33 protein-coding genes and 5 pseudogenes are annotated in these 48,165 nt (G+C 69.4%); 8 read left to right on the forward strand and 30 right to left on the reverse strand.

The genetic code is table 11. The features are described 5' to 3' along the window. The 4 genes from M4J07_RS16610 to M4J07_RS16625 all read right to left on the reverse strand — a co-directional run. Nucleotides 1–975, reverse strand: a 975-nt coding sequence (locus M4J07_RS16610) for a glycoside hydrolase family 5 protein (protein WP_374215051.1), incomplete at its 3' end; no start/stop codon positions are given. 917 nt (nt 976–1,892) lie between these two features. Beyond that, nucleotides 1,893–3,029: a PQQ-dependent sugar dehydrogenase gene (locus M4J07_RS16615; protein ID WP_255972585.1), complete on the reverse strand. Its 1,137-nt coding sequence runs from the start codon at nt 3,027–3,029 to the stop codon at nt 1,893–1,895. Nucleotides 3,030–3,499: 470 nt separating this feature from the next. After that, on the reverse strand, nt 3,500–3,967 hold the full coding sequence (locus M4J07_RS16620) for a hypothetical protein (RefSeq protein ID WP_255972587.1): 468 nt from the start codon (nt 3,965–3,967) through the stop codon (nt 3,500–3,502). A gap of 300 nt (nt 3,968–4,267) precedes the next feature. Then, a complete protein-coding gene (locus M4J07_RS16625; protein ID WP_255972588.1) occupies nt 4,268–5,611 on the reverse strand; it encodes a hypothetical protein in 1,344 nt (447 codons plus the stop codon). A gap of 287 nt (nt 5,612–5,898) precedes the next feature. Between M4J07_RS16625 and M4J07_RS16630 the strand changes: the two genes are divergently transcribed. Then, nucleotides 5,899–6,969 (forward strand): polyprenyl synthetase family protein, encoded by a 1,071-nt coding sequence (locus tag M4J07_RS16630; RefSeq protein WP_255972590.1) that lies wholly within the window; start codon nt 5,899–5,901, stop codon nt 6,967–6,969. 105 nt (nt 6,970–7,074) lie between these two features. Here M4J07_RS16630 and M4J07_RS16635 read toward each other — a convergent pair whose 3' ends face one another. Both M4J07_RS16635 and M4J07_RS16640 read right to left on the reverse strand, forming a co-directional pair. Beyond that, complete coding sequence (locus M4J07_RS16635) at nt 7,075–7,260, reverse strand: LysR family transcriptional regulator (RefSeq protein WP_374215049.1); 186 nt, start codon at nt 7,258–7,260, stop codon at nt 7,075–7,077. 2 nt (nt 7,261–7,262) lie between these two features. Then, nucleotides 7,263–7,495 (reverse strand): annotated as a pseudogene (locus tag M4J07_RS16640) (transposase); the annotation flags it as partial. 162 nt (nt 7,496–7,657) lie between these two features. Between M4J07_RS16640 and M4J07_RS16645 the strand changes: the two are divergent. Both M4J07_RS16645 and M4J07_RS16650 read left to right on the forward strand, forming a co-directional pair. After that, nucleotides 7,658–8,152 (forward strand): hypothetical protein, encoded by a 495-nt coding sequence (locus M4J07_RS16645; protein ID WP_255972591.1) that lies wholly within the window; start codon nt 7,658–7,660, stop codon nt 8,150–8,152. A 249-nt stretch (nt 8,153–8,401) separates the two neighbouring features. Beyond that, a pseudogene (locus M4J07_RS16650) lies at nt 8,402–8,596 on the forward strand (phosphotyrosine protein phosphatase); the annotation flags it as partial. Nucleotides 8,597–8,698: 102 nt separating this feature from the next. On the opposite strand, the pseudogene M4J07_RS16655 reads toward M4J07_RS16650, so the two are convergent. From M4J07_RS16655 to M4J07_RS48515, 6 genes and pseudogenes are all read right to left on the reverse strand, one after another. Then, nucleotides 8,699–9,012 (reverse strand): annotated as a pseudogene (locus M4J07_RS16655) (SDR family NAD(P)-dependent oxidoreductase); the annotation flags it as partial. Nucleotides 9,013–9,124: 112 nt separating this feature from the next. Beyond that, entirely contained in the window at nt 9,125–11,317 is a 2,193-nt protein-coding gene (locus tag M4J07_RS16660; RefSeq protein WP_255972593.1) for a peptidase domain-containing ABC transporter, read from the reverse strand. Further along, a complete protein-coding gene (locus M4J07_RS16665; RefSeq protein ID WP_255972595.1) occupies nt 11,317–14,454 on the reverse strand; it encodes a type 2 lanthipeptide synthetase LanM family protein in 3,138 nt (1,045 codons plus the stop codon). The genes M4J07_RS16660 and M4J07_RS16665 overlap by 1 nt, the downstream gene beginning before the upstream one ends. 159 nt (nt 14,455–14,613) lie before the next feature. Continuing rightward, complete coding sequence (locus M4J07_RS16670) at nt 14,614–14,841, reverse strand: mersacidin/lichenicidin family type 2 lantibiotic (RefSeq protein WP_255972596.1); 228 nt, start codon at nt 14,839–14,841, stop codon at nt 14,614–14,616. A 25-nt stretch (nt 14,842–14,866) separates the two neighbouring features. Next, nucleotides 14,867–15,085 (reverse strand): mersacidin/lichenicidin family type 2 lantibiotic, encoded by a 219-nt coding sequence (locus tag M4J07_RS16675; protein ID WP_255972598.1) that lies wholly within the window; start codon nt 15,083–15,085, stop codon nt 14,867–14,869. 40 nt (nt 15,086–15,125) lie between these two features. Continuing rightward, on the reverse strand, nt 15,126–15,500 hold the full coding sequence (locus tag M4J07_RS48515; RefSeq protein ID WP_374215050.1) for a mersacidin/lichenicidin family type 2 lantibiotic: 375 nt from the start codon (nt 15,498–15,500) through the stop codon (nt 15,126–15,128). Between the two features lie 247 nt (nt 15,501–15,747). Between M4J07_RS48515 and M4J07_RS16680 the strand changes: the two genes are divergently transcribed. Further along, nucleotides 15,748–16,734 carry a helix-turn-helix transcriptional regulator gene (locus tag M4J07_RS16680; RefSeq protein WP_255972600.1) on the forward strand — a complete coding sequence of 329 codons (987 nt, stop codon included), beginning with the start codon at nt 15,748–15,750 and terminating at the stop codon, nt 16,732–16,734. 18 nt (nt 16,735–16,752) lie between these two features. Here the strand turns inward: M4J07_RS16680 and M4J07_RS16685 are convergent, their stop codons facing one another. The 15 genes from M4J07_RS16685 to M4J07_RS16755 all read right to left on the reverse strand — a co-directional run bounded on the left by M4J07_RS16685 (nt 16,753) and on the right by M4J07_RS16755 (nt 38,652). Beyond that, nucleotides 16,753–17,550 carry a TrmB family transcriptional regulator gene (locus M4J07_RS16685; protein WP_255972601.1) on the reverse strand — a complete coding sequence of 266 codons (798 nt, stop codon included), beginning with the start codon at nt 17,548–17,550 and terminating at the stop codon, nt 16,753–16,755. Nucleotides 17,551–17,664: 114 nt separating this feature from the next. Beyond that, the gene (locus M4J07_RS16690; protein ID WP_255972603.1) at nt 17,665–17,871 is read right to left on the reverse strand and encodes a hypothetical protein; all 207 of its coding nucleotides are present in this window, start codon (nt 17,869–17,871) and stop codon (nt 17,665–17,667) included. Between the two features lie 235 nt (nt 17,872–18,106). Next, on the reverse strand, nt 18,107–18,541 hold the full coding sequence (locus tag M4J07_RS16695) for a hypothetical protein (protein WP_255972605.1): 435 nt from the start codon (nt 18,539–18,541) through the stop codon (nt 18,107–18,109). A gap of 926 nt (nt 18,542–19,467) precedes the next feature. Further along, nucleotides 19,468–20,115 carry a hypothetical protein gene (locus M4J07_RS16700; protein ID WP_255972607.1) on the reverse strand — a complete coding sequence of 216 codons (648 nt, stop codon included), beginning with the start codon at nt 20,113–20,115 and terminating at the stop codon, nt 19,468–19,470. A 406-nt stretch (nt 20,116–20,521) separates the two neighbouring features. Then, nucleotides 20,522–22,732, reverse strand: a complete 2,211-nt coding sequence (locus M4J07_RS16705) for a protein kinase domain-containing protein (protein WP_255972609.1) — start codon at nt 22,730–22,732, stop codon at nt 20,522–20,524. Between the two features lie 238 nt (nt 22,733–22,970). Then, nucleotides 22,971–23,558 carry a hypothetical protein gene (locus M4J07_RS16710; RefSeq protein ID WP_255972611.1) on the reverse strand — a complete coding sequence of 196 codons (588 nt, stop codon included), beginning with the start codon at nt 23,556–23,558 and terminating at the stop codon, nt 22,971–22,973. A 639-nt stretch (nt 23,559–24,197) separates the two neighbouring features. Continuing rightward, nucleotides 24,198–26,879, reverse strand: a complete 2,682-nt coding sequence (locus M4J07_RS16715) for an endo-beta-N-acetylglucosaminidase (protein ID WP_255972612.1) — start codon at nt 26,877–26,879, stop codon at nt 24,198–24,200. A 37-nt stretch (nt 26,880–26,916) separates the two neighbouring features. Further along, a complete protein-coding gene (locus M4J07_RS16720; protein ID WP_255972613.1) occupies nt 26,917–29,106 on the reverse strand; it encodes a glycoside hydrolase family 3 protein in 2,190 nt (729 codons plus the stop codon). An 80-nt stretch (nt 29,107–29,186) separates the two neighbouring features. Further along, nucleotides 29,187–30,485, reverse strand: a complete 1,299-nt coding sequence (locus tag M4J07_RS16725; RefSeq protein ID WP_255972615.1) for a glycoside hydrolase 5 family protein — start codon at nt 30,483–30,485, stop codon at nt 29,187–29,189. Next, complete coding sequence (locus M4J07_RS16730) at nt 30,482–31,321, reverse strand: carbohydrate ABC transporter permease (protein WP_255972617.1); 840 nt, start codon at nt 31,319–31,321, stop codon at nt 30,482–30,484. The genes M4J07_RS16725 and M4J07_RS16730 overlap by 4 nt, the downstream gene beginning before the upstream one ends. Further along, nucleotides 31,318–32,178 carry a carbohydrate ABC transporter permease gene (locus tag M4J07_RS16735; protein WP_255972619.1) on the reverse strand — a complete coding sequence of 287 codons (861 nt, stop codon included), beginning with the start codon at nt 32,176–32,178 and terminating at the stop codon, nt 31,318–31,320. The genes M4J07_RS16730 and M4J07_RS16735 overlap by 4 nt, the downstream gene beginning before the upstream one ends. Before the next feature lie 92 nt (nt 32,179–32,270). Next, nucleotides 32,271–33,581 carry an ABC transporter substrate-binding protein gene (locus tag M4J07_RS16740; protein ID WP_255972621.1) on the reverse strand — a complete coding sequence of 437 codons (1,311 nt, stop codon included), beginning with the start codon at nt 33,579–33,581 and terminating at the stop codon, nt 32,271–32,273. Continuing rightward, entirely contained in the window at nt 33,578–36,715 is a 3,138-nt protein-coding gene (locus tag M4J07_RS16745; RefSeq protein ID WP_255972623.1) for an alpha-mannosidase, read from the reverse strand. The genes M4J07_RS16740 and M4J07_RS16745 overlap by 4 nt, the downstream gene beginning before the upstream one ends. 131 nt (nt 36,716–36,846) lie before the next feature. Further along, nucleotides 36,847–37,887 carry a LacI family DNA-binding transcriptional regulator gene (locus M4J07_RS16750; RefSeq protein WP_255972625.1) on the reverse strand — a complete coding sequence of 347 codons (1,041 nt, stop codon included), beginning with the start codon at nt 37,885–37,887 and terminating at the stop codon, nt 36,847–36,849. Nucleotides 37,888–38,220: 333 nt separating this feature from the next. Continuing rightward, nucleotides 38,221–38,652, reverse strand: a complete 432-nt coding sequence (locus tag M4J07_RS16755; protein ID WP_255972627.1) for a hypothetical protein — start codon at nt 38,650–38,652, stop codon at nt 38,221–38,223. Between the two features lie 1,248 nt (nt 38,653–39,900). Between M4J07_RS16755 and M4J07_RS16760 the strand changes: the two genes are divergently transcribed. Together M4J07_RS16760 and M4J07_RS16765 are read left to right on the forward strand one after the other, a co-directional pair. Continuing rightward, a complete protein-coding gene (locus M4J07_RS16760) occupies nt 39,901–42,552 on the forward strand; it encodes an ATP-binding protein (protein WP_255972629.1) in 2,652 nt (883 codons plus the stop codon). A gap of 393 nt (nt 42,553–42,945) precedes the next feature. Further along, the gene (locus M4J07_RS16765; protein ID WP_255972631.1) at nt 42,946–43,314 is read left to right on the forward strand and encodes a hypothetical protein; all 369 of its coding nucleotides are present in this window, start codon (nt 42,946–42,948) and stop codon (nt 43,312–43,314) included. Nucleotides 43,315–43,590: 276 nt separating this feature from the next. Here M4J07_RS16765 and M4J07_RS16770 read toward each other — a convergent pair whose 3' ends face one another. Both M4J07_RS16770 and M4J07_RS16775 read right to left on the reverse strand, forming a co-directional pair. Continuing rightward, on the reverse strand, nt 43,591–44,022 hold the full coding sequence (locus M4J07_RS16770) for a DUF4259 domain-containing protein (protein WP_255972632.1): 432 nt from the start codon (nt 44,020–44,022) through the stop codon (nt 43,591–43,593). Nucleotides 44,023–44,120: 98 nt separating this feature from the next. Next, nucleotides 44,121–46,046 carry an Ig-like domain-containing protein gene (locus M4J07_RS16775; protein WP_255972634.1) on the reverse strand — a complete coding sequence of 642 codons (1,926 nt, stop codon included), beginning with the start codon at nt 46,044–46,046 and terminating at the stop codon, nt 44,121–44,123. Nucleotides 46,047–46,357: 311 nt separating this feature from the next. Here M4J07_RS16775 and M4J07_RS16780 point away from each other — a divergent pair. Further along, nucleotides 46,358–46,491 (forward strand): annotated as a pseudogene (locus tag M4J07_RS16780) (IS5/IS1182 family transposase); the annotation flags it as partial. Here the strand turns inward: M4J07_RS16780 and M4J07_RS16785 are convergent. After that, nucleotides 46,491–46,646, reverse strand: a pseudogene (locus M4J07_RS16785) (IS5/IS1182 family transposase); the annotation flags it as partial. The pseudogenes M4J07_RS16780 and M4J07_RS16785 overlap by 1 nt on opposite strands. A 104-nt stretch (nt 46,647–46,750) precedes the next feature. Here M4J07_RS16785 and M4J07_RS16790 point away from each other — a divergent pair. Next, nucleotides 46,751–47,650 (forward strand): hypothetical protein, encoded by a 900-nt coding sequence (locus M4J07_RS16790; protein ID WP_255972636.1) that lies wholly within the window; start codon nt 46,751–46,753, stop codon nt 47,648–47,650. Nucleotides 47,651–48,165: the final 515 nt, after the last annotated feature.

Below are 48,165 nucleotides of genomic sequence, written 5' to 3' on the forward strand. Positions count from 1 at the left end.
GACCGTGGCCTCGCGGGAGGTCTCGGCGATGCCGTCGGCGCCGTGGAAGATGCGCTCGCCCCATGAGCTGAGCTTGGTCGCGTCGAAGCCGATCGCGAGGTCGAGAACCGGGTCGGTGTTTCCACTCCAGGACCAGGCGAGATAGCCGAGGTCGAGCTGCTCGGCGGTGGCCATCATGGTGTCCTCGTCGGGGTCGCCCCATTGGTCGGCCGGTCCGCCGAACTCGCCTATGAGGATGGGCAGTCGCGCGTCGACGAAGGCGTCGAGGTAGTCGGTGATCTCCTGCGCCGTGTCGAAGACGCTGTACATGTGGATCGAGAAGATCAGGTTGCCGGTGGTGTCGGCGTCGTAGACCTGCTGGGCGTTGGCCTTCATGACGCCCTGCCAGTCCTGGCCCCAGTTGGGGGCGTCCACCATGATCGTGTGCGCGAATCCGGCGGCGCGCAGTTTCTGGACGGCGGCGACGGTGGGAGCCGTCCAGCCAGCCGGGTCGGTGTTGCCCCAGGGTTCGTTGCCGATGTTGATGACGACGTAATCCTCTTCGCCGGCCAGGACGTCCTTGAGGCTGATCCAGTAGTCGGCGGCGTGATCGAGGGTGCCGGCGGCCGCGTCCTCACCGTAGCCGGTGGTGTCGTGCACCTCCAGTACGCAGATCAGGCGGTTGGCCTTGCAGTCGGCGACGACGGCCGCCACGTCCTCGGCGCTGTTGCGGCTCCAGCGGTACCCGTCGGACAGGACGACGCGCACGCTGTTGGCGCCGAGCTTCTTGATGTCGGCCAGCGACTGGGTCTGGCCGGGGTACCAGGTGTGGGCGTGGTTGACACCGCGCATGACGAAGTCGTTGCCGTTGCCCTCGACAAGACGTCCGTCGCTGATGTGCAGACCGGTCGCGGCGGCGCGGGCGGCGGCGGGCGGGGCGAGGTGGGCTGCGTAGGCGGGCGGGGTCACGGCAAGCAGGCCGAGGAGGACGACCACTGCGGACAGGACCGCCAACAGGCCTTTACCGGACGGGCTGTTGACACCCTTGAGGCCATGACGCCTTTTGAGGTGGCTGATGTTGTTGAGGGTCGCACTTCTTCTTCTCACTGCGGCTCCGGAAGGGGTGAGGGGCGAGAGAGGTGGGGCGCGACGAACATATGGGAGCGCTCCCATATAGCCAGGGAGGGCAGGGACACGTCAAGAGGGCGATGGGAGCGAGGACGCGCTGGAGCGCGTCGCCGCCCGCGGGCGGGCACAGCGGAGGTCGCCCGACCACGTTGACGGTCACCACGCGCGGGAGTGGGAGCGGCACGCCACAGCCCATCCCTGCGAGCTCAGGGTCGACGACTCCGTGACAGCCAGGCACGGTGCGGGCAGGCACGGCCGGCGCCTCGTGCATGGTTGGCGGCCGTGCCACCACATCGGGGTGTCTTCTTGAACTTGCGATGCGGTGGCGTGATCACCTGGCCACCGGTCTGGGCGCCACCAGGCCCTGATATCCCGCATCGGCGAGGATGCACAGGTCACGGTGCCGGCCAGGCGCCCTGCAGACGGCCGTCCCACGCAGTGCCGTCATTTCCCATGACCATTCACTCCGCCACAGAGCGCCGAACGGCTGACGAACTGACGGAGAAACGAGGTCGGTTGAAGTGGACGAAGCCAGTCTGTCCTTCTCACGAACCGCTGCCCCGGTGGCAGGACACCCGCGGCCGAAGGATTGCGGGGCGGCTTCCGGTGCTTGTGCCGAAGGTCGGACCGGCCCGTAGTCCCGAGCGCACGAGGCACCGCACCGCACCGCACCGCGACACCCATACCGACACCGACACCGACACCGACATCTGGAATGCGCACGCCGCGCCCGTCCCAGCGGGTGTGTGACCCCGCCGGGACAGATGCGGCCGCTCTTCGCGCAGCTATGCCGCGTCGATCCGCGCAATACTTCCGCCCAGACCGAGCACGTACAGTTCGCCGTCGCAGTCCTGTACGAACGAAATGACCTCGCCCCCGTTGACACCGAGGTCGTTCACTGCGGTCACCTTGCCGTTGTCCAACTCCAGGGAGCGTACGGTGCCGTCGCAGTAGTCGCTGAACACGTACTGGCCCTTGAGCTCCGGGAGGGCATCCCCGCGGTAGACGTAGCCGCCGGTCACCGAACACCCAAGACCCGTGCGGTCGTACTCGTGGATCGGAGGCACGTGGTTCGCCGGCTCCGTGCCGCCCCGGAACGGATGGGTGCCCTCCATCTGGGACCATCCGTAGTTCTCACCGCCGTTGCTGCTCGCCGGGGCCCGGTCGATCTCTTCCCAGTCGCTCTGGCCGACGTCTCCGATGAAGAGGTCACCGGTGTCGGCGTCGAAGGAGAACCTCCAGGGGTTGCGCAGGCCGTACGACCAGATCTCACCTCTCGCGCCTGCGTCATTCACGAAGGGGTTGTCCGCCGGGATCGCGTACGGCGTGCCGCCACGGGGGTCGATGCGCAGCAGTTTGCCCAGCAGGGTGTCGAGGTTCTGTCCGTTGCCGTGCGGATCGCCTCCGGAGCCGCCGTCCCCGAGGGCGATGTACAGGTAGCCGTCGGGGCCGAACTTGATGTCGCCGCCGTTGTGGTTGTTGTAGGGCTGCGTCTGTGTGAGGACGGTGCGCCGCGTCTTGGGCTGGATCTTGCCGTGCCGCACGGCGAACTCGTCGATGGTGCTCGTTCCTTCGAGGTTCGTGAACGAGATGTAGAGATGCGCGAACTTCTTGTCGAACGCGATGCCCAGCAGGCCGCGTTCGCCGTCGGTGGTCGTCTCGGCGGAGATGTCGAGCACGGGCGCACCGAGCCCGCGGTTGCCCAACACCCGGACTGTACCGGCCCGTTCGGCGATCCAGACCGTTCCGCCGGGTCCAGCGGCGCCTGCGGTCGGATTCTGCGCTGTGGCCACGTTCGTGAGGACCACCTCCGGCACCTCCTGCCGCTCTGCGGGTTCGTCCGCGGACGCGGTGGTCAGAGCGAGGGAGGCAAGCAGACAGATGGTGACGATCATGGCCGAGCTTCTCGCGCGTACTTTCACCGTGATCCTCCTAGAGGCGGCGAGCTGGGGCACCCGGCTGCTCGGGACACGAGGATCCGCATGGCGCACACCAGCACGCAACCTGGGTGGGGGACGGCCGTACCACTGGCGCGCCTGAGAATACCGGGACACGAGTTGCTGGTATAGACCAAGAACGTGGCACTCGAATCAGCCAGCGACACAGCTCGCTCCGCGCGGCTTCCCGTAGCGGTTGACGGACACGGTCGAAGCTCAGGCCGACGACCCGCCACGCCTGGCCAAGTATCCCTTCCATGTCCACAAGCAACGGACCTTCGACCGGAGCGGATCAGAGTGCGGCATCCCGGGCCACTGGCCGGGACCAGGCTGGCGGATCCTCCGCAAGATCCAATGCGGTATGAACCGGATCACCGACCTCGTACATGCCGCCCTCGCACTGTATGGATGATCTCGGGCTGGACGGCTGCACTTGGTTCCTGCTGAGACCTGCGTCAGATGTGGGCTCTGATCTGCTTCACGGGGTGCCCGAGTGCGTCGCCGACAGCGGCCAGTTCCTCATTGCTGAACCAGTCACGTTCGGGGTTCCAGATGGCGATCTCGAAGCGGGCGAATCCGCACGGCCAGTCGTAGTCCAACACGTCAAGCGATGTGGTGGCGCCGCAGCAGGGCACTTCCACGGCCAAGGTGGCGAAGCCGTCCTCACAGTGGCCTTCCAGCAGGTCGGCGTACCACTCGGTGTCGATCGAGGTGCCGCAGTGCGGGCAGCCGATCCGTTCCAGGTTGTCGCCGCAGTCGACGGGGGTCAGGCCGTCGTGCCAGGTGACGTCGATCTCGACCTCCACGCCATCGGGCAGGCCGCGAGTCAGGTCCGCGGCGAGCGCGGCAGCCCGCTCGGCCGCCGCACGGTCGGGCTGCCACTGGGGATCGGTCGGGATGATCGACAGGACGTCGTCGCTCATGGGCTTACTCAATTCGTCGGGCACAAGCCTTCCGGCGCGGTGCCGCGATCGTAGGACCACGTGTCAGGCCGGCCGTTGGCTGGGTCCACTTCTCGTGTACGGCACGGCCAGCACCGGCGAGGCGGCCGTCGACAGGCCCGATGGGCGCTGGATCTGCCTGATCCAGCGCGCGACGGCGCGGTGGATCCCGGGCCGGTGCAAGGGCCAGTGCAAGGGCCAGTGCAAGGGCCAGTGCAAGGGCCAGTGCAAGGGAGCATGCCTCCTTGCACTGGCCCTTCGTCGTGTACTCCGGGCCGGGAATCAGTTACGGGTGATCTCCACCGTCGCCTCAGCAGAGGAGGCGCCGTGCCAGTGGTCGCCGCCGTACGTCACGACGTAGCGGACCTCACCGGGCTTGGCCGGGGCGTCGGTCGCCGTGAAGGTGCCGTCGGCCGCCACCGGTACGGCGCCCAGGGAGACGCCTTCAGGGTGGGTGGCGTCGTGGCGTGTGACCGTGACTGTGGTGCCTGGAGCGATTCCGGGGGTCAGCGTGCCGGTGAAGGTCAACGTCCGGCCCTTCCTGCTGGTCGCCGGCGCGTCGAGGGTGAGCGCCGTCTGCACCGTGGCGTTGACCTGGAGCGAGTGGAAGCGGAGCCCCATGACCCCGCTCTCCCCCGTCACGGCGAAGAGCCGGCTCCCGTCCGGCGCCCAGGCCAGGCCCCGGACCACCGGGCTCTGCGTGGCGGCGCCCAGCTCGACCGTGGTCAGCGGAGCCGGGGCACTCGGAGCGTACAAGGACACGTCCGGTACGTCGGCGCTGGTGTTCTGGGCGCCCCCCGCCACCGTGCCGTCGGGTCCGGCGGCGACGGCCAGGGGCGAGGCGGGCGCCGTGTGCGTCGCCACGTCCGATAGGTCGTCGAGGCGGAAGGCCCGGTACCCCGGCGAGATGAGGGCAGCGGTCAGGATCGTACGGCCGTCCGGTGTCACGTCGATGTCCCGCAGACCGTTCATCTCGGTCCCGGACAGCACCCGCCGCTTGGCCGTCACGGGCGAGCCGCTGCTCACGTCGTACACCGTGAGGGTGTTGCGGTTGGGGTCGCCGGTGCCGGCCACCAACACGTTCGGGTCGGCTGGGGAGGTGACGAGCTCCGCCCCAGAGTCCAGCGAACTGTCCAGCCCCAGTTCGACGACCGGCTCGGCGCCGCGCACGTCGATCGAGCCGAGGTCCCCACTGACGCCGTAGCCGAACCACAGCTTCCCACCCGCGACCGCCACGCCCCATGGGGCTGTGCCGTCACCCACGTGGTACCGCGCGGTCTCCGCCAGCGTCGCGGTGTCGTACGCCACGATGGTGTCGATGTCCCGCGCGGCCACGTACAGGGTCTGGTTGTCGGGCGAGAGCGCCAGCCCGCCGGCCCCCGGGAGGCCGCCCAGCCACGCGCTCTTCCCGTCGTAGTCCGTCACCACCACTCGGCCGTCGGCTCCGGCCGGCATGCTGAGGAAGATCCTCTGATGACTCCCGTCGACCTTCATGTCGGCGAGCTGGTACAGCGGCAACGACACACCGGTCGCCGCGTACGCCGACGTGGCCCCCGGTATCGCCAGCAGTACTGAACCGAGTGTCGCAGCGAACGTGGCACCCAGCATGCGTCTGTATCTGCGCACGGCAGAACCCCCCTCTGTGTCCTGTGAGTTCGCACCGGCAGCCCCCCTCGACCGACCGGTGGAGACGGCGCATGACGCCGTCGCCGATCATTGTGCGTCGCGATGGGTGAATCCGGCGGACTATTAGGCAAGAAAAGCCAAGAAACCAGGCTCTGTTAATAAGCCCCCGTCTTGGTGGCCTTGCCGACACGGTCACGGCTACGGCTACGGCAGACCCGGGCACCAACCCGGACCGCCGCACGTCTACAGAGGTGCCCCCGAAAGACCCCGATCAGGAAGAACGCGTCATGCCCCAGCAGATCCCCGAGCGCGTCGCCGGATACTCGCACCAGTTCGACTCGCTCTTCGAGGAGTACTTCGACCGACTGGGCGCCGGACTCGACACGCCGTCCTTCAGCCGGTTCACCCCGGACTGCCTGCGACTGCTGCGGGAGTTGTCCTTGCGGGGCGGGAAGAGGATGCGGGTCGTCCTGCTGCACGAGGCGGCGCGGCTGGTGACGGACGAGCCGGTCGCAGGACTGGACGCCGCCGCGCTGAGCATCGAACTGCTGCAGACCCATGGCCTGGTGCACGACGACCTCATCGACGACAGCCCCGTCCGCCGCGGCGGCCCGTCCACGTACTACGTCTACCGCGAGCAGTTCCCCGATCACCCGCAGGCGGCCCTGGGGCTGACGGTGCTCGCCGGCGACCTCGCCCTCGCCCTGTCGCTGAGGGTGCTCCAGGAGGCTCCGGTACCCCTGGCGGTGCGGCAGGCCATGCTGGACGTCCAGACCCGGGCGGCAACCGACACGTTCATGGGCCAGATCATCGACCTGGAACGCGACTTCATCGCCGCACCCGACGAGAAGGTCCTGCACTGTGTGGCCGACTACAAGTCCGCCCGCTATTCGGTCCTCGCACCCCTGCAACTCGGCCTCCTGGCCGCGGGCGAGGAACCGGCGTGCTTCGAGAAGGAGTTGCGTGGCTACGCGCGGCTGGTGGGAATCTGCGGGCAGATGCGCGACGACTACCTGGACCTGTTCGGAGACGCGACCGCCCTCGGCAAGCCGATCGGCACCGACCTGCGCGAGGGCAGACACAGCTACACCGTACGTGCCCTGCTGTCGGCGACCGACGACACCGAGCGCCGGGTGCTGCGGGCCGCGCTCGGCGACCCGAACTGCCCCCCGGAGACCGTTGCGAAGGTCCGGGAGATCGGCGAGCGCCGGGGCGTGCCGGGCAGCATGCAGGCGGACATGAACCGCTTCGCCCGGGAGGCGTCCGCGGTTGCCGCCCGCTGGCGGCCACGGTGGCGAGAAGAGGCGGTCACCTTCTTCGAGCGGCTGCCGCTGTGGAGCGTCGAGCGAGTCATGTGAGCCATGGGCCGCCGCCCATGGCGGGCCTACAGGGGGTTCGGCCTCGGCCGCTCACTGCACTCATGGCCGGAGCCTTGACGACGTGCCACGCAGTAGCACTGGGTACTACCTCTTTCGTCGTCTCAGGCAGCACCCGCCGCAGTCCCGGATGCCGCCACGTATCTGCTGGTATCCCGCGCCGAAACTCTCGCGCAGCTGGGCCCCGACAGGGGTCAGTTCGACGTGGCGGCTGCTGCGGATGAACAGGCGTGCGCCGATCTGTCGCTCCTGCTTGGCAAGGGACTGACTCACAGTTTGCGCCCGACGATCTCCTTGCCCGCGTCGATGCCCTGGCTCGCAGCGGGAACCGAGGTGGAGGTCTTCACGCTCTGCGCGTCGACGATGCAGGTCGAAGGGTGCCGGTCCTCGCCCTCTTTCGCCCGCACAACTCCCGCAGCAGGCCGTCGAGGTGGGAGAAGATGCCGTCCTTGTGCCAGTGCGCGGAGCAGCCGTAGACCGACTGCCAGGGTGGGAAGTCGCGCGGCAGCACTGACGCGCGGGTCGCGCCGAGCCGAGCATCACCAGGCTCCGCCGGACAGAACCCGGAGGCCCTGACCGGAGAGCGGATCGGGGCGTGCCAGGAAGAAGTACCATCGTCGCCGACGTGGCGAGGTGAAGGCCGTCGCTTACTGACAAGGCGGGGTGAAGCGTGGAACAGAAGAAACCCTGGAAGATCCAGTGGCATATCGCCGCAGATGGAAAGGTGATCAAACAGCGGTCCCGGGGCAGCGCGGAGCACGAACAGCTGTTCCAGCATTTTGCGACGACGCGGACGCCGAAGATCGAGCAGCTCGATGCCATGGAGGAGGCGCTGCAGCGTGCCAGCACCTCCGGTGAGCGAAGGTCCAGGATGCTCCTCTACCTGGCCTACACGGCTCTCGCAGGGCTCGTGGCCGGGATCGTGTCTGCCTGGGCCGGCATCGATACCGGGTTCTTGACGCTGGGGTCGCTCGCTGCCGTAGTTCTCCTCGGGCTCAGCACGGGCGTCATCATGCGGACGTCGATCAGTCGCTATCAGCGCGCCCACCGGGAGGCCGGGTTCGAATCGTCGAACGGCGTCACGCTGGCCGCTCGCGAGGCCCGCATGATGATCAGTGGTCCAGGTGCCGTCTCGGGCAGGGAGTTCGCCGCCGTCCGAGCCTGAGAGCCGATGTGGGTAGCGTCCTCAGAACGGGAGCGGGCAGCACCGCTCCTTAAGCAGGACGCGGCAGTACCGCGTCGAGGACGTTCGCAGGAGTGTCGACTCCCGAGGTGGGCGCGGGGGGCGATCGGAACTGCTGGATCGGACAGTTGCCGTTCGCGCCCGCGCTCGGGTGGCGGACGTGCCCGCCAGTAGATCGTCACAGCCGTGGGGTCCTGCTGCGCACCGGACAATGGCTCCTGCCAGTTCGCGAAGGCGGTCCAGGCATCCGACGTGGTGATCACAATGGGCTGCGGGGATGCCTGCCCGGTCTTCCCCGGCAGGCGGTATCTGGACTGGACGCTCGCAGACCCGGCCGGTCAGGGCATCGCGGCGGTCCGCCCGATCCGGGACGAGATCGAGGTGCGCATCCGCGGCCTGCTCGCCGATCTCCTGCCCACGGTGTGATGGCGCGCCGGTGCGTCAGCTGCAGGAGCCGATCGTGCGGCCGTCGCGGGGAACGGCAGCGAGGCCGAGTGCAGTTGGCGTGCTGGTAAAGGTCCGAGGCTTGACGGCCATGAGCCCGCCCATGGAGGCGACGCCATCAGGTGGCCGCGGCGGCGCCGGCGCATGTGGGGCAGCGGCGCCTGCAGCGTGGCCACCGCCCCGAACACGTTGACCGCGAACTGCCGCCGCGCCTCGGCCAGCGGGGTTTCCGCGAAGGTTCCCTCCAGGCCGTGGCCGGCGTTGGCGACGACGACGTCCAAGGGGCCGACGCTCCGCTCCACCTCCGCCATCACCCTCGACACAGCGGCGTCGTCCGTCACATCCAGGATGCGGCCGTGAGCATGCCCGGGCTTGAGCTCTTCGAAGGCCTGCCGGTCCCCCAAGGTCTGCATCGGGATTCGCCTCTGAGGATGCGCGGGAGGGTACGGGGCACGGTCCATGACTCCGATGGATCCGTTGTCCGGACGCCGAAACCTTGAACACCGGAGCTCAGTCGAGGCTCACCGACGATGTCGCCTTCCGGCTCTGCACCAGCTGCGCGTACGCGCCGTCGGCGGCGATGAGCTCCTCATGGGTTCCCTGCTCAACTATCCGGCCCTGATCGACAACGACGATCAGGTCTGCGGAACGCACGGTACTGAGCCGGTGCGCGATCACCACGCGGGTGCAGCGGAGTTCGCGCAGGTTCTGCTGGATGGTCTCCTCGGTGAGCGTGTCGAGGTGGCTGGTCGCTTCATCCATCAGCAGGACACTCGGCCGTCCGACCAGGGCCCGGGCCAGCCCGATCCGCTGGCGCTGGCCGCCGGACATGCCGCTGCCCCGCTCTCCGAGGGCGGTGAAGTATCCCATCGGCATGCGCTCGATATCGGCCTGCAGGCAGGCGATCCCGGCGGCCTCGACCACGTCGTCGGGACTCACGTCGGGCCGGTTGATCCTGATGTTGTCGAGAATGGTGCCGCTGAACACCGCGTTGTCCTGGACGACCACGCCGAACCGGGAGCGCACCGACTCCACATCGAACCGGTCGATCGGAGCGCCGTCGAGGAGCACGCGGCCTTCCACCGGCTGGTACAGCCCGAGCATGAGCCGCGCCAGCGTGCTCTTGCCCGACCCGGATCTGCCCACGACCGCCACCGAGCTGCCGGCGGGTACGTGCAGGTTGACGGCGTCGACGGCGGGCGGTGCGTCCGGTTGGTACTGGTAGCGCACCGACTCCAGGCGAATGTCGCCGCGGACGACGGGGATCCGGGGCCGGGGCTCGGGCTGTTCCGGGGGTTCGGCGAGCACGTCGCGCAGGCGTCGTACGTGTACGCCTACTCCTTGCAGGGCGTGGTACGTCCGGGAGAGCGTGGAGATGGGGCCGAGTGCCATGCCGGCCAGTGTGTTGGCGCCGACCAGCGTGCCGATGGACATGTGCCCGTCCATCACCAGCCACGCGCCGGTCCACAGCAGCGCCAGCGGGGCGCCGAGTCTGGTCAGGTCCATGACGCCGTCCATCGTGTTGCTCACGGTGCCCTTGCGTCGGGTCGCGGCGAGTTGCCGTTCGTACAGCTCCTGCCAGCGGTCGAGGGCGACCCGTTCGGCGCCTGCCGCCTTGAGGGTCTCGATGCCGGAGAGCGACTCCACGAGCTGTGCTTGCGCCAGTGTCATCTCTCCGATCTCCTGGCGGCTGGCGTCTCGCACCCGGGGGGTGAAGGCGAGCGCGACGGCGATCTGGCAGACGGCCGCCCCGAGTACCACCAGGGCGATGGCGGGGGCCACTTGCCACAGGATGACGATGTAGAGCAGGCCCATACCGCCGTCGAGGACGAGGGAGAGTGTGTGGGAGGTGAGTACCTCGCGCACCAGCATGCTGCTGGAGACACGTGTGAGGATGTCGCCGCTGTTCCTGAGCTGGAAGTAGGGGTACGGCAGCCGGAACAGGTGCCGCAGGAAGGACGTCATCAGGGTGTGATCGATCCGGTTCCGCAGGTGCAGCAGCAGCTGGTTCCGGGTGAAGCCGATCAGCGCCTGCCCCACGACCAGAGCAGCGATGCCCAGCCCGATGGTGTGCATCGCCCGGGGCGAGTTGCCGGCGATCACGTCGTCCAGGATGTGCTGGGTGATCAGCGCGGGGAGCAGCCCCAGGGCGGTCAGGAGCGCGGATACGCCGAGTAGGCCGGCGATGAGTGAGGGACGTCGCGGGGCGTACTGGGCGAGGAAGCCCAGAACCTCGCCGCGTGGTCTGGCCTTGGCCTGGAATTCGGGGCCGGGGGTGAGAGTGAGCACCACGCCGCTGAAGGAGCTGTCGAACTCCTCGCGGGAGACCTTCTGCCGGCCTTGGGAGGGATCCACGATCGTGGCGTGGTGCTCGCTGAATTCCTCGAGCACGACGTAGTGGTTGAGGTTCCAGTGCAGCAGGGCGGGGAGTCTGAGCTGTTTGAGCGCCCATGACTCCGCCTGGTAGGCCTCGACCGTCATGCCGTACTCCTCGGCGACGGCGGCGAGGGCGGCGGCGTTCGAGCCGTCGCGACCGATGCCGAGACGGTCGCGCACTTCCGGCACGGTCACATGGTGGCCATGCGCGCAGACGAGCATGGCGAGGGCGGCGGCTCCGCACTCGGCGATGCTGTCCTGCAGGAGTACGGGTACCCGGGTGCGGGCTCCGCCGGGACGGAACCCCACCCGCCGACGGTCACCCATCAGAGGGCTTCCTGCCTCGACGGCGGATCCAGCAGCAGCACGGAGGGAACCTGGTCCGGATAGGCCAGCCGCAGCAGGTTGTAGCCGACGCCGGCCCTGCCGTACATCAGCCCGGGGAGGGCTTCGGGAGTGAGCTGGCCGGTGAGCCAGCCGTCCTTGCCGAGCTCCAGCAGAGCGGCGACCCCGCGCTGGACACGATGTGCGCCGTCGTCGTCCCCGCGGTGCCGGGCGGCCAGGTGAAGGAATTCCAGGTTGCCCAGGTCGCCGTGGCAGATGCTGTTGTTCCCGCAGGACTGGAACGCCCCGTCCGAACCGAAGTGGACCATTCGTGCGGTGCGTTCCGCGATCCGCAGATCCTCGTCGGCCAGGGCCCTGAGCGAAGGCGTGGCGTCGTCGGCCCGTCCGAGGGAGCAGAGGATGCCCAGGCGGCTCATGCCGACGCCGGGGGCTCCGTGGCACCAGGCCATGCCGTAGCCGCCGCCTCCGCCCATCTCCTCGTACCGGAGATCGGGCCAATTGCCCAGGCCGGCGTCGAGAGTGGACCGCTCGTAGCGCAGGACCTGTTCGATGATCTGTGGGTACTCGGGCCGCGGCCGCACGGCGTGCAGGCGGGCGAGCGCGTAGGCGATGCCGGAGGCGCCGTGGGACATCCCGGTGAGGGGCACGGGGCCGAGCCTGGTCTGCCACCCGATGCCTTCGCCCGTGGGTCCGGCGGCGCGCAACAGCCGTTCCGCCGCCAGTTCGGCGGTGCGCAGAGCGGCGGACTGCGGGCGCACGGCGTGCAGCGCAAGCGCCGCAAGGATCGCTCCCGCGCTGCCACTGATGATGTCGTAACTGACGTCATAGGCGATGTGCCGGTCGAGGCTGGTCAGGGTGCGCTCGGCGGCGTCGAGGAGGTCATCCCGTGCGTGGAGTACCGCGGCGTGGGTGAGGTAGTAGACCATGCTGCCGGTCACGCCGAAGGCGCCGGCGTCGGCGTGCTCCGTCAGGGCTTCACGGAGCAGCGGAGCGGGTGCGTCCTCCATCTGCTCGACGAAGGCGATTGCCTGCCTGTGCAGGGAGCCCGCCGTGAGCTCCGCGTACTCGAGCAGGCGGGGATCGCCACTGAGCCGAGCCGCGGCGGAGAGGAACAGGCCCATCCCGGGAGTGCCGGAGTACAGGTCTGTCGTGGTCGGGCCGACCTGCCAGATCGCCTCGTCGATGAAGTTGAGTCCGATCCAGCCCAGTCGCTCTCCGTCCTTGATGGCCGCGTCACAGAGGCTGTGCGCCAACTGGACGGCTGCCGCCAGCGAATCCTCCGGGGCGGTGAGCCGGTCCGGGAGGTCCAGAGTGACGAGGCCGGTGTGTGGTGTCGAGGCCGGCTCCAGGGAGTCGAACGCCCGGCGGATCAGCATGACCTGGGTATCGAGGTCGTTCTCGTCGAGGCGAGCGAGCCGCCTGCGTGCGACTTCGATGGGAGGCTCGTCGAGCACGTCAGAAATGGTGATGCCCTCGCTGTCCACCAGATCACGCGAGCCGGGCAATGACGAGAAGAAGGGGACGTCACCCCTGCGCAGGTCGCGCAACTCCGACGGCACCAGCTGTTCCCAGGACTGGGTGCCGTCGGCGGTGAGTGCCAGGCGGGCGAGGAACCGGTCACGGTCGAGAGCGTCGCGCAGGAAGTCGGGATGCTTGCTGTCCTCCAGAAGGCACTGGTAATACGCCGTGGCGCGGACGATGTGCCTCATCTCGACATCCGCGAACCGGTCGAGTACGGACGACCAACTGCTCTTGTCCTGGGCGATGGCGCGGTGGGTCCAGACGAAACCCGCTTCGACTTCGGAGGCATATCCGCGGGCATCGACCACCTCGCCGTTCAGCTCTGCCCTGCTGGTGGTGTCACCGGGCATCTCCACGTGCTGCTCGACGAACCTCATCTCATCGGTGCCGGCCTTCTGCGGGACGGGAACAGGAATGAGGGTCTTCTGTTGCCCCTCCACTCCCACAGGGCTGGTCTCGACCGCGTGGGCGACTCCCTCGTTGCGGACGATGAGTTTGGAGGGCAGCAGTCCGACTCGCAGCACGCCGTCGACCATGAGGTCATCGGCCGGCGTGGACCAGAATCCCCCGGCTGTCGGCAGAGCGCCGTGGAACAACGCCTCCATGTCGACCATCACCGGGTACGCGCCGTGCGCGATGACGTTCTCGTGGTGGACGTCGACGCCGCACAGAGCGTAGTTCAGGGCAAGCAGCGCGCCGGTGCGCCAGAAGAATCCACGGACTTCGGCATCCGACCGGCAGGACTGATGGTCCACGAAGCCGGACCACCCGTAGTCCTCGCCCGCCAGCGTCCTCGGCGCGACGAGGTCGTAGTCGGGGCCCTGGCCATGGAACCAGCTCAGGACCTCTCCCCATGCGACGTCGGAGGCAAGGGACCGGGGCTTGTAGACGAGCTTCTGGCGCGTGAACGTCACGATGGCGACACTGCGGCCGCGACGGTGGGTGTCACCAGCTCCGAACTGTACGTCGACCAGGTCGCCGAGCCCTCCGTCACACCAGGTGTCGAGCTCGTCGACGTCGGCAAGGAGCCGCTCGGCGAACTCGGCCCGGGACTCGACCCAACCCGTGAGGATGTCGCCGAGGTGACGGAGGAGAACGGAGTACTCGGCCCAGAGCTCGCTCTGGGCGGAGTCCTCGCCGAGCTGCCGGACGAAGTCGGCGAATCGGTCTTCGGGGGTGTCCCCGTGCAGGCGTCCTTCGACCCGGGCGACGTTCAGTTCCAGCACCATGGTCCGCACCACGGCCGCATTGATGTCCTGCTCCGGCCAGGCTGCGCAGAGTACGTCGGCGATACCGGCGATCCGGGAATCTGCGGTGAGTTCGGACAAGCGCCGATGGAGTTCGCGCTGGCTGCCGTGGATCAGTGCCGCCGCGGGGGCCACCAGCGAGGTGTCGAGGCCTTTGGCGAGACAGGACAACGACTCGTCCGGCTCTCCCGCTTCCGTACGCCGCCTCAGGTCCCGCACCCAGGACGGCACAGGTATCGACCCGGCCCCCGGCCCCAGACGGGCCTGGAAGTCGTCGAGGCCGAATCCCAGTGCCCCCACCAGCGTGGCGACGGATTCCTCCGAGCCGAAGACGTCGAGCCACCGCTTCATCTCGGCTGCTCCGTCGGTAGCTGCCGACGGAGTTCGCTCATGCAGGAACGCCGCGTTGGGCCAGGGGAAGTTACGAACAGACATGTCCTGCCTTTCAAGGGGCGCTCCCCGCGCCGCCGGGCGGCGACGCGGGGAGCGCCGATGTGTCCAGGGTGCTGATCAGCAGACCGACAGGGTGATGCTGCAGAGAGCCGGATTGGTCATCGTGAACGTCTTGGGAGACGAGCAGCAGCCGATGCTCAGCAGCGTCTGCGTACCGCCGCCGGCGGCGCCGGCGAGCTCGGTGGCCTCAAGGTGAATCAGGCCGGGCGTCCCGGAGGGGTGCTCCGGGCTCGCCGAGAGGGTGCTGCGGTACTCCGGGTCTTTCCAGGCACGGACGATGTCCATGTGTTTCCCCTTTACTGGTGTGAGGTCAGCAGCAGCCGAGGCTGGAGTAGCCCTTGGTGCCATCGCAGGCCGCGACGCTGAGGGTGACCCCGGCGCACCACCACGACGTTCCGCCGGCCACCTGCGACAACTGCGTGCGGGACATGCCGACGATTCCGGCCGGGTTCGCGGGAATCGCTTCCCGGTCAGCCCCGGAAAGGGCGGCCCGGTACTCCGGGTCCTTCCATGCCTTTACTGTGTCCATTTCCTTCTTCCTTCTCTTTCTCTCTTTGGTGACGGGATGCTCAGCACACGGCGAGACTGACAACGCACCAGGACGAGACCAGAGTCGCGGTCTTGGTAACGCCCCCGAGCCCCGCTTCGCCGCCTCCTACTACTGCCGCGAGCCCTGCGGAGTCGAGCTTGCTGACCCCGGGGTTTCCCGACGGATGCCGTGGAGGGGTCGCCAGAGTCCGGCGGTACTCCGGGTCCTTCCAAGCTCGTACGGAATCCATTTCGATTCCTCCCTTTTGACGGACCGGCAAGTTCCAGAAATGACTTCGATAGAACGTGAACTCTGGCCCTTGCCTCTGATGAGAAGTGCCGAGGCAGGCGCTGCCGGACGCGAAAACTGTCGGCCGCGTCCGTCCAGCCCGTTCACTTTGCGGGGTCAGCACCATGCCTCCGCCGACACCGAATATCGCAGGTGCCCGAGGAGCTGAGGAACCAGGAACGGTGGCCAGATCTGGTCAACTGGTCGGAACATCCTGCCTATTCACGACCTGTCACAGAGATGCCACGGCTCAGTCACCGGGCCAGGTGGCACCTTCCGTCTCGCGCGTCGCGGCTCCTAAGCTCCAGGCACCACCCACTGGCCGGATCCATCCCCGCCCATCCCCCACGGAGTGACTCTTGCCTGCGCATCACATGGCCGTCCTCGGCATCACCGCGGTGGAGGAGGAGGTCTACCGGCTGCTGCTGCGCAGCCCCGGCGTCGAACTCTCCGAGGTTCACCTGCTGGCGAGGCAAGCACCGATCGTGCTGGACGCGGCAGTGCGCCGGCTGACGGAACTGCACGTCATGCGCGAAGACGACGGCAAGGCCTGGCCGCACTCCCCTGACATGGTGGTGAACCGGCTGGCCCAGCAGCGCCTCGAGGAGCTCTACCACACCATCCGTACGCTCTCGGATCTGAGACCCATCGTGGACTCCCTGACGCTCGAGTCAGGCGAGCGGGGCCCGGATCCCGAACACGCCCCGGTGGAGCGGCTGATCGGCCTGCCCGCCATCCGTGAGCGCCTGGACGAACTGGCCTTCTTCGCCCGCTCGGAGATTCTGGCCTGCGAACCGTACGACGCGCTGACCCCGGAGAACATCGAGAGTGCCCGCCCGCTGGATCTGCGCTGCCTGCGCCGCGGCGTCGTCGTGCGCAACTTGGTCCGCGCATCGGCGGTGGCGGACGACACCACCCGGGCCTACCTCCAGGAACTGACCGCGGCAGGGGCCCAAGTCCGGGTGATCGAGGACCTGAGGGAACTGATGCTCGTGTACGACCACCGCACGACGCTCGTTCCGGTGGACCCGAAGAACACGTCCAAGGGTGCCCTCTGCTCGAGCGAGGAGGGGATCGTCACCACCGTCGTCAACAACTTCGAGCGACTGTGGGCGGGAGCCGATGAGTTCACCGACGTGGTCGGGCCGGGGAACCGCTCGTCCGACGAACCCGAACTGACCACTCTGCAGGCCGAAGTGTTGCGAGCGATGTGTACGGTCAGCAAGGACGAGACCGGCGCGCGCCAGGTGGGCACGGCCCTGCGCACGTATCGCCGCTACATATCGGAGTTGATCCGGATCCTCGGTGCGGAGAATCGCGCCCATGCGGCGCTGCTGGCCCGGGAACGGGGCTGGATCTGACGCCCCGGGCGCCTGCCGTCAACTGCCCAGCCACACCTGGGCATCCGCCCACAGTCGCTCGAAGTGACGGACGACGGTGCTCACCGTGCTGGGTTCCGTCGTGACAAACATGCCCTCGGCGAAGTCCGGCAGTGCGACGGGCACCAACGCGGTGTGCCCGTCGCACACTGCCGTCACGCAGTCCGAGGGCACCACCCGCACCTGCGCCCCTGCGACGGCCAGCCGGCCCAGGTGGGCGGCGACCGCCGGGGCGGCCGGCAGGGCCTGCCCCACCAGAAGCCGCATCCTGACACCGCGATTCAGCATCCGCAGGCACAGTGGCATGGCCAGCCGGGAGACCCAGCTGTCGGTTCCTGCGCAGGGCACACACGCCAGCACCTCGTCGCGGGCGCTCCCGGCGAGCTCCTCCACGCGCGGCTGCAGCACGGCGGGATCGCTGATCCGTTCCACCGGTCGGCGGGCGGGTTCCGGTGCGCCGTCGTCCTCCCCAGGACGGCCGGCCCCCGTCGACTCGTCCTCCAGCGAGCGCACCACCCCGTAAGTCTGCGAGAGGCTCTGCATGATGGTGTGCAGTTCGGCCAGCAGTTGCTCCGTCAGCCGGCCGACCACTCGCTCAGGTTCCTCCGGCCACAGCAGTCCGTCCCGCTCGACCACGGCTCCCAGGTCCTTCAGCCGCCTCACGGTGGCCGCGCCGGTTCCGTACGGGTGCCAGGACGCGGCGGCGATCGTGCGGGCGCTCCGACCGGGGTGCCGCAGGACGTGCCGGTACGTCTCCTCTTCCGCAGGCGTGAGACCCAGGGCCTGCATGCGGTGCATCGACGGTGCTCCTCGGGGGATCGGAAAAGAGGTACTGCACAAGCGACGGTCCGGACACCGTGTTCGGCGCCCGGACCTGGACCGGCCCCGCTGGGCCCTCTCGCCTCGAAAGGTTCAGGTCTTCGGCTCCTCCTGCCAGCCGTTGGCCGGCCCGCAGTGAGCGCCCTTGGGGTCGAGACAGGGCTGCGACACCACGGTGCCGTCGCCGCTCGCGAACGTGATGCTGCCCGTGACGGCGGCGAACACCCCCGCCGTCGCCAGCGCAGTCAGCACCGCTGCCGCGATCCTCCGGCCGACCCGGCTGGTGACGGTACGCATCATGCGTCTTCCCTTCCAGCGCCCCTGGGCGCCGCTTCTAGAGAGCTGTCCGGGCCTGATCCCCGGCCGCATCACAAGAATCGCAGCGATCTCTCCCCTCCCACAGATCTTCCGCTGGCAGGCTCCTGACGCCCGTCGTGCACGATCCTGCCAACTCCCCCGGCCAGCATGTCCCGCACGGGCCGGGTCACCAGCCCCTCATCGCCTGCCGCCGACTCTGTTCCTGAATCGGGGCTCCCTACAGGGACATACCGCAGTACAGGTGCCGTTGCGAGCCCGCGTCGCGGGCCAGTTCGGCGAGGCGTCCCAGGAAGTCGGCCAAGAGCCCTGGGTCCTGGCCACCACCGTCCTCCGTGTGGGTCCATGCGGCGGCGGTCTCCAGCAGGCGCTCCGGGGTGGCCACTGCGAGAGCATCACGGAGAGTGTCCGTGAGTGAGACGAGCCAGGGCCCTTCGTGCCCCGCGTCGTTGAGCAGTTCGCAGAAGCGCGGGATAGCTTCCACTTGTTCCTCGGATGCTCCTGTCAGGAGGGCTTCGACGGCTGCGAGGAGCAGGTAGGGATCTGCTCCCTTGAGGCCGAGCGTGCCGAACGGGTCGTCCATGCAGTCGTCTTCGAACAGCGCGAGGGCCTGCCTGTCGTCGGTGGCCGCGTAGTAGTCGTAGATATTTCCCATGCGTGGATCGTGTCAGCCCGGGGCGGCACCACTCCGGGGATCTGTCGGATCAGGTGATGTCGAGGGGCGTGTCAGGGATCGGAGGGCGTCGCGGCGTGTCCGAGGAACGCAGCACTAGGGTGACCCCTCATGGACTGCCTCAACGATGACCTGCCGTTGCTGGAGTTGCTGTGTGCCGCTGACGAAGTGCGGGTCCCCGGCGAACTCGAGTCGTCAGGCCCTCACGAGAACGCTCCGCACGCGATCGTGAACACGTACGTGGTCGACGGAGGCCGGCTGCTTCTCAGTCTCTGGTGCGGTCGGCTGCACGAGGTGATCTACCAGACCCCCGCGGAGTCCGTGGAGGACGCATCACGGCGCAATGACCGGCGGCCAGGCGTTCCGGGGGCGACGCGCAGGCCGGAGATCCGGAGCAGCAGCGTCCGGGCACGCGTGCTGTTGGTGTACGAGTGCAGCCGCGCCAGGTCGGCCAGGATGAGTGCGTGGGAGCGGCGTTCCCCGCGCGGGCGGACGCGGAGCGCGGATCCGCCGCGCGCCCGCCCCGTGAGCCGGAGCGGGCGCACGCCGGTGGTGCGGGTGCGCGGCCGGTTCTGGCGCCGCTACTCGGCCGCCGCCCTGTGCTGCTGACGGCTGGGCGATCCCTCCCAGCCGATCTGCCAGCCTCACAGCCACCGCAAGTGCCGCCGCAGGAGGGACTCAGGAGCTTCGCCTGTACGCCGGGCACAACTGGCTCACCCTCGCCCATCTGCCCTCCTACGCACCGGACTTGACTCCGGCGGAGCGCGTCTGGTCACTGCTGCGGCGCATCCGACATCGCCCCGACCGGGTCGACTGGTGCCTCACCGGCACCGCACGCAACCCGACCCGCCATCCGACAACACACCGAGAAGGTCAGTCATCGCGGGATCGTTGCGGTGCGGCGGGCGTCAGCTGGTCCACAGGACCGGGGTGTCGCTGTAGGCGTCCCCCTCGTCGAACTCGGCGCCCGTGACCGGGGCGCCCGTGGTGGCGCTCAGGCTGCACGTCTCGAACGAGGCGCCCTTGGTGGTGAACTCGGCCGACGCGTTCTCGCTGTCGCACTTGCCGGGGATGTCTCCGATCAGGATGACGCCGGTGCCCTGGCCGTTCGAAAGGACACCTCTCAGCTTCAGTGAGGCGTACGACAGGTCGGTGCCGCCGACGTTCTCCACCTTCAGCTTGATGAAGTAGGGCGTCATTCCCTTCGCCTTGGTCCCGAACTTGGCCATGTCGGACTCGACGCCCTTCGTGATCGCCGTGACGGTGACCGCGATGGTGCCCTTCTTCTTGCTGGTGTACTCGAACGGCAGCACCGCCCGGTCGCCCACCTTCAGCTTCGAGCCAGGCTTCGTCACGTCACCCGCGGCCGGGGCCTCTCCGCCTTCGCTGCCGCCCTCGGCGGCGGCCGGGCTCTCCGAGGCAGGCGACTGCGGAGCGGACGCGGCGGGTGACTCCTTCGTCGCCGAACCATCCGTGTCGTTGCCGTCGCTGCAGCCCGAGATCCCGAGTCCGACGGCGGCCATGGCGGCCGCGAACGCGATGTGTGCCTTGCGCATGTGTACTACCCACTTACTGGTGATGAGCTTTACCCGTGGCGGCGTTCGCCTCTGCCGCCCACAGGGGCAGACGGCAGGATAGACACGGCGCGCGCCGCTCCCCCGCGAGCTTGCGGTCCTGAGGCGGGGGTGCGTGGACATCTACACCGGACATCGACAAGATCTCCTCGAACACCCGCTGTGCGAAGGCCTTGGAGTCCAGGCACAGCGTGCTCGGTTCGGCTTCCAGGGACAGAGCTGAACACGTGTTCTGTTCCGGGTTGCGCGAACAAGCTCAGTGCTCCCGACGCCAGGTTGGGGCCCGGCAGACGGCCGTGGGCTGTGCGTACACTCCGGCCGCCCGTGGTCCGGTCCTCAGGCTCCCCTGCTCCGCTGTCAGCCCAGGTCCTCAGCTCCTCATGGTTGCTCAGTGCCCGCCCGCGAGGGGCTGATCAGGGCTTGCCGAGAACGCTGTTTCACCGGCGACCGCGACGATCGCCTCCTTCACCAGGACAATGCTCGGAACTCTCTTCTCCGCCGACAGGCCTGGATCCTTCAGTTGGGTCGTGGTCCATCGCGTGGTGCCGGTGGAGCGGTCCAGTGCGAGCAACCGGCCGTAGCGATTGGCGAAGTAGAGCATGTCGTTGTTCGGCGACGTGGTGGGCGCGGAGAGGTTCTCGACCTGGGTGCTCCTGCGCCACAGCGTGGTGCCGCCGGCCGCCTGGACCGCGGTGACCGTGCCGTCGGGCCTGACGAAGTAGACCACTCCGCGGATCAGGGTTGGTGTTCCCCGGACGGTCTCCTTAAGGGGCGTACGAGTGAGAGCCTTGGTGCGCGGGTTCACCACCAGCAGGGCCGAGTACGCGGGGTCGCGTCTGTTGTCGTCCGCAGTGTCCTCGCTGGCGCGTACGGCGAAGAGTGGCCGTCCGAAGTCCACACCCAGCGGCTGAGCCGTGAGAGGGAGGGCGCCGATCTCCTGTGCGGTGCCGTCGGCCGGGTCGAGGTGCAGGAGACCGGCCTTGCCGCTGAAGGGGGCAGTCGCATCGGTGCACACCCCGTAGGGATCACCAGCCATCACCAGAGGTGAGCAGTTGGTGCCCTGCGACGATCGAGCGGGCACCCGCCACACGTCCTTGCCGCTCGCTGCGTCGAGGGCGACGAACTCGCTCGCGCCATCGGGAACGGTAAGGATGCCGCCGCTGAACAGGGCGGCGGGATGGCTCACGTCGACGGTGCGGGTCCAGGCTTGTTTGCCGGTGGCGGTGTCGATGGCCACGAGCCGCTGGGCAGAGTCCCTGGAATCCACGTCCAGAGGCACGGCGGTGTACACGCGTCCGTTCCTGATCCCGAGGGGGCGCTGCGCGGCCTCGCTGTTGTCGCCGAAGCGCCACCGCACCCGGCCGGTGGCGGCATCGATCCGCGCGACGGTGAACCCGGTTCCCGCGCAGTACACCGAGGTGCCGTCGGCGACACACCCGGAGTCCACGGTGTCCACGTTGGTGGCCGTCGGTTCAGTCTTGACGGGTCGCGTCAGGCTGGTGCGCCAGGCGCGCCAGCCGGGCGGCAGATCGAGGGCGGGGTCGACCGTGATCGGTGCCTTGTCGTTCGGCCGGCTCGACGTGAAGTGGTACCCCACCACGCCCGCGACAGTGACAACCAGTGCGACGCTCACGGCGAGCGCGATACGACGCCGGCGACTCCGTCCGATGGCGCGGGGCGCGGGCTGGTTCGTCGGTCCGTCGGCATCGTGACTACCCGGTGCGGGCGCGGTTTCCTGGCTCGCCAGGTGCTGCGCGGCGGAGCCCGCGACCGACGGCGACAAGGTGTCCGGCAACGTGGGGAACAGGGCCTGCAACTCCTCCAGCGCAGGCCGCCGTTGCGGGTCCTTGTCCAGGCAGCGCTCCACGATGGAGCGCAGTGGCTGAGGCGTGCGCTCCAGCGCGGGTACCTCGTGCACGATCCGATAGCCCGTCATGTACGGACTGTCGCTGTCGAACGGGCCGTGCCCCGTGGCCGCGTACACGAGCAAGGACCCCAACGAGAACACGTCGGACGCCGCGGTCACGTCGCGCGGCGAGGCGAACTGCTCCGGTGACATGAACGGCGGGGTGCCCATCAACCGGCCGGTCACGGTGAGGGCCTGGTGATCGGCCGCGTGCGAGATGCCGAAGTCGATGACGCGCGGACCGTCCTCGGCCATCAAGACGTTGCCGGGCTTGAGGTCCCGGTGCACCACACCCGCCCGGTGGATGTCCCGCAACGCCTCGACCAAGCCCAGCGCAAGCAGGCGCAACTCACGCCCGCCCAACGGCCCGGCCTCGGCCACGACGCCGCCCAGCGTTCTGCCGGGCACGTACAGCGTCGCCATCCACGGCTGCTCCGCCTCGGGGTCAGCGTCCACGACGGGGGCGGTGAACGCGCCGCTCACCCGGCGGGCCGCCGCGACCTCCTGCCGGAACCGGACCCGAAACTCCTCGTCCTGCGCGTACTGCGCGTGCACGACCTTGACCGCCACCTGGCGCCCGGAGGCCGACTCCCCCAGATAGACGGCCCCCATGCCGCCGCTGCCGAGCTTGCCAAGGATCGTGTATCCACCGACGACTCCCGGCGCCCCGGACTCTTCGACACTCACCGGCATATCGGCGCCACGTCCAACTCTCCTGCATAACAAACCTGTTCCGCCACGAGCGGCACAGCCTAACGCCCTGCAGGGAGCGGCCGGTAGGCGACCGCGCCATCGACGCCTCACACGTCTGAGACCCCGACAAGAGCACCAGCCCTCACGCGGGCCCGGGCAGTGCGCCCGTACGTCAAGGAGGCGGCCGGCGCTCCAGCGCAGCCAACTGGCCTCGGAGACGAACCCCCTTCGTGCCCTGTCAGAGCTTGCCTTCGAGCAGTACGGTGCGGTGCCCACCGAGGCGGCGCGCGATGTCCACGACGAACTCGGGGCGCAGTTCGGGCCAGTTCCAGAACGTGAAGCCCAGATGACCAAACGCGAAGTAGTCGCCGGCCCAGAGCCACGCGTGCACGGGAGTCGTCCGGCCGCAGGACGGGCACGCTACGGGCTCGTCGTCTCCCTCGGCCCAGGATCCCACTGCGTCCTTGAAGCGGTCCCACGTCTCCTCGATGGGCGTCCAGTACTCGTCGACCAGGGGCAGCTCTGCTGCGCAGTGCGGGCAGGTGACGGCCGAGGGCTCACCCTGCCCAGCGTCGAAGACCGTACGCCCTACAGTGACGTGCAGGCCGTTGCTCCACAGATTGACCAGTTCGGGATCCGGGTGCTCGACGGCTTCGCCGTAACGCGTTCCTGGCGCGTGCCCGGCGTCAGCGCCGAGGACGCAGTCGGTGCGTTCCGCTGAGATGAAGCCGTCCGCGATCAGCCAATCGAGAATGTTCGCCGCGAGCCCTTGCGCCTCCTCCGGCGTGGCCTCGGCGTCGACGATCGTCTGGAACCAGTCGCCCATGATCTCCCCTTCGGTACTCGTCCCTGCGTACCGTACGTTTCACCACGGATATGCGCAGCAGCCCCACCGACATCGCGTTCGTATCGCAGCCGTCGTTCGAGGCAGAGCGACCACCGCGTCGACATCCCTGGCAGCACAGGGCGGACCGTCTTCGAACTCCGCATCACATGCGCCGCATACCGCGCCCGAGCTTGCCGCAGTGATGGAGCGGCTGCCGCCGATGTGGTCGGCGGCGTGTGGGATGCCCAGGATCGTGTAGAGGCCCCCGGTGGGGTCGAGGTGAAGGTGCCGGTCACCTCTCTCGAAGGCACGGACGATGATGTCGCTGAACTCGCCGATGCCGGCGACGTCCAGTTCATGCCGCCTCACCCGGCCTCCACGCCCGTCCCTCACCGCGTCGAACCCGTGACCGCGGACGCCGCTGAGCCCACCCGGCGGACCACGATGGTGATGATGGTCAAGGTGGGGTGGGCTTCGCTGTGCGAGACCTGGCGCCAGGTTCTCTCAGGTGCACCGCCGCGGGCTTCTGCCGCGCTTCCAGGACCGCCCCGGATCGGAGCGGGAAGACAACGGCCTCCTGCGGGCTGAAGATCCCCGCAGGGGCCGACGTCGTCGAAGTCGCCTACGGCGGCCCGTGGATCAGTCGGTGGCTTCCCGTAGGACGGTCTCGGCCTGGTTACCGGCGTAGTCCTCGAGTACGGCGGTCACCTTGCTCCTGGCGCTCGCGAGGGTTACCGACAAGGCGTGCAGGGTGGTGCGGCCGTGGATCACACGGTCGCGTTCGCCCTGGCTGTACGTGGTGTCGAACGGGATCGGCTTGCCGTTCTCATACACCGTCAGGGTGTGCCAGTCGGCCAGGGTGGGCTGGGTCAGCGTGAGCGAGGTTCCGGACAGTTCGGCGGCGGACTTCGGGTAGGCCTCGATCTCGGTGTCGGCGAAGGTGCCGGTAGTCGCGACGGCAGTGCCACCGGCAGGGTTCACCGTGGCGACGAAAGCTCCGCCGTCGACCGGCATGTTGCGGAACGTAGCCGACGTCTCGCCGCGGCCGGGATGCAGGACGACGCGCCGCCGGTGACCGGCCCGGTCCTCGTCCTCCGCGGCCAGGGTGACCGAGGCACCCGAGGAGACCGGCTCGTCCCAGGACACGGTCACCGTGCCGTCCTTGGACGCCTTCGCGGTGACGTCACCGGGGCCGTGCGCGAAGTCGTAGCCGATGGTCGCCGGCCTGCTCTTGCTGCCGTCCTTGCCGACGGCGACCAGTTGAAGCCTGCCGTGAGTGCCGGTGAAGTCCTTGGCGTAGAAGGTGTCGTCGTAGACGCCGCCGAGGTACGTGCCGTCGGCGTACACGTCGTAGCGCACGACGTCCTTGTAGTCGTCCAGGTGCCAGCCCAGGTTCAGCTCGTCCGTGGACGTCAGGGCCTGGTCGATGTGGAAACCGGTGGGGGCGGCGGGGGTGTGGTCGGCGCCGTCGCTGAGAGCGAGGGCGCCGAGGTTGAGCTGGAAGTGATCGATGGGATCGGCGCCGGGCGTGAGGCCGAGGCCGAGGGTGGAGACCGTCTCGCCGGCGTAGTCGGAGAGGTCGACGGTCGCGGTGCGCCAGCCGCCGCGGACGGACTTGGCGGCCTTGATCGGTACGCGGACCGTCTTCTTCGGATCCGACTTGAGGACGAGCGCGAGACTGAGATCCGCGTCGCCGCCGCTCGGCTGCGCGTAGGTGAGCTTCACCTTGGACCCGTCCACGACCTTCAGGTCCGTCTTGTACAGGCGCAGCACCGCGTCGCCGGACAGCTTGCCGCTCACGGCCAGCGAGGAGCCGCCCTCGTAGGCGCCGATCCGGTCATAGTGGAAGCGGTCCGCCGTGACGTAGTCCGGGCCGTAGTCGTAGTCGACCTGGAGGCCGTCGGCACCGGCACCCTGGAGCCACCACTGCCAGGTCACCGGGGTGTCCTGGATGCCGATGTTGCCCCACTCCCGGTCACTCGCCCGGGCTCCGTCGCTCCAATAGCCGAGCCCGTGGCCGGTGTTGAAAGTGGTCGCGAACGTGGACCCGGTGATCGCGGTGCGTTCGGCGATGTACGAGGACATGTCCTTCCACTGGCCGTCGGCCGCCGAACCGGTGCCGGTCGAAGTGCCGGTCCACCACCGGCGCTCGCGGTCGAAGACCGTCGACTGGTGGTCGTCCTCCGTCTTGTGCTCGTAGTCGGAGTGGACGAAGTCCGCGCCGAGGGTGGCGATCGCGTTCATCGGCTTGCCGTCGTCGCCGAGGTCGTCGTCCAAGTCGTAGGGCTGGTCGAACTGGTAGGTGCCGGCCTCGACGCCGGCGAAGACCTGCCGGCGCGGGTTCACGCCCAGGGACGTGGCGTAGGCGGCGGAGTCCGTGAGCTTCTTGTGGTTCCACCAGTAGTTGAGGAAGATCGAGTCGGCCAGCGGGCCGCGCTCGCTGTTCTGGATGAACGGGGCGTTGCGTGAGGTGAACTCGTTCTCGTAGAGCTTCTTGCCGGTGCCGGCGTCGACCGAGTCGTACCACTGCACATACAGGCCCTCGGCGCGCAGTGCGGCGAGGAAGTCCATGTAGTCGTCGACGTCCTCGGGGGCGACCTGGCTCTGCTCCTGGTTGAAGAAGTAGCCGTCGAAGCCGAAGTAGTGGGCGACCTCGGCAAGTTTGCGTGCGGCCGGGAAGTCGCCCTTCTTGTCGCGTACGAGCAGTTCGCCGTAGGACTGCGGGCCGCGGTCGTTGTCCGAGAAGAAGACGGTGCCGAGGGACCGTGCGCCGTTGCGGTGAGCGGCGTTGGTGTAGCCGGGATTGGGCAGGTTGACGGAGCCGAACTCGAACCAGCGCTGGGTCCACTCGGCGGAGGGGTCGTAGGAGTCCTCGGGCACGCCCTCGGTGGGCATGCCGTGCCAGGAGGCGTAGGCGTCGGTGTACTGCCAGTAGTTGAAGAGGTACTGGCTGAACTCGTTGGTGTACGGGTGCGATTCGAAGAAGGCGTTGCCGTAGTCGCCGGCCAGGGTGAGGTTCTGGGTCTCGGCGGGCAGATCGGGGTTGCGCTGGGTGGCCGGGTCGGCACCGGCGCGCTTTTGCAGGGGGATCCGTGCGCGCAGCCTGCCGGCGTCGGTGTCGGTGCGCGGGTCCCAGTCGAGGAGGGTGGTCGCCGAATAGCCGTGCTGGTAGGGCTGGTTCGCTCCCTTGGCGCTCTTCCCCTCCCACGGGAGGGTGTCGGACGCCGACGCCATGGGCGCGCTGATGCATGCCGCGGTGAGTGCGGTGACGACGGAGACGGCGGCGAGCACCGACCGTCGTGCGAGTGCAGGTCTGGCCATGCTTCTCTCTCCCTTGTGAGTAGCTGTCCTGCCCAGGTCAGCCGCGTGCGGGCCGGATGGTGCGGGTCAGGCCCGCCACGTCCAGCCGGCTCACGGCCGTTGCTGCGCCCGGGTCGGCGAAGACCCGGTCGGCCGGGATCGTCCAGGTGATCTCGGCCGTCGCGTGCGGTGCGACGCCGAGCCGCCCGAAGGCGATCAGTTCACGGGTACGGGGCGTGCGCGTCCCGCCCGAGCGGTGGGCGAAGACGGGGATCACCGAACTGCTGGGCCCCTCGGAACGGTTCGCCGCGGTCACCGTCAGGACGACGCCGTCCGGCCGGACCGTGACGTCCAGGCCGACGACCGCCACCTCGCGGTACCCCAGGCCGAATCCGAACGGGAGCAGGACCGGCTCCGGGGCATCGCGGTAGCAGTCCACCGCGCTCTGCCGGTCGTTGTGCCGTACCGGCACGGCCGCGGGGTGCCGCGGCAGCGTCATCGGCAGCCGCCCGGTGGGCTCCGCCTCGCCCAGCAGCGCGGCGGCGACCGCCTCGCCGCCGTACGGGCCGGGATACCCGGCCCACAGCACCGCGTCGCAGTGCTCGAGGGCGCCGGTCAGGACGTGGGGCCGGCCGGAGACGACGACGGCGGTCACCGGCGTGTCCGTTGCGCCCCGTACCGCCCGCAGGAGGTCGTCCTGCCCGGCGGGCAGTGAGACGTCGGCGAGGTCGACGCCCTCACCGCCGGTGGCCTCGCCGGTGCGTCCGGTGATGGCGCCGTTGTCCGCGAACGCGTCGTCGTAGGAGCGGTGGCTGGTGCCGCCGATCACCACGACCACGGCGTCAGCGGCGGCGAAGGCCGCTGCCCCCACCTCCTCGAAGGTCTCCCCCACAGTGACCTCCGTGCCGGGCAGTACCGCGCGCAGAGCCTCGGAGATGCTTCGGTTCGACCCGGCCGGCAGCGGCGGAACGTAGTCGCCCAGCAGCGCGGGGACGTCATCGGCGTAGGGGCCGACGACGGCCACGCTCCGCAGCCGGCCGGCGTCCAGCGGCAGTGGGGCGCTCCCGTCGCCCCCGGGACCGTTCTTCAGCAGGACGAGCGACTCGGCGGCGAGCCGCCGCGAGGCCACACGTGTCACCCCCTGCGCCGCCGTCAGACGGACCACCGACCGGTCCGCGTCCAGACGGACGGGACGACCGGGCTCACCCAGCAGCCCGAACCGGTCCTTGAGCGTCAGCACCCGCCGGCAGGCGACGTCGAGCGCGGCGGCGACCTGCTCGTCGTCGCCGGCCAGGGCGGCGAGGTGGCCGAACGACTCGTCCCACAGCGACATGTCCACACCGGCCAGCAGGGCGGCCCTGGCCGCAGTCGGCAGGTCACCGGTCATCCCGGCAAGCCGGTCCACGGCCAGCCCGTCCGCCATCACGATCCCGTCGAAGCCGTGGCGGCCGCGCAGATACGTGGTCAGGAGATCGTGGTTGGCGCAGCACGGGACGCCGTCGATGTCGTTGTACGCGGCCATGAAGCCGAGCGCCCCGGCACGCAGGCCCGCTTCGACGGGAGGGAGGTGGATCTCGGCGAGGTCGTGCGGTCCCAGGTGGGCGGACTGACCGTTGCGTCCGCCGACGGCCTCGCCCTGCGCGGCCAGGTGCTTGAGGACGACGCCGACCCCTCCGTCGCCCACGCGGGAGCGCGCCTCGCCCTGCATGCCCTCGACGACGGCACGGGTCAGCTCGGCGGCGAGCAGCGGGTCCTCGCCGTAGCACTCCTCGCCGCGTCCCCACCGGGGATCGCGCAGGACGTCCAGGGCCGAGACCAGGGCTATGTGGACGCCGCTCGCCTCGAGTTCGGCGCCGACACCGCGGGCCGCCTCGGCCAGGGATTCGGGGCACCAGGTGGCAGCGACGGCGAGGTTGACCGGCAGGAGGGTGCCGCCCAGGGCCTGGTGCCCGTGCGGCGCCTCCTCCACCAGCAGCGCCCCGATGCCGTGCCGGTCTGCGGCGGCCACGGCAGCCTGCACGACCGAGGCCGCCTCGGCCCGCTCCTCGGGCCGGATGCCGCTCGTCCACGTCCGGCCGGACCAGGCATCGGCCCGGAAGAGGCCGTACAGAGCGCCGAGTCCGCCCCACCGGTCGATCTCCTCGCGGGCGTAGTCGCTCAGCCGCAACCCTCCGCGCCGGTCCCGATCGACGGCGCGCCAGCCGTAGAGGCGCTGGTTGACCTGGCCGACCTTCTCCTCGACGGTCATGGCCGCCAGGAGACCTTCGACGCGCGCCGCGTCCGCGGCAGCGGCCGAGGCCTCCCCCGCACCCGGTGTCCTCGCCCCGGTCACATCGAGCCCGTCGCGAGCGCCGAACTGTCGCTGACCGCGGAGTAGGCACTCACGCCCGAGGCGGCAGGCAGGTGCACGGCGGTGACCCCGCGTGCCGCCAGGTCGGCGGCCGAGGCCACGGTCGCCGAGGTGACGACGGCCGGCCGGCGGCCCTCCCGCGCCAGGTCCGTCCAGGCCGTGAAGACCGCGCCGCCCGGCGCGAGATCGGCGCGGCGGACCGGGACATCGTCGTCGTCGACCTCGACGACGACCGCCTCCCTGCGCGGATCGGGAGCGGCGGCACGCCCGCGCAGTTCCTCCGCCACGGCGGCGAACGCGCGGCCGATGGGCTTGACCTTCCCGTCAGCGTCGAACAGGCCGAGCGAGTACTCGAGTTCGGGGAAGTCCGCGAGCGAGCGGTCGACGTCGTGGGAGCACCACCACGTCACCCCCCACAGGGCCGGACTGTCCGCGGCGTGCCGGACGGCCTGCTCGCAGAACGCCGGCGCTTCGGACGCGTCGAGGCAGTTGAGGGGCGCGCCGATCTCCTGCAGCCACACCGGCCGGTCGACGTCGGTGGCGAAGGCGCGGGCGAGTTCCACGAGGTACTCGCCGTGCCGCACGCTCTGTGCCGACATGCCGCCGTACCGCTGCGCCGTGCCGTTGAAGATCCACGAGTGGATCGCGGTGACGTCACCGAGCCGGGCTGCGTGCGTGGGCAGGAACGGATGGTCGTCGAGGTACCACACAGCGTCGTACTCGGCGTGCAGGCGCAGGCCCCTGCCGTCCGCCGGCACGGCGTCCAGCAGCGTACGGATCCAGTTTCCGGCCTGTTCGGACGACGCACGCATCGGGGCGGGGTGCGGATCGCCGGAGAACTGGTTCACCTCGTTCCCCAGGGTGAGGCCGAGGTAGTTGGGCAGGTCGGCGACGGCTTCGTGCAGCGCACGGGCCAGCTCCGCTTGTGCCTGCAGGGCTCCGGCGTCGGTGAACATGTTCGTCGTGTGCCAGGACGTCAGCCACGCGGGTACGAAGTCGTAGCTCGACATGTGTCCCTGGATGACGTCGACGGAGGCATCGAGACCCGCCTCGCCCGCGATCCGGACCAACTCGCGCACGTCCGCGAGCGCCCGCGGCCGGATGAGCGTGCGGTTGGGCTGGAGGATCGGCCAGAACGGAAAGATCCGTACGTGGTCGAGACCCAGCGACGCGATGCCGTCCAGGTCCCGGCGGATCTCGTCCCACGACGGCTCCAGCCAGGAGTAGAACCAGTCCTTGCGCGGCGTGTAGTTCACGCCGAAGCGCAACGCGGTCATCCCTTGATGCCTCCTTGTTCGAGACCGCGCATGAAGAACCTCTGCAAGGCGGCGAAAAACACGATGATGGGTACGAGCGCGACGATCGTGCCGGCGGCGATGAGCCGCGGGTCGTCGTAGAACGTGCCCTTGAGCATGTTCAGCCCGACGGTGAGGGTGTAGTTCTGCTCGTCGGAGAGCACGATCAGCGGCCAGAGGAAGTCGTTCCACGCGGCGACGAACGCGAAGATCGCGACGACGGCCATGACGCCCTTGACCTGCGGTACGCAGATCCGCAGGAAGCGCTGCCAGATGCCGGCGCCGTCGAGGACCGCGGCTTCTTCCAGCTCGTCGGGGATACCGGCGAAGGCGTTGCGCATCAGCAGTACGTTCAGCGGCGCCACGAAGGCCGGGAGCGCCACGCCCAGCAGGCTGTCGGTCAGTCCGGCGGATCTGATGAGCAGGAACTGGGCGATGATGACCGCCTCGGCCGGCACGAGGAGCGCCGCCACGAAGATCGCCGTGGCCACGCCGCGGAAACGGAAGCGCAGTCGGGCGAGCGCGAACCCGGCGGAGGTGGCGAAGAGGACGTTTCCGCCCACGACGAGCAGGGCGACCACTGCGGAGTTGAGCACGAACCGCAGCACGGGGACCCGGTCGAGAACTCCCGTGAAGTTGCTGAGTGTCGGGTGCGAGGGCACCAGTTGCGGAGGCTGCGCATAGAGATCGTCGCCCTGCCCCTTGAGCGACAAGGAGAGCTGCCACAGCAGCGGTCCCGCGAGAAGGATGAACATGAGGACCAGGGCCGCGTAGCGTGCGGCCGATCCCGTGGTGATGCGCTTGCGCTGACGGCTCATCCGTTCTTCCTCTGCCGGTTCTGTGCCACGAGCTGCAGCAGGAGGAAAATGGCCATGATCACGAACATGACGAGGCTGATGGCGCCGGCGTAACCGGTCCGCGCCTGGAGACCGGTGCCTTCCCGCTGGATCAGCATGGTCATGGTGAGGTTCTCGCCGCCGGTGCCGCCGGTGCCATCGGTCAGCATGTAGACCTCGCCGAAGACGCGGAAGGCGGCGATCGAGGAGAACAGCCCGATGAGGCCCATCGTGTTGCGGACACCGGGCATGGTCACGTGGAGGAACTTGCGCACCGTGCCCGCTCCGTCGACGGCCGCGGAGTCGTAGAGCGAGGGGTCGATGCTGGCCAGCGCCGCGAGGTAGATGACCATGTAGTAGCCCATGCCCATCCAGATGGTGACGAACATGGCGCTGAACAGCAGGAGCCAGCGGTCGGTGAGGAACGGCACGGGCCCGCTGACGGCCGAGACCCACTCGAGGACGGCGTTGACGAGACCTCGCCGGTTCAGGAGGTTCGTCCACACCAGCCCCACAATGACCGGGGACATGATCACGGGCAGGTAGTAGCTGGTGCGGAAGAATCCCAGGAGGCGCCCGTTGCCTGCCACCAGCGTGGCGAGGATCAGCGGCAGGATCACCATGACCGGCACGACGCAGATGACGTAGAGCGTGGAGTTGAGCAGTGCCGTCTGGAAGCGCGAGTCCCCCAGGAGTTCGCCGAAGTTGTCCACTCCGATGAACTGGCCCCCGCGCAGCAGGGTGGCGTCGGTGAAGGAGAGCAGCAGGGTGTTGAAGAAGGGGAAGAGGGCGAACGTACACACGACGACCAGTGCGACGCCGAGGAAGAGCCACGGCACGTACCAGCGTCCCTGCGCCCAGTGCACGGGCCGGGCGGGGCGAGTGCGGTCCGCCCGGCGTGTATCCCGCTCAGGGGCGGTGATCGTGCTGGTCACTGCTTCGCCAGCCGGTCGTTGGCGTACTTCACGGCGTCGTCGAGGGCCTGCTGCGCCGTCGTCTTGCCGAGCAGCGCCTTGGCGATCTGTTCACGCAGGTTGTCGACGTCGCTGGTGCCCGAGAAGGCCGGCGGCCACCAGACGACGGACGTGCCGACCTGATGGGCGGCCTCGACGCGGAGGTGACCCTCGTCGGTGGCATCGTCCTTGGTGAAGTACGGGTCCTCCAGCGAGCCCGTGGAGGAGGGGAAGACGGAGGCCTTCTTCGCGAAGGCCATCTGGTTCGCCGGATCGGTGACGAACTTGGCGAACGCCTTGGCGGTCGCGGTGTTCTTCGACTTGGCGTTGACCACGAGGGATTCGAGGTACATGTTCGGCGCGGTGTTGGCGATGAGCGGTCCCATCGCGACCGACTCGGCGACCTTCGGCGCGGTCTTCTTGAGGTCGCTCAGGGTGTACGAACTGCCGGGGAGCCAGCCGAGCTCACCGGACTTGAAGGAGTCGGCCTCACCGGTCTGGAGCGCGTTGAGGGACTCCTCGGTGAAGCCACTGCCCTTGTACAGCTTCTGGTAGCGCTCGACCAGTTCGACGCCCTTGGCGTCGTTGAAGGTGAACTTGGTGCCGTCCTTGTTCATGAGCTTGGCGCCGTACATGCCGAAGGTCTCGATGGTGGGCAGCCGCCCGATCATGGAGATGCCCTTGCTGCCGCAGTTCTTGGACATCACGGCGGCCTGGTCGAAGAGCTCGTCGTAGGTCTTGGGAAGGTTCTTCGGGTCAAGGCCGCACTTCTTGAAGAGGGCGGTGTTGAAGAACGACGGGCCTGTGTTGAGATACCACGGGTAGCCGTAGGTGCCGCCCTTGACGTCCTTGAACGTCATGGCCTTCCACGCCGCCGGAAGGTAGTCCTTCTCGGCTTCCGGGTCGTCCTCGGCGACGTTGAGGAGCGTGCCGGCGTCCGCGAGGGTACGTGCCGCCTCGGGACCCATGTCGACGACATCGGGGAGGTTTCCCGCGGCCGCGTCGGCGGAGAGCTTGTCCTGGTATCCCTCGGCCGGCTGGTCCACCCACTTCACCGTGGTGCCGGGGTGCTTCTTCTCGAAGGCGTCGACGAGGCCCTCGAAGTACTGCTTGTAGCCGCCCTTGAGATTCCACGTCTGAAACGTGATCTTGCCGGCTACCTTGCCGCCTGTGTCCGCAGCACCGGAGTCGTCGCTCCCGCCGCCTCCCACCCCGCAGCCGGTCAGGGTGAGACTCAGGGCCGCGCTCGCGGCGACGCCGGCGGTCGTCCAGCGGAAGGTTCTGCTCATCGGTGTGCTCCTATGCACTCGGCAGCGGGCGTCAGCCGGAGGGTGACGACCTGGAACGGTTCGAGGGAGAGTCGGTTACCGTCGCGCAGCGCGCGCCGGATGCCGCTGTCGGGGGTGAGCTCACGCTCCAGGAGATCCGTCTCGCGTACGACGGTGTCGGCGCCGAGCACGTCCGCCCAACGGAGGGTGGCCGCGGCCCGGCCGCCCTGGGCCTCGTAGAGGCGCGCGACGAGATCGCCGCTGCCGTCGTCGGCGAGCTTGACCGTGTCGAGGACCGGCAGGCCGGTGGTCTCCGCCAGTTCCAGCAGCGGCTCGACGGCGGGCAGGTCCTCGACGACCGGGGCGTTGAGGGCGTGGGCGGCCGCCACGGTCGCGGCGTGGTCCTCGCCCGGGACGACGGCCCAGCGCATCCGGTGCACGCCCTGGTCGGTCTCCGGGTCGGGGAAGGTGGGCGCGCGCAGCAGCGACAGCCGTACGACGGCGCCGCCGCCGGGTCCGCCGAGGCGCGTGACGTCACAGCCGTACAGGGAGTCGTTGACGACGCCGATACCGAAGCCCGGCTCGGCGACGTGCACGTAACGGTGGGCGCAGTCCTCGTAATGGGCGGCGTCCCAGCTGGTGTTGGCGTGGATACTGCGCTCGACGTAGCCGAACTGCGTCTCGTAGCGGGCGGTGGCGGTGTGCACGGCCAGGGGCAGTGCGACCTTCAGGAGCCGCTCGCGTTCGCGCCAGTCCGCGGTCAGCTCCATCACGAGCTGCCGCTCGCCCGGCGCCAGGCCGATGCGAAGGCTGAGGCGGGAACCGCCGGGCAGACCCGCGGTGTGCTCCACGGTCACCTCCGCCGTGCCGTCCTCACGCGTGCGGGCTCGAACGGAGGCGGGCTCGGTCAGGTCGGTGCGCATCCGGGCGGCGTCGCGGTCGATGTCCCAGGCGTCCCAGCGCACCGGCTCGTCGCGGTGCAGCTGCAGCACGCCGAGCGGCCGGCCCTCGGGCACGAGCTCGCGGCCGGAGGCCGCGTCGCGCAGCGAGACGACATGTCCGCGGGCGTCCACGACGGCCCGCAGCAGCCCGTTGTCGAGCGCGTGTCCGCCGTCCTCCAGCGCGGTCACCGACACGGCGTCGGCGGCAGTGCCACAGGCGGCCGGCACCGCCTCCCAGGCGCTGCGGCCTGCCCAGGGCAGCGGGGAGATGATCCCGGCGGGATGGCTCGCGGAGGCACCGTGCGACAGCTGTTTGCCGGAGCGGGCGATCAGTTCGGTGAGCCGCCCGGTCACGTTCTCGTAGGTGGCGCGGGCCTCGCGGTGCACCCAGGAGACGGACGAGCCGGGCAGGATGTCGTGGAACTGGTGGAGCAGCACCGTCCGCCAGATCTCGTCCAGCTCGGCGGCCGGGTACGGGGCCCCGGTGCGCAGCGTGGCGCTCGCGGCCAGGTACTCGGCGGTGCGCAGCAGGGCCTCGGAGCGGCGGTTGCCTGCCTTCATGGCGTGCTGCGAGGTGAACGTGCCGCGGTGCAGTTCCAGGTACAGCTCGCCGACCCACACCGCCGCGCCGTCGCCGAGCTCCTCCTCGGCTTCGGCGAAGAACGCGGAGGGAGTGCGGACGGCGACGCGCGGGGCGCCCTCCAGATCGGCGAAGCGGGCGGCGCGGGCCAGCATCTCGCGGGTCGGGCCACCGCCGCCGTCGCCGTACCCGAAGGGCAGCAGGGAGTGCGAGGAGTCGGCCTTGTCACGGAAGTTGGCGACCGCGTGGTGCAGTTCCTTCGCCGTCACCTCGGCCGCGTAGGTGTCGGCGGGCGGGAAGTGGGTGAAGACGCGGCTTCCGTCGATCCCCTCCCACCAGAAGCTGTGGTGGGGGAAGGTGTTGGTGTCGTTCCAGGAGATCTTCTGCGTGAGGAACCACCGGAAGCCGGCCAGCCGGGCGAGCTGCGGCAGTGCGCCGGAGTAGCCGAAGCTGTCCGGCAGCCAGACCTCCTCGGGCTGCACGCCGAGCCGTTCGGTGAAGTACCGGCGGCCATAGGTGAACTGACGGACCATCGCCTCACCGCCGGGCATCGTCGTGTCGGACTCCACCCACATGCCGCCGACGGGTACGAACCTGCCCTCGGCGACCCGCGCACGTACCCGCTGGAACAGCTCGGGCTGGTATTCCTCCAGCCAGGCGAACTGCTGCGCCGACGACATCGCGTACACGAAGTCCGGGTCGGCGTCCATCAGCGCCAGCACATTGGACACGGTCCTGGCGACCTTCCTGACCGTCTCACGCAGCGGCCACAGCCAGGCCGCGTCGATGTGCGCGTGACCGACCGCCGTGATCCGGTGGGCGCTGGCGTGGGCGGGCCTGGCCAGCTCGGGTGCGAGTGCCGCCCGCGCCCGGGGCACGGTGGCGGCCAGGTCCTGCTCGTCCGCGGCGTCGAGTGCCGCGTCGACCGCCCGCAGCAGCCGCCAGTGCCGGGGCTCGTCCTCCCCCACCTCGACCGCGAGCCCGCCGGCGACCTCCAGGTCGCGCACCAGCTCCCACAACCCGGCGTCGAAGTCGCACACCTCGGCGCGGGCGAGGTGGTACAGCGGAGCGGGCCCGGCGGTGTGCTTGTCGCCGAGCGGCGTGGTGACGAACGGGGGCAGGCCGAGCACCAGCGGGTTGGCGGCGGCCTCGACGTAGACGGTGAAGGTCCCGTCCGCGCGCAGCACGCCGGGCGGGGTGCCCGGGCCGGTCAGCCGGAGCCAGCCGCTGCGCGGGTGGATCGCCTTGATGACCGAGCCGTCCGGCCGGTAGAGCATGGCCTCGGCCTGGCCGCCCACCGAGTGGTCCTCCCAGCCGAGTTCGAGCACGAGCTCGGTGATCCGCTCCGGGTCGCGGCGGGCCTCCTCGGGTACGGCGCCGTCCACGCGGAGCCAGGTGGTGGCCCAGGCCGGGCCCCAGGGGTCACCGACCGCGAACGGCTCGTAGACGGGGGCGGATCGACCTGACAACGTTGTCAGATTCAGTGCGTGCGCGGCGGGCACGGGCTCGCCGTCGCCGTCGACCGGCCAGGCGGAGAGGTTCACTGCGGACAGCCCGGTGTGGATCCGGGGGACCAGGCGCTGACGCAGGACGCGCTCCAGCCGGTCGAGCGTGGTTCGGGGCGCGTTGTGCATGAGTGCTTCTGCTTCCCTGACTGATCGTCATGATCGGTGAACTTCACCGGAGACTAAGGCGCTTAAGTTACTGGTGTCAACGGCTTCCGGACCCGAGATTGTTCGGATGCGCGCAGTCGGCCCGGCGCGTGTCAGTCCGCGTCGCCGGGCCTCTCGCCGACCGTGCTCGCCCGGGCCACCAGGGTGGGCACCCGCTCCTCGAAGTCGGCCACCTTCTCCCCCGCCAGGACCTTGAGCAGGCGTTCCGCCACGTCGGCGCCGAAGCCGGCCGGGTCACGGTGCAACGCGGTGAGGGCGGGCTGGAGCACCGTGCAGACGGGCGTGTCCTCCCAGACGACCACCGCGACGTCCTCCGGAATGCGCAGCGCCATCCGCCTGATGGCGCCGACACCGGCGACGGCGAGCACTTCGTTGTCGTAGATCAGCGCGGTCGGCCGCGGATCGCCGCGCAGCATCGACGTGGTCGCACTGTCGCCGGCGCCGGCCGAGAAGTCCGTCGCGTGGCTGCGGCAGTCCGCGATGCCGAGGTCCGCCGACGCGCGCCAGAAGGACTCGATGCGGCGGTGGACGTGGAGCAGGCTGATCGGCCCCGACAGGTAGGCCACCCGCTCGTGACCCGTCTCCTTGAGGTGCCGCATGACGGACGTCATCGCCGCCGCGTCGTCGATGGACACCGACGGGACGACGCCCGCCGGGTCCGGCCCACCCGCGATCAGCGCGGGCAGGCCGAGCTCCACCACGGCCTCGGGCCTCGGGTCGTTGCGCCGCAGGTCAACCAGCACGACACCGTCGACCCGGTTCTCCCGCTTCCACGCGTGATAGACGGCGATCTCCTCGTCGACGGAGTCCACGACCTGCAACAGCAGGGCGTACTTCCGACGGCTCAGCACCGCCTGCATGCCGGTCATCAGCCGGTGGAAGAACAGCTCGGAGCCGACGTCCTGCGCACTGCGCGCGATGACGAGACCGACGGTCGCGGTGCCGGCACCGGTCAGCGCGCGGGCCGCGTGGTGCGGCGCCCAGTCGAGCTCCTTGGCCGCCTGCAGCACCCGCTGCCGGGTGGCCTCGGACACGCCGGGCTTCCCGTTGAGCGCGAAGGAAGCGGCGGCCTCCGAGATGCCTACGCGGTCGGCGATGTCGCGCAGAGTGGGACGGCGCGCATCGGATCCCATATGAAGCCCCATCTGGTCGCGGGGCGCTCATCGTGGCCCCGGCGCCCCAGAGTGTCGTTGCCCGGCAACTTTAGCGCTTAAGTCGCGTCGTGTCGGTTACATCCGGGCTCATTGTCACCCCACAGGGACAGTCCTCCACCTGATCAACGCCCATTCCACGCCTGCGCAGAGAGCCTCCGAACTCGTTTCGCAGGTTCCCGTCACACAGCCAGGTCCAACGGAGAGAGGGACAGGTGGCACATCCGATCCACCGCCAGGCAACGGGAGCCGACGGCACCCCGGCGGGCGCCTACGATCCGTCCGGTGCGAGGGCGGAGCGACCTCGGTCGGGCCTCAGGTCGTGATGTAGGGCATCTCGTCGATGACGAGGTCGCAGTCGCTGGGGAACTTGTACCAGCCGCTCTTCTCGTGCTCCCACCGGGACTTGAAGGAGACGTTGAAGTCGCACTGGATGTAGCCCTCGTAGACGGCCAGCGGCGGAACGTACATCGCGTCCACGTCCACGCCCCCGTCACCCACCGTCTTCCCCACCGGAACCTCCGCCGTCTCCTCGCAGTCGTTCCTGTCGGTGTACGCGTGGTCCTCGGCGTCCGCGCCCCAGGCGGTGCACACCAGAATCGAGTGGGCGCCGACCTGCCCACCGGTGTCGTTCTCCACGGTCCCGCACAGCGGCACCGGCCACCACCACGGATCGACACACCCCGACGCCGACGCCGGTGCCGCCGTCAGCGTCACCGCGCCGCCGGCCACCACGGCGACAGCCATTCCCCGAGCGATCCACTTCCGGCCGCGCATGGTCCGTCCCCTCATGACCCACTCCGTTCCCCGTGCCGATTCCCCGGGCCGACACGCTCCCCCGTGGGTCGCGTCCAACGACCCGCGATCCACGGTAGACAGCCGTCCCCGTCCAAAGAACGCGGAGCATCAGCCCCTCCCCTTACGGGAGTTGCGTGGAGTACCGCACACCGCGCGCACATGCCGTGGGCCACACGGCGCCCGCTTCCCCCACCGGCCTCACACGTCGGCGTATGGGGTCGCTCGTCCGGCCGGCCGGTCTCGCCGGCTCCCCGACGGGACGTCCGCACTCTGGCCGGAACCGGCGGGCGGGTCATCGGTGGGCGGTCATCGGTGGGCGACTCGCCGCCTGCCGGAAACCCGCCGCGGAGCGCACGCCGGGTTCGAGGCGACCAGGGCGCCTTCAGAGTCGCCGCCGCTCACGTGAGCAGGCGCGCAGCGCCTCCGCTGGGGTCCCGCCGCGTCGGGCGCGAGACGTATGCCGCTGGGACCTGAGGCGTGCTATCCGCGTTCCCTGCTGACGTAGGCGTCGAGCGGCGAGAGGCCGTCCAGGTCGATCTGGACCCCGTGCAGCGCGTCCGAGTACAGGAACGTGCGCAGTGATACGTGGCCGGGCACCGCGGACCGGGAGGCGGAACAGGTCGTAGGTGCCGTCGCCCGCGCCCGCGTAGCAGTCGGAGACGTCCACGTTGAGGAGGGCGACCTGGAAACAGGCCCGTTCCAGTGCGATGCCGACGACCTTCGCACGTTTCTCGTCCGCGGCCGTCGCGAAGGCGAGGGGGCCCGGTCCACGGTTCGGGGTGAGATCCGCAAGGACCTCGCCCACGGCGCCGAGTGGCAGCCGCTGCCTCCGACCGGCACCCGCGGCCCACCCCACCACCGGTCCCCCGGACCGCCCGCCGGTCGCCTCGTGTCCTCACGGCTGGTCCGACGGGACTCAACCGCAACTGCCGTTCCTGCGCGGAGGCGCCCATGGCCAGCTCCCGATCCGACCGGTTCCGCCCGTTCGAACCGCTCACGCCCAGCGTTCCGCCACGCGGTGGTGACGCAACAGGCCCGATGTCCCCTACTGCCCGCCTCCGACCTGGCCGTCCGGACACGGAGTGCATCCACCACCGGCCAACTCCCGCGCTGGTCAGGCGACTTGGCCTGCCACCCCGCCCCTGGTCACCGTATTCTGCAGTGACACGGAACATCTTGAGCGACGGGGGAGCGCGGATGGAACAGGCCGGTCTGCCACCCTTCCTCCACCAGTCGGCCGCCGCGTCCGGAAGCGCGCGGATCCTCCAGGCGGGCGGCGATCTCCAGGTCACCGAGGTCCACCACCATCCGTCGGGCATGGAGTCCATCGTCCTGGTGGAGCGGGTCCTGCCGACCGCCGAAGCGGTCGCGGAGGTCTTCGTCGGCCGGGACGCCGAGGTGGACTCGGTCCTGGGCGTGCTGGATCCGGCACACGACCAGTCCGGAACGGTGGTGGTGTCGGCGGTCGCCGGCCTGGCCGGGGTGGGCAAGACGGCGCTCGCCAGGACCGGGGCGGCGGAGGCCGTGGCCCGCGGCTGGTTCCCCGGCGGCGCCGTCTTCGTGGATCTCAACGGGTACGCGGCCGATCCGTCCCAGCGGCTGCTGCCCCGCCAGACGTTCGGGCCGTTGCTGCACGCTCTCACCGGGGGCGGAACGGCCGACACCGTCGCCCCGGGGCAACTGGCCGTCCGGTACCACCAGTTGCTGGACGACCTCGCCGCACGCGAACGCTGCGTGCTGCTCGTGCTGGACAACGCCTCCGCCACCGACCAGCTCGCCGATCTGCTGCCGCGCTCCCGCAGACACCGCGTCGTCGTCACGTCGCGACACACCCTGGCTGTGCGCGGCTCCCGCTCCCTCGACCTGCGGACACTGACTGGCGCCTCCTCCCTCGCCCTGGTTACGCGCCGGCTGGAGCAGCTCTCCGCCTGGGACTCCCGGATCCACGACGACCCGGAAGGCGCGCGGCGGCTGTGCGAGCTGTGCGGACATCTGCCGCTGGCGCTGCACATCGTGACGGCGCTGCTGGCGGGCTCCCCAGGCCTGGCACCGGGCGAGCTGGCCGACGAACTCGCCGGGGCGCACAGCAGGCTCGATCTCCTGGACGACGGCGAGCGGGCGGTCCGCGCAGCCTTCGACCTCTCGTACCGGCGGCTGAGCTACGACCAGGCTCGGCTCTTCCGGATCCTGCCGGTCAATCCGGGACCGCACTTCGGCATCGAAAGCGCCGCGCGGCTCCTGGGCGTGCTCACCCACCAGGCACGCCCGCTGCTGCGTGAGCTGGCCCGGGCCCACATGATCGAGCACGTCGGCGCGGGCGCCTGGCGCCAGCACGACCTCATCCGCGACTACGCCATCGAGCTCCTGGGGGCCCACGGGGACGACCAGCGACAGCCCGCCGAAGCTCTGTTGCTCCACTACGCGGTGAGAGCTGAGGACTTTGGTGGCGCGCTGCGGGCGTCCCACCGCGACGGTTTCCCCTCCGACGAATCCGTACGCGACGCCCTGGCCTGGTTCCACCAGGAACAGGCGAACCTGCGGGCGGCCATCGCGATGGGGGTGACGTTCGGCGACGCCGAGGCCGCCTTGCGGGTCCTCGCGGCCCTGGCTGAGCTTCACCGCCACCGAGGCCAGTGGGCCGAGTTCGTCGACGTCTGCCGACGCATGCTCGCCGTGGCCCGGGACGACGCGGACACCTCGCCGTGGGCATTGCTGAGCCGTGCCTGGGACCTGGGGGCACTGCTCCGCGCGCGCGGCCACGACGCCGTGGCGGGACGGCTGCTCGACATCGACGGCGAAGCCCTGCGGGTGGCGGTCGGCGCGAGAGATCAGATGCGGATCGAGACCTTGATGCGGTACGCCCTGCAAGCTGCTCGCGACGCCCTGTCCTGCCTGGAGGGCCGCGAACAGCTTCAGGGGCTTCCCCTGTTGCACGAGATCTGTCGTGTGGCAGCGGCGACGGGCCTGGACAACCCCGTCGTGACCGAGGCCGTACGGGAGTGCCTCCGGCTGTGCCGCGCGCACGGCGACGACCGCATGGAAGCACTGACGCACATGGTGAAGGCGCGGTACTGGCTCAGCAGAGACCGCATCGTGGCCGCCCTGGACCGACTCGAATCCGCCGTGGAGCCGCTGGAGCGGTCCGCCGACGTCGATGCCCCCGACTGGGTGGACACCTGCCGTCTGCTGGCCGCAGGCGCCGTCGAGGCGGCGGAGCTGGCGCTCGCCATCGCGTACCGCCTCAAGCGCCCGGCCGACCATCTGCGGCGGGCCGCTGACCTGTCCGCGACGGTATGGCGGCAGCTGCGCGACACCTCCGGCGCGGCGGCCGCCCTGAGCTATTTCGCGGAGGCCCACCACCGTGCCGGGTACTACGAAGAGGCGATTCGTCGGTATGACGAGGCCGTCGGCCAGTACGAAAGCCTGGGTGAGAGGCTGCAGCTGGGCCGCACTCTCGTGAACCTGGCTGCCGCGCGCACCAAACTGGGCCGTCACGAACAGTCCGTAGCTCCACTGGAACGGGCCGCGGCCGTCTTCGCCACGGAGCCAGACGCCGACGCGGAGTGGCGGACCCTGGACATGCTGGCGCGCGCTCTCGGTCGCCTGGGGCGCCCCGCCGAGGCGGTCCCCGCCGCCGAACGAGCCGTCCGCCGGGCCACCGCCGCGGACCTGGAGGAGGGCCGGGTCACGGCGACCGTCACGCTGGCGCTGATGCTCCGCAAGGCCCGCCACCCCCAGAAGTCCCGCGCGGCCGTGCGGGACGTCCTGCGGATCATGGAGAAGGCCGCCGATCCCGACGCTCACCGGGCCTCGTACCACCGGTTGCGAGGCCTCGGCCTGGCGGAGTGACGCGGCACCGCTGACGCGTCCGCCAGATGGCAGCGAGGACACCCAGCGTCCACCGATCGAGACCCCAGGAAACCCCCGGCGGCTGGTACGGCGCCACTGGGTCAACTGGGTCACCAGTTTCCGGCAGGCGTTCGGTGAGCGGCCAGACCGGTTCGTGGACTGTCCCGGCCGCACGCCCCGTCGTCGCGGTCGTCACCAAGCACATCCCGGGCCACGAACACCGAAGCTCAACACCCTTGTGGCATCGGCACATTGACCCCATCCTGCGCGCTCAGGACGTATCCTGCGATCGGGTCGCCTCGGCTCAGCGAGCGCGGCACGGACACGGACACGGGGTGGACCATGGACCCGAACACAGTGGCGCAGCTGGCAGGCTCGGCGATGGTAGCCGCCATGACCACCGACGCGTGGCAGCAGACACGCGGCGCGGTGACGGCGCTGTGGCGCCGGGTGCGCCCCGAACAGGCGGACGCCGTATCGGGTGAACTGACGGCCCTGCGCACGATGGTCACAGGTGAGGACGGGGAGCGCGCTGCAGCGGCGCTCACCGAGCTGTGGCAGCTACGCCTGCACGAACTGCTACTCGCTGACAGTCGACACACCGAGGAACTCACCCAGGAACTGCACGAGTTGACGGAAGCGCTTCGCGCCGCCGCGCCGGCCGCACCGCGCGTCGGCTCGGTGCGGATGGAGGCCCGCGCCACCGGGCACGGCCGCGTCTACCAGTCGGGTGGAGACATGCACGTCAACCAGGAGGGCTGACCGCCGCCACCTCCCTGCACCAGCCGGGCGACATGCCGGTCTCCCTGCGGATGGCCCGGCTGAACCCCGTTGCGACGGGAATCCCCCAGCGTGCGCCGATCGCGTGCACGAGGATGTGCCGGAGCCCCCGGATCGGCGAGATCCTGGCCCACCCTGGCGAGGCGCTGTTGGGCATGCAGACACTCTCCCAACCTCGGGCACGGCTGGTCAGCCCTCACTACGGCTTCGTTCACTTCCAGGGGTTCTGGCTCAAGTTTTGTCGCGGGTGACGCTCTGTCATTGCTGGATCTCGAACAGCGGGATGGACAGTGATGGCGGAGCAAGGACTGCCCGAAGGCGGTCGAGGTTGGCTCGCCACTGCTTCCAGTCTTCCGGGTCGACCCAGTTCGAGGCTGGCCCGGCCGCATCGCTGATGACGCGAGCGAGGGCCTCGGCCGCGAGCATCCGGAGAACGTCAGGGAAGGCGGGCATGGGCTCTTTAGGGCCGTAAGATGTGTCGATCGAGTCGCCACCAGGGCATTGCACCGCCATCACTGCGGCTGCGGCGACCGCTTCTTCCCCTTCGACCAGCCAGCCGGTGGCATCGTCGGTGCGCGTGAGGACGCCACGGATCAGTGCCACGCGTTCCTCGGGTTTGGCGTCGTCGAGAGCGTTGGCGAAGTCCGCGGCCGTGTCGTTGTCGAACGAGCCGGTGTCCCAGGTGCCCATGTTGATCTCCTCGTGTAGTCGCGCCGGGATCTTCGCATCAGTCGCTGACACTGCGATCACGGTGCGAGCAGTGCACGCTTCCGCAGAAGGGCGGTGGTTCAGCCCTTGCGCCTGCGGCGCGCTGCGATCAGTACGACCGCGCCGCATCCCGCCAACAACAGAGCGGTGAGGAGGAAGCGCCAGGATTCGGTCCCTGTGGAGGGCAAGGCGGGCTGCCCGTGGTGGGGAGGCCTGGTCGTCGGGAAGACGGGGCTGGCGGTGGGTGTCGGACTCGTCGTGGGAACAGGCTCGTCCGTTGAAGTAGGTGTCGGAGTGGGGGTCGTGGGCGATGGCGTGGGCGAAGGCGCGTTCTCGATGACCTGGATGGTGACTGTGCCGGTGTCGCAAAGTTGCGGTGCGCCGTTGTCGCAGGCAGCGACAGTGAACGTGTCGGTGCCGATGAAGCCGTCGTTGGGGGTGTAGACGAAATGCCCGGTGTCGTCGACCGTGACTGTGCCGTTGGCCGGCGGGCGGGCGAGGCTGACCGTTACCGGATCACCGTCCGGGTCGCTGATGGCCACCTCTCCGGCAACGGGCGTGTTCTCAGTCGTGGTGGCGGTGGTGTCGTCCACAACGGGAGGCCGGTTCGGGTTGGCCGGGGTGACGACGGTGGTGACCCGGGCCGCGTCCGCGGTTCCGTCGTTGTTGGCGGGATCGGAATCGGTTGCGGTGGTGGTGCCGGAGACGGTGTCGGTGAGTGTGCCGGAGTCCGGGGCTGTGCCGGTGAGCGTGAACTGGACGGAGTCTCCCGCCGCGAGGTCCCCGACGTCCCAGGTGACGGTGGTGCCGGAGACGGTGCCACCGTCGGAGGCAGTGACAGCCGTGAGCTCTGGGGGAAGGTCGTCCTGGACGATGACCGCGGTGGCAGTGTCTGGGCCCGAGTTGGAAACCGTGACGAGATAGCTGACCTGGCCGCCTGCGGGAACCGAAAGTGGGCCTGCCTTGGTGACCGACAGATCAGCGGTGCCCTGCAGCCGCGCGTCGGCACAGCCAGCGGGCACGAAGTCCGGGTCGACGCTCACCGCCGTTCGGATCACGTTCTCCGCGGTCCCCGAGGAGAAGTCGAAAACGCTGCCGGTGACAGGGGTGGTGTCGTAGAAGGAGATGGGGTCGCTGCTGGAGTCTCCGGTGAAGGTTCCGGTGTTCTCGGTCTGGCCGGTGAACCGGAATCCACCGAAGCCCGTGACTGTGGCGTCGTTGTGAAAACTCGAGCCGCTGATCACTCCGTCGGCGGTCTGACGGATGCTGCCGGCCCCGATGTTGCCCAGCCAGTCGGCGAGGGTGATGACACCACTGTTGGTAAGCGTGGCGCCGTTCCCCCAGGTTCCGTCGACACTCAGGAGGCACTGGTTGTCCACTACCGCGGTGGAACTCGTTTCATTGATCGACCCGTTGACCGCGAGGGTGCCGCGGTTCTCGATCCTGCCGGCGAGGATGGCAGAACCAGTGGTCAGCGTGCCGTCGTTGGTGACCGTGCTGCCGGAAGCCACATTGATTGCGCCGACGGATACAGCACCCTCGTTGCGGAGCACACTGCCAGAGTTGAGCGCGACACCACCCTGCAGGGTTAGGGTCGCGCCGGACTCATTTTTCAGGGTCAGGGTACCGGCCGCGTTGAGGCTCTCAATCCGGGTCGTCCCCGCGTTCTCGATCGTGAAGCCGCTCGCGACCGGGATGTTGGGCAGCGTCGCGCTGCCCTGCACCGCCAGCGTTCCTGCCGGATTGTTGGCCCAGGCAGGTGTGAAGGTCGCGCTGTCGGCCACGCACAGGACCGCCCCTGCAGGCAGCGCGGACAGGCCGCCGGTGTACTCGCCGCCTGCCAGCAGCACGGTCTCCCCCGCCGCGAGGCTGATCAGCTCAGAGGATCCCCCACTGATCGTGCGGGTAGGGGCGGCGCAGGCGGACTCATAATCGGCGCGGGCAAGAGGCTGAGGAGCCACAGAAAGCATCACAGCCGTCAGTGCCAACACTACGGACAGCCGCATGCAGCACTCCCTGTCATTTGGCGGGAACAGAGACGGAATAATTCAACGCTAATACGTAAATGGTCTATCTCTATTCAGGCGCGCCCTGGCCGAGGGCTTATGCGCGGTCAAAGGCGGAGCCTGCGCAACGGGCCTCGACCGGCCGACTGGTCACTGAAGTGAGTATTTCCCGGATCGGCCAACTCACGTTCGCGGAAACCACACCTGAGCCGGGGTCGGAAACGACGCGGTCGCGGTGTCGCAGAAGAACCGCGGCACCGTTACCTTCACCGCGACCGAAGTCATCGCGAGAAGGCGGAACGCACGATCTGCGCATCCACCAGAACGGCGCCGGGGCCCGCAAAAAGGGGCTCCGGCCGCTGAGTCCGCCGACCACGCGATCGGACGATCGCGTGGCGGGTTGACCACGAAGGTCCGTCTGGCTGCTGACAGCCGCTGTCGTCCGGCGCGGACGTGGGCGGTGTCGAGCACGACGCGGGTGACGTCCAAGAGGCCGGCATCATCGGGGTGCTGGAGCACGGCCTCGCGCAGTCGGCCCCAAACACCGGCTCTCGACCAGATCAGGAACCGCCGCTGCGCGGTCGACTTCGAGATCCCGAAGTAGGTTCGGGGTGTAGTCAACTATTCTGCTGCCGCTGAGACTTGGGGGGCCGGTGGACGAGCAGGACAGAGCCAGGGCCGAGGCGGAGAAAACCACTCCGGCCATGAGGGACACCGCGACGGCGCAGGAACTGGCCGCGTACCAACGCCGTGGCACGCGCACGCTCGCCACCGGCACGATCATCCTCTGGCTCACCGTGGCCCTGAAGGTCGCCGGCGTCTTCGACGGCGGGGGTTTCTGGGTCGCCTGCGCCGTGCCGCTCACGAGCGGCGTCATCCTCACGCGCAACGCCCACCACATGAGCCGGGTCCTGCGCGTCCACCCCTGGACCCGGTGTCCCGCGCACGTACGGCGCCGGAGGTTCGGCGGGCCCCTGGTCACCCTGCACATGCCGGCCTCCGACCGGCCGCTCAACCTCAAGTGCACGCTCGTCGACTCCCGGGCGCTGACGTCCGACGGCCCCTTGTGGTGGTCCGGCACCCCCGAGCGCGGCGGCGTCGTCCGCGTCCCGGGCACCACCGCCCTCGTCCGGGCCTGCCCGGCGCAGCGGCGCGGGCGCCCCGTCTTCCGCTGGCTCCTGATGCTCGGCCTGATCGCGGGGTGCCTCGGCATCGCCGGCTCGGCAGCCTCGGAGGACAATCCGCTCGTCGAACTGAGCGTCGTCAAGGCTTCGACATTCCCCGGGGAACCCTGCATGGTGCGCCTCAAGGACCCGTTCACCGGCGACCACCGCACCAGCGCGTTCCTCTGCTCGGAAGGCCACGTAGCGCGGCATCCGACGGCCGAGTGGGGCGCGCTCGTCTCGTACGGGCCGTTCAAGGGCGACCTCTACAACCCCTACCTGGAGTACCCGACTGCCTCCGACGTGGACGACAGCCTCCTCCTGGCGGGCGGCCTGCTCGCCCTCGTCGGCTCCGTCGGCGGCGCGCACACCCTGTACCGCCGGCGCCACCTGCTGACGGCCGCGCCCCCGCCCGGCACCGGGCAAGCCGCACACCGCTGAACACCCCCTGGCATCCGCCCCGCTGTCCGCATGAGTTCATACACAACGCAAGCCCAGCGCAACGCCCGGCGGTGACCTGTCAGCAGCAGGACGCCGAAGACCCGGGCCAGGGCCGCCGACCTCCACGCGAGGGTGTCGGCTCCGCCGTACACGAGCCGCGCACGCTGTCATCGCAGGCACCGCCTCATGGTGGCGCTCGCCTCCGCGGACACCGTACTCATCAGCGCCACGGGTCAGGACGCGTCCGCATGGGAACGCAGCCGCTGGCGGTAGCGCAGAGACGACTGTCCGGCCCCCGTCACCGACAACCTGTCCTCCCCCAACAGCCTGTGAACCCGGACCTGGCCGGAGGACCATCCCCGCATCCGTCACACCTTCATCCCTGTCGGCACCTGCTGGCTCAACCTGCAGGAAGGCTGGTCACTACCGTCGGGACAGGCCTGCCGACCGAACTGTCCGCGGGTGAGGCCGCCCGCGAGAGGCATCGCCTTCGTGCCGCTCCTCACGGCAGCAGG

Source organism: Streptomyces longispororuber (assembly GCF_024448165.1).
In the GTDB taxonomy this organism is placed as follows: domain Bacteria; phylum Actinomycetota; class Actinomycetes; order Streptomycetales; family Streptomycetaceae; genus Streptomyces; species Streptomyces longispororuber_A.

Excerpts from the sequence above, each read along its gene's own strand:
- M4J07_RS16620 (WP_255972587.1), bottom strand. The coding sequence starts at position 3,967 with ATGAGCGACGACGTCCTGTCGATCATCCCGACCGATCCCCAGTGGCAG.
- M4J07_RS16630 (WP_255972590.1), top strand. The coding sequence starts at position 5,899 with ATGCCCCAGCAGATCCCCGAGCGCGTCGCCGGATACTCGCACCAGTTC.
- M4J07_RS16660 (WP_255972593.1), bottom strand. The coding sequence starts at position 11,317 with ATGGGTGACCGTCGGCGGGTGGGGTTCCGTCCCGGCGGAGCCCGCACC.
- M4J07_RS16665 (WP_255972595.1), bottom strand. The coding sequence starts at position 14,454 with ATGAAGCGGTGGCTCGACGTCTTCGGCTCGGAGGAATCCGTCGCCACG.
- M4J07_RS16670 (WP_255972596.1), bottom strand. The coding sequence starts at position 14,841 with ATGGACATCGTCCGTGCCTGGAAAGACCCGGAGTACCGCAGCACCCTC.
- M4J07_RS16675 (WP_255972598.1), bottom strand. The coding sequence starts at position 15,085 with ATGGACACAGTAAAGGCATGGAAGGACCCGGAGTACCGGGCCGCCCTT.
- M4J07_RS48515 (WP_374215050.1), bottom strand. The coding sequence starts at position 15,500 with ATGGTGCTGACCCCGCAAAGTGAACGGGCTGGACGGACGCGGCCGACA.
- M4J07_RS16680 (WP_255972600.1), top strand. The coding sequence starts at position 15,748 with ATGGCCGTCCTCGGCATCACCGCGGTGGAGGAGGAGGTCTACCGGCTG.
- M4J07_RS16685 (WP_255972601.1), bottom strand. The coding sequence starts at position 17,550 with ATGCACCGCATGCAGGCCCTGGGTCTCACGCCTGCGGAAGAGGAGACG.
- M4J07_RS16690 (WP_255972603.1), bottom strand. The coding sequence starts at position 17,871 with ATGATGCGTACCGTCACCAGCCGGGTCGGCCGGAGGATCGCGGCAGCG.
- M4J07_RS16695 (WP_255972605.1), bottom strand. The coding sequence starts at position 18,541 with ATGGGAAATATCTACGACTACTACGCGGCCACCGACGACAGGCAGGCC.
- M4J07_RS16700 (WP_255972607.1), bottom strand. The coding sequence starts at position 20,115 with ATGCGCAAGGCACACATCGCGTTCGCGGCCGCCATGGCCGCCGTCGGA.
- M4J07_RS16705 (WP_255972609.1), bottom strand. The coding sequence starts at position 22,732 with ATGCCGGTGAGTGTCGAAGAGTCCGGGGCGCCGGGAGTCGTCGGTGGA.
- M4J07_RS16710 (WP_255972611.1), bottom strand. The coding sequence starts at position 23,558 with ATGGGCGACTGGTTCCAGACGATCGTCGACGCCGAGGCCACGCCGGAG.
- M4J07_RS16715 (WP_255972612.1), bottom strand. The coding sequence starts at position 26,879 with ATGGCCAGACCTGCACTCGCACGACGGTCGGTGCTCGCCGCCGTCTCC.
- M4J07_RS16720 (WP_255972613.1), bottom strand. The coding sequence starts at position 29,106 with ATGACCGTCGAGGAGAAGGTCGGCCAGGTCAACCAGCGCCTCTACGGC.
- M4J07_RS16725 (WP_255972615.1), bottom strand. The coding sequence starts at position 30,485 with ATGACCGCGTTGCGCTTCGGCGTGAACTACACGCCGCGCAAGGACTGG.
- M4J07_RS16730 (WP_255972617.1), bottom strand. The coding sequence starts at position 31,321 with ATGAGCCGTCAGCGCAAGCGCATCACCACGGGATCGGCCGCACGCTAC.
- M4J07_RS16740 (WP_255972621.1), bottom strand. The coding sequence starts at position 33,581 with ATGAGCAGAACCTTCCGCTGGACGACCGCCGGCGTCGCCGCGAGCGCG.
- M4J07_RS16745 (WP_255972623.1), bottom strand. The coding sequence starts at position 36,715 with ATGCACAACGCGCCCCGAACCACGCTCGACCGGCTGGAGCGCGTCCTG.
- M4J07_RS16750 (WP_255972625.1), bottom strand. The coding sequence starts at position 37,887 with ATGGGATCCGATGCGCGCCGTCCCACTCTGCGCGACATCGCCGACCGC.
- M4J07_RS16755 (WP_255972627.1), bottom strand. The coding sequence starts at position 38,652 with ATGGCTGTCGCCGTGGTGGCCGGCGGCGCGGTGACGCTGACGGCGGCA.
- M4J07_RS16760 (WP_255972629.1), top strand. The coding sequence starts at position 39,901 with ATGGAACAGGCCGGTCTGCCACCCTTCCTCCACCAGTCGGCCGCCGCG.
- M4J07_RS16765 (WP_255972631.1), top strand. The coding sequence starts at position 42,946 with ATGACCACCGACGCGTGGCAGCAGACACGCGGCGCGGTGACGGCGCTG.
- M4J07_RS16770 (WP_255972632.1), bottom strand. The coding sequence starts at position 44,022 with ATGGGCACCTGGGACACCGGCTCGTTCGACAACGACACGGCCGCGGAC.
- M4J07_RS16775 (WP_255972634.1), bottom strand. The coding sequence starts at position 46,046 with ATGCGGCTGTCCGTAGTGTTGGCACTGACGGCTGTGATGCTTTCTGTG.
- M4J07_RS16790 (WP_255972636.1), top strand. The coding sequence starts at position 46,751 with ATGAGGGACACCGCGACGGCGCAGGAACTGGCCGCGTACCAACGCCGT.